At 69.3% G+C, this 44,638-nt stretch carries 42 protein-coding genes and 2 CRISPR repeat arrays (1 of these 44 running past the window's edge); of the genes, 20 read left to right on the top strand and 22 right to left on the bottom strand.

Annotated elements, in window-relative coordinates; all coding sequences use genetic code 11:
* Positions 1-1,881: direct repeats of the CRISPR family, unit length 29 nt; unit sequence CGGCTCACCCCCACGGGCGTGGGGAGGAC; it begins 100 nt to the left of the window's first position.
* Between the two features lie 72 nt (positions 1,882-1,953).
* From cas2e to ACH34R_RS19630, 10 genes are all read right to left on the bottom strand, one after another.
* Positions 1,954-2,256, bottom strand: coding sequence for a type I-E CRISPR-associated endoribonuclease Cas2e (cas2e, locus tag ACH34R_RS19585; protein ID WP_397562877.1), 303 nt, complete (start codon positions 2,254-2,256; stop codon positions 1,954-1,956).
* A gap of 55 nt (positions 2,257-2,311) precedes the next feature.
* The gene (cas1e, locus tag ACH34R_RS19590; protein ID WP_397562878.1) at positions 2,312-3,301 is read right to left on the bottom strand and encodes a type I-E CRISPR-associated endonuclease Cas1e; all 990 of its coding nucleotides are present in this window, start codon (positions 3,299-3,301) and stop codon (positions 2,312-2,314) included.
* Positions 3,301-3,933, bottom strand: a complete 633-nt coding sequence (gene cas6e, locus ACH34R_RS19595) for a type I-E CRISPR-associated protein Cas6/Cse3/CasE (protein WP_397562879.1) — start codon at positions 3,931-3,933, stop codon at positions 3,301-3,303. The genes cas1e and cas6e overlap by 1 nt, the downstream gene beginning before the upstream one ends.
* On the bottom strand, positions 3,930-4,691 hold the full coding sequence (cas5e, locus tag ACH34R_RS19600; protein WP_397562880.1) for a type I-E CRISPR-associated protein Cas5/CasD: 762 nt from the start codon (positions 4,689-4,691) through the stop codon (positions 3,930-3,932). Before cas5e ends, cas6e begins: the two co-directional genes overlap by 4 nt.
* Positions 4,688-5,812, bottom strand: coding sequence for a type I-E CRISPR-associated protein Cas7/Cse4/CasC (gene cas7e / locus ACH34R_RS19605; protein WP_397562881.1), 1,125 nt, complete (start codon positions 5,810-5,812; stop codon positions 4,688-4,690). Before cas7e ends, cas5e begins: the two co-directional genes overlap by 4 nt.
* Positions 5,809-6,507: a type I-E CRISPR-associated protein Cse2/CasB gene (gene casB, locus ACH34R_RS19610; protein WP_397562882.1), complete on the bottom strand. Its 699-nt coding sequence runs from the start codon at positions 6,505-6,507 to the stop codon at positions 5,809-5,811. Before casB ends, cas7e begins: the two co-directional genes overlap by 4 nt.
* Before the next feature lie 14 nt (positions 6,508-6,521).
* The gene (gene casA / locus ACH34R_RS19615; protein ID WP_397562883.1) at positions 6,522-8,045 is read right to left on the bottom strand and encodes a type I-E CRISPR-associated protein Cse1/CasA; all 1,524 of its coding nucleotides are present in this window, start codon (positions 8,043-8,045) and stop codon (positions 6,522-6,524) included.
* A gap of 341 nt (positions 8,046-8,386) precedes the next feature.
* On the bottom strand, positions 8,387-11,095 hold the full coding sequence (gene cas3 / locus ACH34R_RS19620) for a CRISPR-associated helicase Cas3' (RefSeq protein ID WP_397562884.1): 2,709 nt from the start codon (positions 11,093-11,095) through the stop codon (positions 8,387-8,389).
* 197 nt (positions 11,096-11,292) lie between these two features.
* A CRISPR array of direct repeats spans positions 11,293-12,235; the repeat unit is 28 nt; unit sequence GTGCTCCCCACGCCCGTGGGGGTGAACC.
* Between the two features lie 31 nt (positions 12,236-12,266).
* Positions 12,267-12,992 (bottom strand): DUF2637 domain-containing protein, encoded by a 726-nt coding sequence (locus tag ACH34R_RS19625; RefSeq protein WP_397562885.1) that lies wholly within the window; start codon positions 12,990-12,992, stop codon positions 12,267-12,269.
* Positions 12,989-14,338 (bottom strand): tyrosine-type recombinase/integrase, encoded by a 1,350-nt coding sequence (locus tag ACH34R_RS19630; protein WP_397562886.1) that lies wholly within the window; start codon positions 14,336-14,338, stop codon positions 12,989-12,991. The genes ACH34R_RS19625 and ACH34R_RS19630 overlap by 4 nt, the downstream gene beginning before the upstream one ends.
* A gap of 884 nt (positions 14,339-15,222) precedes the next feature.
* On the opposite strand from ACH34R_RS19630, the gene ACH34R_RS19635 reads away from it, so the two are divergent.
* Positions 15,223-16,410: a DUF418 domain-containing protein gene (locus ACH34R_RS19635; protein WP_397562887.1), complete on the top strand. Its 1,188-nt coding sequence runs from the start codon at positions 15,223-15,225 to the stop codon at positions 16,408-16,410.
* Here the strand turns inward: ACH34R_RS19635 and ACH34R_RS19640 are convergent.
* The 5 genes from ACH34R_RS19640 to ACH34R_RS19660 form a co-directional block, all read right to left on the bottom strand.
* Positions 16,302-17,720 carry an acyltransferase gene (locus tag ACH34R_RS19640; RefSeq protein ID WP_397562888.1) on the bottom strand — a complete coding sequence of 473 codons (1,419 nt, stop codon included), beginning with the start codon at positions 17,718-17,720 and terminating at the stop codon, positions 16,302-16,304. The genes ACH34R_RS19635 and ACH34R_RS19640 overlap by 109 nt on opposite strands.
* A gap of 92 nt (positions 17,721-17,812) precedes the next feature.
* Positions 17,813-19,432 carry an MFS transporter gene (locus ACH34R_RS19645; RefSeq protein WP_397562889.1) on the bottom strand — a complete coding sequence of 540 codons (1,620 nt, stop codon included), beginning with the start codon at positions 19,430-19,432 and terminating at the stop codon, positions 17,813-17,815.
* Positions 19,429-20,172 (bottom strand): SDR family NAD(P)-dependent oxidoreductase, encoded by a 744-nt coding sequence (locus ACH34R_RS19650; protein ID WP_397562890.1) that lies wholly within the window; start codon positions 20,170-20,172, stop codon positions 19,429-19,431. The genes ACH34R_RS19645 and ACH34R_RS19650 overlap by 4 nt, the downstream gene beginning before the upstream one ends.
* A gap of 68 nt (positions 20,173-20,240) precedes the next feature.
* A complete protein-coding gene (locus tag ACH34R_RS19655; protein ID WP_397562891.1) occupies positions 20,241-21,098 on the bottom strand; it encodes a helix-turn-helix transcriptional regulator in 858 nt (285 codons plus the stop codon).
* Between the two features lie 42 nt (positions 21,099-21,140).
* Positions 21,141-21,482 (bottom strand): rhodanese-like domain-containing protein, encoded by a 342-nt coding sequence (locus ACH34R_RS19660; protein WP_397562892.1) that lies wholly within the window; start codon positions 21,480-21,482, stop codon positions 21,141-21,143.
* 96 nt (positions 21,483-21,578) lie between these two features.
* Between ACH34R_RS19660 and ACH34R_RS19665 the strand changes: the two genes are divergently transcribed.
* From ACH34R_RS19665 to ACH34R_RS19685, 5 genes are all read left to right on the top strand, one after another.
* Positions 21,579-22,154 carry a TetR/AcrR family transcriptional regulator gene (locus ACH34R_RS19665; RefSeq protein ID WP_397562893.1) on the top strand — a complete coding sequence of 192 codons (576 nt, stop codon included), beginning with the start codon at positions 21,579-21,581 and terminating at the stop codon, positions 22,152-22,154.
* Positions 22,155-22,261: 107 nt separating this feature from the next.
* A complete protein-coding gene (locus ACH34R_RS19670) occupies positions 22,262-22,735 on the top strand; it encodes an FtsX-like permease family protein (protein WP_397562894.1) in 474 nt (157 codons plus the stop codon).
* Positions 22,736-22,888: 153 nt separating this feature from the next.
* Entirely contained in the window at positions 22,889-23,776 is an 888-nt protein-coding gene (locus ACH34R_RS19675; protein ID WP_397562895.1) for a hypothetical protein, read from the top strand.
* Positions 23,773-23,958 (top strand): hypothetical protein, encoded by a 186-nt coding sequence (locus tag ACH34R_RS19680; RefSeq protein ID WP_397562896.1) that lies wholly within the window; start codon positions 23,773-23,775, stop codon positions 23,956-23,958. Before ACH34R_RS19675 ends, ACH34R_RS19680 begins: the two co-directional genes overlap by 4 nt.
* Positions 23,959-24,026: 68 nt before the next feature.
* A complete protein-coding gene (locus tag ACH34R_RS19685) occupies positions 24,027-24,500 on the top strand; it encodes a nitroreductase/quinone reductase family protein (protein WP_397562897.1) in 474 nt (157 codons plus the stop codon).
* A 9-nt stretch (positions 24,501-24,509) separates the two neighbouring features.
* Here ACH34R_RS19685 and ACH34R_RS19690 read toward each other — a convergent pair whose 3' ends face one another.
* The 3 genes from ACH34R_RS19690 to ACH34R_RS19700 form a co-directional block, all read right to left on the bottom strand.
* Complete coding sequence (locus ACH34R_RS19690) at positions 24,510-24,770, bottom strand: hypothetical protein (protein WP_397562898.1); 261 nt, start codon at positions 24,768-24,770, stop codon at positions 24,510-24,512.
* Between the two features lie 78 nt (positions 24,771-24,848).
* Positions 24,849-25,679, bottom strand: a complete 831-nt coding sequence (locus tag ACH34R_RS19695) for a maleylpyruvate isomerase family mycothiol-dependent enzyme (protein WP_397562899.1) — start codon at positions 25,677-25,679, stop codon at positions 24,849-24,851.
* Positions 25,680-25,818: 139 nt separating this feature from the next.
* Positions 25,819-26,823: a hypothetical protein gene (locus tag ACH34R_RS19700; RefSeq protein ID WP_397562900.1), complete on the bottom strand. Its 1,005-nt coding sequence runs from the start codon at positions 26,821-26,823 to the stop codon at positions 25,819-25,821.
* Positions 26,824-26,911: 88 nt separating this feature from the next.
* On the opposite strand from ACH34R_RS19700, the gene ACH34R_RS19705 reads away from it, so the two are divergent.
* The gene (locus ACH34R_RS19705) at positions 26,912-27,502 is read left to right on the top strand and encodes a TetR/AcrR family transcriptional regulator (RefSeq protein WP_397562901.1); all 591 of its coding nucleotides are present in this window, start codon (positions 26,912-26,914) and stop codon (positions 27,500-27,502) included.
* Positions 27,503-27,624: 122 nt separating this feature from the next.
* A complete protein-coding gene (locus ACH34R_RS19710) occupies positions 27,625-28,725 on the top strand; it encodes a winged helix DNA-binding domain-containing protein (protein WP_397562902.1) in 1,101 nt (366 codons plus the stop codon).
* On the opposite strand, the gene ACH34R_RS19715 is transcribed toward ACH34R_RS19710, so the two are convergent.
* Positions 28,716-29,315, bottom strand: a complete 600-nt coding sequence (locus ACH34R_RS19715; RefSeq protein WP_397562903.1) for a TetR/AcrR family transcriptional regulator — start codon at positions 29,313-29,315, stop codon at positions 28,716-28,718. The two genes, ACH34R_RS19710 and ACH34R_RS19715, sit on opposite strands and share 10 nt — an antisense overlap.
* 141 nt (positions 29,316-29,456) lie before the next feature.
* Here ACH34R_RS19715 and ACH34R_RS19720 point away from each other — a divergent pair, with 141 nt between their 5' ends.
* Positions 29,457-30,482: a hypothetical protein gene (locus tag ACH34R_RS19720; protein WP_397562904.1), complete on the top strand. Its 1,026-nt coding sequence runs from the start codon at positions 29,457-29,459 to the stop codon at positions 30,480-30,482.
* Positions 30,483-30,599: 117 nt separating this feature from the next.
* Complete coding sequence (locus ACH34R_RS19725) at positions 30,600-32,090, top strand: alpha/beta hydrolase (protein ID WP_397562905.1); 1,491 nt, start codon at positions 30,600-30,602, stop codon at positions 32,088-32,090.
* 48 nt (positions 32,091-32,138) lie between these two features.
* Here ACH34R_RS19725 and ACH34R_RS19730 read toward each other — a convergent pair whose 3' ends face one another.
* Together ACH34R_RS19730 and ACH34R_RS19735 are read right to left on the bottom strand one after the other, a co-directional pair.
* Positions 32,139-32,879, bottom strand: a complete 741-nt coding sequence (locus ACH34R_RS19730) for a Clp protease N-terminal domain-containing protein (RefSeq protein WP_397562906.1) — start codon at positions 32,877-32,879, stop codon at positions 32,139-32,141.
* A 3-nt stretch (positions 32,880-32,882) separates the two neighbouring features.
* Complete coding sequence (locus tag ACH34R_RS19735) at positions 32,883-34,205, bottom strand: hypothetical protein (RefSeq protein ID WP_397562907.1); 1,323 nt, start codon at positions 34,203-34,205, stop codon at positions 32,883-32,885.
* 263 nt (positions 34,206-34,468) lie between these two features.
* Between ACH34R_RS19735 and ACH34R_RS19740 the strand changes: the two genes are divergently transcribed.
* From ACH34R_RS19740 to ACH34R_RS19760, 5 genes are all read left to right on the top strand, one after another.
* Complete coding sequence (locus ACH34R_RS19740) at positions 34,469-35,125, top strand: response regulator transcription factor (protein WP_111170811.1); 657 nt, start codon at positions 34,469-34,471, stop codon at positions 35,123-35,125.
* Positions 35,122-36,291: a sensor histidine kinase gene (locus tag ACH34R_RS19745; RefSeq protein WP_397562908.1), complete on the top strand. Its 1,170-nt coding sequence runs from the start codon at positions 35,122-35,124 to the stop codon at positions 36,289-36,291. Before ACH34R_RS19740 ends, ACH34R_RS19745 begins: the two co-directional genes overlap by 4 nt.
* Before the next feature lie 87 nt (positions 36,292-36,378).
* Entirely contained in the window at positions 36,379-36,948 is a 570-nt protein-coding gene (locus ACH34R_RS19750; protein WP_397562909.1) for a TetR/AcrR family transcriptional regulator, read from the top strand.
* Positions 36,949-37,116: 168 nt separating this feature from the next.
* Complete coding sequence (locus tag ACH34R_RS19755) at positions 37,117-38,334, top strand: cytochrome P450 (RefSeq protein ID WP_397562910.1); 1,218 nt, start codon at positions 37,117-37,119, stop codon at positions 38,332-38,334.
* A gap of 31 nt (positions 38,335-38,365) precedes the next feature.
* Entirely contained in the window at positions 38,366-39,577 is a 1,212-nt protein-coding gene (locus ACH34R_RS19760) for a cytochrome P450 (protein WP_397562911.1), read from the top strand.
* Here the strand turns inward: ACH34R_RS19760 and ACH34R_RS19765 are convergent.
* Positions 39,567-40,406 carry a helix-turn-helix domain-containing protein gene (locus ACH34R_RS19765; protein ID WP_397562912.1) on the bottom strand — a complete coding sequence of 280 codons (840 nt, stop codon included), beginning with the start codon at positions 40,404-40,406 and terminating at the stop codon, positions 39,567-39,569. The genes ACH34R_RS19760 and ACH34R_RS19765 overlap by 11 nt on opposite strands.
* Positions 40,407-40,514: 108 nt before the next feature.
* Between ACH34R_RS19765 and ACH34R_RS19770 the strand changes: the two genes are divergently transcribed.
* The 5 genes from ACH34R_RS19770 to ACH34R_RS19790 all read left to right on the top strand — a co-directional run bounded on the left by ACH34R_RS19770 (position 40,515) and on the right by ACH34R_RS19790 (position 44,584).
* The gene (locus ACH34R_RS19770) at positions 40,515-40,949 is read left to right on the top strand and encodes a PPOX class F420-dependent oxidoreductase (RefSeq protein WP_397562913.1); all 435 of its coding nucleotides are present in this window, start codon (positions 40,515-40,517) and stop codon (positions 40,947-40,949) included.
* 5 nt (positions 40,950-40,954) lie between these two features.
* Entirely contained in the window at positions 40,955-41,950 is a 996-nt protein-coding gene (locus ACH34R_RS19775) for an aldo/keto reductase (protein WP_397562927.1), read from the top strand.
* A 132-nt stretch (positions 41,951-42,082) separates the two neighbouring features.
* Positions 42,083-42,280, top strand: coding sequence for a DUF5708 family protein (locus ACH34R_RS19780; protein WP_397562914.1), 198 nt, complete (start codon positions 42,083-42,085; stop codon positions 42,278-42,280).
* 107 nt (positions 42,281-42,387) lie between these two features.
* Positions 42,388-42,864 (top strand): helix-turn-helix domain-containing protein, encoded by a 477-nt coding sequence (locus ACH34R_RS19785; protein ID WP_397562915.1) that lies wholly within the window; start codon positions 42,388-42,390, stop codon positions 42,862-42,864.
* A gap of 391 nt (positions 42,865-43,255) precedes the next feature.
* Positions 43,256-44,584, top strand: a complete 1,329-nt coding sequence (locus tag ACH34R_RS19790; RefSeq protein ID WP_397562928.1) for an IS256 family transposase — start codon at positions 43,256-43,258, stop codon at positions 44,582-44,584.
* Positions 44,585-44,638 lie beyond the last annotated feature (54 nt).

The raw sequence follows: 44,638 nt of genomic DNA on the forward strand, positions 1-44,638 counted from the left end.
GGTTCTCTGGGTCTATCGCCTGCGGCGCACCCCCACGGGTGTGGGGAAGACGGGAGATGGCGGCCCGTGCCAAGGAGGAGGTCCGGCTCACCCCCACGGACGTGGGGAGGACCCGAAGATCGAGACGCGCGAGGGCGCGATGCCCGGCTCACCCCCACGTGCGTGGGGAGGACACCCCCAGACCCGCCGCCACGGCCACACCGGTGGGCTCACCCCCACGGGCGTGGGGAGGACCCTGCGGGCCGACGACGCATACCCGGCTGGCGCGGCTCACCCCCACGGGCGTGGGGAGGACCCTTGCGGGTCGTTCTTGGTGGATGTCTCCACCGGCTCACCCCCACGGGCGTGGGGAGGACGGTGCCCACAGGTCGTAACTCTGTGGCCACAGCGGCTCACCCCCACGGGCGTGGGGAGGACCACGACGCTACCGACAGCCCGGCCTGCGCGGTCGGCTCACCCCCACGGGTGTGGGGAGGACCCTACCTCATGCCAGTCGACGACGGCCGCCGACGGCTCACCCCCACGGGCGTGTGGAGGACGATCCACCCCTCCTCGGCCATGATCCGCAGCACGGCTCACCCCCACGGGCGTGGGGAGGACACCTCCCAGGTCCATGGCCGCCAGCGCGTGATCGGCTCACCCCCACGGGCGTGGGGAGGACCCCGGCGGCTGGGTCTCCACCGCGCTGACCCGCGGCTCACCCCCACGGGCGTGGGGAGGACGCACCAGCGACCGCGAGCGTATTCCTGAGATGCGGCTCACCCCCACGGGCGTGGGGAGGACCCGGAGTGCATGAAAGTGCCAACCCTGGGCGGCGGCTCACCCCCACGGGCGTGGGGAGGACTCTCCGCCCGGAACCCCGAGATCTTCGGCAGCCGGCTCACCCCCACGGGCGTGGGGAGGACCGGAATGCCGCCGGTCATGGACGAGACGTGCGCGGCTCACCCCCACGGGCGTGGGGAGGACGACCACCCCAGACGATGTAGGAAACGATGCAGCGGCTCACCCCCACGGGCGTGGGGAGGACGAACGTGGTCAACCACCAGTGGCGATGGTTTTCGGCTCACCCCCACGGGCGTGGGGAGGACGCCGTTCGAGCATGGGTCATTGTAGAGTTTCACGGCTCACCCCCACGGGCGTGGGGAGGACGGTGCCCTGTTCCGTGGCCGGCACCATGGCGTCGGCTCACCCCCACGGGCGTGGGGAGGACTCACGTGCCCGCGGTTGAGCACGCCGAAGAACAGGCTTACCCCCACGGGCGTGGGGAGGACCATGGGCACACCACAGGTCACGCGCCGGAGGGCGGCTCACCCCCACGGGCGTGGGGAGGACCGGCTGGCGTGCTGGGCGAGTTTCGCCAGGCACGGCTCACCCCCACGGGCGTGGGGAGGACGCCGTTCGAGCATGGGTCATTGTAGAGTTTCACGGCTCACCCCCACGGGCGTGGGGAGGACGAGGTGACGACGATCGCCTACGACCCGGCCTACGGCTCACCCCCACGGGCGTGGGGAGGACGCAATGAGGCCGACCATCCAGGGGTCCAAGTCCGGCTCACCCCCACGGGCGTGGGGAGGACCTGACGTCCATACGCCCTCCTAAAAGATGTCACGGCTCACCCCCACGGGCGTGGGGAGGACTCCCGCACAGAAGGATCCACCTGTTCCATCCGCGGCTCACCCCCACGGGCGTGGGGAGGACGAGCCGCAGCGGATCGTCGGCATCGTGGATGGCGGCTCACCCCCACGGGCGTGGGGAGGACGTACTTGCGCGCTAAGGCCCTGATCGACAGCCCGGCTCACCCCCACGGGCGTGGGGAGGACGACGGCCACCCCGCCCTCCGAGGCTTTGGGCAGGGCTCACCCCCACGGGCGTGGGGAGGACCCTTCGTGAAGTGCGGAAACTCCTGCGACCTGCGGTGATGTGATGTCGGGGTTTGTCGGTGATTTTTAGGCGTCATGGTTGGACAGGTACTTCTGGAAGGAACCGGACGAGTTGGAGGCCGTCGAAGTCGGCGACGTGGCGGCGGCGTTCGCCGGCGGTGCGGATGGTGAAGCCTTGCTCGTTTTCCGCAGGGTGAAGACACACGGCGGCGCCGTCGGCGATGCATGCGCTGACAGCGGACCAGAGCTCGTCGCGGATGCGGGCTGAGACGGTGCCGACGTACAGGCCGGGGGCCGGTTCGATGAGCCAGCGAGTGAGGGCCCCGCGGACATGGTCGGGGACAGCGGTGGTGGATATGACGATCATGGATGCCATGCGAGATACACCTTCTGAGGAATGCGACGCCCCCGCACACCGACGAAGTTGAGGCTTACCAGGGGATGTCGCCGCTGGCCAGGTCGTCGCCGTAGTTCACGCCCGCCAGGAGAGAGCCGAGATCTGGGTCCCAGAGATGGACGATGTCGGCGGTGCGAGCGGTAGATGCGGCCTCGACGGCGTCCGGAGCGATCATCTTCTGGAGGTCGGAGACGATCGTGGGCATGAGCTTGATCAGCCGGAACTCCTCGCGGAGTCGCGTACGTGCCTCACGCTCGGGCTGTGCGGAAGCGGCCAGCGAGAAGGCGAGCGGGATGGTTACCTTGGCCTTGTAGAGGTCGGCGATGTCATACACGAACGCCATCTGGGTACCCGCATGAACAAAGCCCAACGCCGGCGAGCAGCCCAGCGCCAGTGTGGCGGCATGGACGACCCCGTAGAGGGCGGCATTCGCCGCGGACAGCGCCAGGTTCACCGGGTCTTGTGCGTCCCAAGCGGCCGGGTCGTAGTTACGACGGAAGCGGGTGATGCCGTACTTCGTCGCCAGCATGCGATACAGCGCCTTGATCCGCTGGCCTTCCAGGCCACGGAGCTGCTCCAGGTTGACCGCGGAAGGAAGAGAGCCCGCCCCGAACCGGTGCTCGTACATCCGGATGGCAACACGGAGTCGTTCGTCGTCGTTCGCCCAGGCGCGGACCTGGCGTTCCAGCCAGTCGGTGGTGAGCTGAGCGGGCAGGATGCCCGCATAGGAGCGTACGCCGCCCGCGCCGACGCATACCAGGCTGGTGCCGTGCCGGGCGAAGGTGGCGAGGGCGGGTTGTGTGATGGATGTGCCCGGGCCGAGGAGTCCGCAGGCGAGGGAGGCGGTCGGCAGATAGACGCGTTCGATGCCCCGAGGTGATTCCACCTGGGCGCACACGCCGGTGTCATCCTGGACGATTCGGACACTCTCCATATAAAGAAAGGAAAGTGAGTCCGCGATGCGCGGCAGCATCGCCAGCGTGGGTTGACCGAGACGCCGTTTGGCGTTGGCGGGCCCGGCCATCAGAGGGCCGTCGGAGCGAGGCTCAGCAGGCCACAACCGTACGCCTTGCCGCGGCCGATTCCGTTGAGCACGGCTTGTTGTACCAGCTCAGCGTCCTTTACTACGGCGATGCCGTCGAAGCGGGTCGCGGCGTGTCGCACCCCCGCCTTGCCCGGACTGCGGATGTCGGGCAGTGATGTCGAGACGACGGTACGCAGGATCAGGCCGTTCGCTTGGGCCCTGGCATGCCACCATTCGTCGGCCTCCGGTCCGCGAAGGGCGACCAGCTTGCCGGAACGCTCCGAAGTTCGGCCGAGTCGTTTGGAGGTGTTGGCGATGATTCGGTACTGAACAGCGAGTTCCGGACGCAGCACGTTCAGGAGTGGGGTGAGGTCGCGTACGGCGAGCGTGCCGTACTGGTCGGGCAACCGGGTGGCATCGACCGGCGCGCGGGTCTGGATGAGCAGGTGCGGGCCAACGGCGCTGGTGTCGTCGTAGCGATAAAGCACGCCCGCCTGGGCTCGGGCCCGCTCACCGAGTCCGTCTGGAACCAGGGACATGACCCGCTTGTGCAGGGCCTCGGCGTTGCGGAGGTCCTGACGGGCCAGGCGGCTACGCGGCTCGGGGACGATCCGCGTCAGCCAGGTGCTCATGATGTCCCTCCTGCGTAGTCGAACAGGGCTTTCTGGTATTCGGCTCCGTGTCCGAGCCAGAGGCGTTCGGGCACGTGGTGAGGGGTTACGCTGACCGTGCGGAGCCGATAACGCCGGTCGAATCGGGCGAAGCTGACCGGCACATCGAGCAGTTCCGCGACCGCCGTAGCGCGGGAGTTGGCTCCTTCCCTGACGAAGTCGAGTTGTGGTTCGGGCGTGGGGTTTCCGTTCGATTGAGGCAGACGGCGTGCGACGGGCACGTGCTCGGCGAGGTCCTGGTGCGGATCGTCGGTACGGCGCAGCAGCAGCGGTGGGTCGGGCGGGCAGGAGCGACGCCCCAGATAGGGCTGCCATCGCGGCCGGGCAAGCCGATCGCCGAGAGGCTCGATCACGTCGGGCGGACCGATGACGCCCACGACGAACACCGCATCGGACAGGTAGTGCCTGCGGGTGACGATGGTGGCGGTTTCCACGCTGCGGCGCCCGCCCTCCGAGGTGGGCACGGTCTGCTGACGGCTGCGCCCGCCCCCGACCGTGTGGAAGTCCACCAGCGGGACACCGGGGCGATCGATCCTGATGACGAACTCAAGGTCCCCGAAACGGTCGAGGCTTTCGCCGCGACGCAGGCCGTACGCCCCGGCGAACATGCCGATCAGGCCGGACCGGGTCGGGAAGCGCTGGGTGTCACGTTCGGTGAAGGCGCTGTGTTCACCCCAGGACTGGAGCGGTCCGGCCAGACGCAGGACCAGCCCGCTCACTCGCCCGAACCCGAGGAGAACGCCGCGGCCACCGCATTCTTGATCAGGTCGGCGTAGGAGTTGTCCATGCCGCCCAGCCCGGAAAGCTGCTTGGCGTCGATTCCAGCGTGTGCGTGTCGTACGATCCCCTCCTCGCCCCACAGGGTGTGCAGACGCTGGGCGTAGGAGGCCAGCACGTCGCGGGATCGCGCCGCGTAACCGCCCTCCGCGGTGAGCCGTACCGGTGCCTCGAACGCCGGCGCCAGCGAGACGGGCCGATCCGCGCGGACCGCGAGGTAGGCCAGGTCAGGAATGGTGTTGGCGGCCGTCGAGTTCTGCTTGCCGGTCGGCAGGGCGGAGATGAACGATGTCAGGAAGACACGGGTGAGTTCGGCCGCCGACGTGGTGTCTGCGAGGTTTTCTTGCAGGCCGGTGATGTCCACGCTGGCGTAGCGGTAGAAAACACCGGCGGAGAATTCGGCGGAGTTCATATGGCCGCTGCCGCGCATCTCCTCCGGGTTGAGGTCGTCCACCGCGGTGAAAAAGTCCACCTCGGCGCTGGTGCTGTGGGTGGTGAAGGCATGCGCGACCTGTACCGCACCGTCCACCTCAGCGCCGGGTAGTTCGGCGAGCATCCGGCCGAACAGGTTGATCACTCCGTTGCGACGGGATAGCACGTCGGCGATCCGGGCGGCGGGGAGCACTGCTGTCGGCTTCTTCTTCCCCGCTTCTGCCGCGATCTCCTCGCGGTGCTCGGCGGCCACGTCGGCCAGCTCGTCGAGGGCGGCGATGGGCAGGTACAGCAGTACCGAGGTGACACCATCGTCTTCCACCTTCAGGCCCTTGCCGGCCGACAGGACGACCTGCTGCCCACCGGCCGTGGCGAGTTCGCTCGGCCAGCCGCGGGCGACAAGCCGTTGTGCGACCTGCTCAGGGATGCGGCGGGTGCGCGCGGCCGGGTCGCCGAGCAACTCTTCCACAGCGAGTCGTACGGCGCGTTTCCAACTCTGGCTGCTCACGCGGGTACGATTCGCGCCACCGTAGGTGACGGATTTGGGAGACCCGAGATCATCCCTGTTGATGTTGCTGTAGGGGAGGGTTTGCAGCAGGTGTATGTCGATGAATCGAGGGGTTTTCGTCACTGGTCCTCGCCTTCGGGTGATTCGCTCTTGGCCATGGCCTTCTTCTGCATGGCGCGTACGGCGTACAAGGTCCGGTAGTAGTCCTGAAGCCACCGCTTGGTCACACGATCACGCTGTGTCCCCCAGGCGGCGAGATCGAGAGTGAGACGCAACCAATCGACCCGAATCAGCTCGGCTCGTATGGTGGCGATCAGACGCGGCAGGTGGCGATGGATGCCCCCCACGTCCTGGCGGCACATGAGGTGCAGGCGCGGCTCGATGGTGTCCTCGCGGCCCTTGTCGGTCGCCACCATTCGGCCCAGAGTGGCGCCAAGGGTCTCCTGTTGATCTTCCGGTGCGGGCTCGGAGGCTTCCGTCGCTTCCGGCTCATCCTCCGCATGGGGAGCGTCGTCGTTTCGGCCTGTGGTCTGATCACGGGCGTCTCTAGGCTGGGCGGCGATCATCGCCGCGACCGTGTAGAACGCGCGTTCGGTGGCGTCGTCCGGGTTCGGGGGAAGGGTGTAGGCGACCACCATGTGGGCCGGGCGTGCGGCGTGATGCTCTGGGTCCCGGCCAAGGGCTCTACGGAGCGCGACGCGGCGGCGCTTGTTTCGGGAGTCCTTGTCGTCGAGTGTCCTGACGGCCGCTTCGACCAGCATGGCCGCCCGTCTCCCGAGTTCATCGCGTTGCTCTTGCCAGGTGGCGTTGTCAGGCATCCGTGCTCCTGGGGCTATGCGGCTTTGGGGCGGTTACGTGCGGCGAAGATGTGACCGCGGTTGCGCTCGACCGCGCGCCGTACCCGCGGAGTGTTGCCGGCCCGGTCGCAGACCTTGTCATAGATGTGCAGCGCCAGCTTGATGAAGTCGAGCGTCGGATCGTCGAACTCGCGTGCCCACACCTTGCGCCAGAAGATCCTTTCGGCTTCCGGCCAGTACCACGCCTCGCCTTGGTCCCGCAACGGCCCGGGTGAAACGTCCTTGCGGGCGGGAGGTCCTTGGCCATTGGACGGGTCATTGATCGCCACCCAGACGCTTCGCAGCGCCGAACGCAGGTGTACGGCGACGCCTTCGGCGGCCACTCTGACGCGGCTGAGGCCGCTCGCACTCTGGTCGTCACGGAGGAGAGACAGGACTGCGGGCGTGGTGGCGGTGAACCACTGCCGGTCACGGGTCTGTCCGTCCTGGTCGAAGCCGAAGGCACGCACGCGCAGGTGGTCGAGCACGTCGAACGGCAGCTCGCTGGCATGACCAAGTACCTTCGGCCGCTGGGCATCCCGTTCGCCGAGACGTTCCAGCAGGAGCGCATCCACGTCCCGCCACAGCGCTCGATCACTTTGCGCCCCCCGGGCGTAGCGATCCCCGGTCTTGTTGACCTGATAGATCAGGAAGGGGTCCTCCGCGGGTGGGGTCGGATGGCGCCATGCCCACGTGATCCACGCGTCGTTGACCATGCCGTCGTGATGCGAGAGCAGTACGGCGTGCCGGAACCGTCCGGTCAAGCGACCGGCGATGCCCGACGGGGCCGGGGGGAGGCCGAGAGGGTGGGGAAGCTCATCTCGTTCCCACGGGGCGAGGTCATCGGCCAGCCGGTGGCTGCCGGGGTAGGGAATGCCGACTATGAGGGACTCGAAAACGGTACGGCCGAGGGGATGGAATGAGATCGTGCCACGTAGGGGGCCGGCCGTGCTGTTGGCTTCGTTCCGGCCGTTGACGGTACGGGCCGTGCATCGGCCGGAAGGGCCGTAGTAGAGCTGGGCGAGGAGGTACCAGACCGCCTCGCCTGGAGGGATAGGGCGAGAGTCGAGATCGGTGTGGTGGTCGAACCACACCTGGTTGTTACCGGCTGGCCAGGACAGTACCAGCTTGTTGAGCCCCGAGGTCTTCTTGCACTCGGTGGCCAATCGCAGGTCCTGGAGCCAGGGGCGCTCCGGGTGCAGTAGGGAGAAGCGACTCCGGTGTCGGTCAAAGTATGCCGTCACCTTACGTGCGCTGAAGTGGCCTTTGGCGAGAGCGTCCTCACGGCGTTTCGTCCATGTATCAAAGGGGGCCGGTTCGTCGAGACCGGAAACTCGAGCCGCGATCACGGTAAGGACACGCCACAGCCCAGCACCACCAGGGGGCGACGGTACTTCCACGTCTGCCAGATCGTGTGCATGGGTAAAGAGTTCCTGGAGGCCGACAGAATGGTTCGTTGAGATCGGGAGCCACTTGGCGGTCGCCAGATCGAAGTGGCGCGGGTCGTGCACAATGTGCATACGAGTCCCCATCTATTGAGGGTGAGCCGTAGAGAAGCTGTGCGGCGTAGGCTCCCCACGCCCGTGGGGGTAGGAGGGCGCCGTCGTGAGACGACGGCGCCCTCGGATCAAGCCTGTGCCAACTGTGCCGTCAGGACTACGACGAGGACCAAGATCACCATTCGATAGGTCCACCGAACGAGCGCATGGTGTGACAGAACGAGACTTACTTGCATGCGCAAATACCCCCTCTGTGATTTTCCGAGCACGTTCGGTTGAGATGGTAGCGGCGGAGACCCTTGTATGGAAGGCCCAAGCGGCGGCCCATGCACAGCTACTCTACTTGGGCATGCTCAGCTCTTCTACTTGTGCCGGTCCACACGGAGTCCCAGGTCGGGATCCAGTTGGAAGGAGAGCTCGCTGAGCACGGCGGCTTCTTGGCCATCCACTCCGACGCGGAGAGGCAAGATGACCAGGTCCCGGAGCCAGGCATTGCGCTGCCACCTTTCGGGGGGATCGTTGCTCGCATCTTGATCTTTGAGCAACGCTGCTCTCAGTGGGATGGTCTCGGCCAGTACTTGCTTGATCAACCGCCGGGGAATCTTCTCGCGGTCGGGAAGCCGGGTTGAGCGACCAGCGTCCAGGTACAAATGGCCGTCGTCGCCGGTGTACGCGCACAAGACCCGCACCGAGTCCGCGCCCAGCCGGGTCGAGATCATGTCCTCACTCGCCTCGGACGTGGTGAACTCGTGCAGGCCGGAGATCTCGTCCGGATCTGGTATGGCGGTCACGTCAGCCATGCTCAAGCCGGCCATTTCCTGGCCAAGCCACTCCAAGGCATCGTCGTCGAGCTGCCCACTGGCGAAGGCATCGTCATAGACCTCCTCCACCAGTCCCTGTACGTCGTCGGGTATGGCGATGACGCGCTCGATGAGCAGTTCGTCGGTACGGCGCAGCAAGGCCCGGGAGTAGACGAAGGGCCACGAGCCGGGTAAGGCCAGCCCGCCATCCGCCCTGCTCGGCCGGAGGACGGCGAGGCGCGGAACAGCCGCCCAGGATGGTCGGATCCGTCCGTCGTGGCGGTGGCAGCGGCCTGCTCGCTGTAGCAGCAGTGCGATCGGGGCGAGGTCGCTGATGAGAAGATCAAAGTCGAGATCAAGTGATTGCTCGATCACCTGAGTGGCCACCAGCACCGCGGCGTGGGGTCGGTGTTCGCAGGCGGCCAAGTCCTCACAGGTGCTGCACTTGCCGAAGTCGGCCGTCACCTGGCGGGTGAGCTCTTCCCTCCGGCGCGCTGGGAAACGTGCATGTAGCAGCGTCAGCTCTGGTACCGAATCGGTCTGGAGACCATCGAACCATTTCCTCAAGAACCGATAGGTTTCCTGAGCTTCGGCAACCGTGTTGCATACGACGGCCGCACATCCTCCGTTCTCGACCAAGGGGTTCAGGAGTTCGCGCAGGGTCGCGGAACGATCCATGACAACCCCGCTGATAGGCGCTCGTCGTACTTCCAAGTGCAGATCGACCGCTTTTGCCGTCACGTCGAAAGATGAGATCTGCCCGGTCGTCGCATCCGCATAGGCCCATCCGGGATACCGGATCGACGGCAGGGGCGAATCCGGGTGGCCGGCGCCGCGAAGGTACGCCGCCATCAGACGACTGGCGATCCGGGTGGGCAACGTGGCGGACATCAGCACCACCGGCACCCGCAACGCGCCCAGCCAGGTCAGCGTCTTGGCCAGTAGCCCCTGCATGTAGGCGTCGTACGCGTGAACTTCATCAACGATCAGTACCTTGGTCGCCAGCCCCAGCATGCGAAGCGCGGAATGCTTCAAGGGGAGTACGGCCAGCAGGGCCTGATCGACGGTTCCCACCCCCATGGACGCCAGCAGCCCTCGTTTCCTGCCGTGCAGCCACTCCGGTGCCCTGAGGCTCGTGTCGTCCGTGATCACCGTGGAGTCGGTACCGGTGCCGGTATAGGCGTCGTTGAGCCAGGACATGCTGTGCAGCAAGGTGAGCGCCGCATCGTCTTCGGCTCGCCGCTCACCGTACGCCCTGGTCCTGCCGTACATCTGGTCGGCCGTCGCCATCGTCGGCAGAGTGAACAAGAATCCGGGCACGCCGCTCGCCTCACCCAGCAGTCGCGCGCCATGGAACACCGCCTCGGTCTTGCCGGCCCCCATAGGCGCGGTGACCAGCAGCAGCCCGGAACCACCTGACAGCAGGTGCGGCAGGTTCTCGGAAATCGATCGTTGCAGATCGTTCGGGGTTTCAATGTGCGGAAACTCGTCGGCGAAGGTTCCGCTACGCAGGTGCACGGGGGCCAAGCCCGCTTCGTCGATCAAACTCGGTGCGAGGTGGAGTGAACGCTCGTAGTGGGCCTTAAGGCCATCTGCCACCGTGGGCACCTCGGGCAGGCGCTTGATCAAATGTACGTCCTGGCTGACCAGCCAGTCCGCCAGAATCACCAGCCCGCAGATCAGCTCAGCGGCCACCGGGGTGACCACAGGGGGCGCCGAAGGCGGATCGACGATCCGGGCGACCGTACCGAACAAGGCCTCCCGCTGCTCCTCCCACTTCCCATCCCCGAGTTCCGGCAGTACGGCCGCCGCCGGTGCTCGGCACTCACGGTGGTCACGGATGCTGTACCGCCCGTGGTGCCCGCCGAGCATCTGGGCCACCACGAAAGCGGCGCTGCGCGGGGAGCGGGCGTCGTACCCCATGCGGCTCAACGGGCGACTCAGCCAGACATGCGCAGCGTATTCGTGGCGCTGGTTTTCTCCTGCCACGTCTGGATATCCGTCAAGGAGGCCGAACGCGACGGGGTCTTGTAGTTGGAAGCACGCCATACACTTGCCGATATCGTGCAAACCAGCCCAAAAACCTACAAGCTTGCGTGCTGCTTCTTCGGACACTGAAAGAGAATTCGCAATGAAACTGCGAAGCGCGGGTGGGAGGTAGCGCTCCCACAGCGTCTCTGCCATGGCAGCGGCGTCCAGCAGGTGGCAGATCACGGGGTACGGCCGATCAAGCCCTTTTGATTTGCCCCAAAGGTCTAGGTCTATCTCCATTTGCTCCTCGGTTTCCCTCGGCAGTCCGCCGCGCGCGATAGCCCCGCGCGCCGGGAGCATATGGGATCAGGCTTCGCCTGTGTGCCGATTTCGTAAAAATCAGTGCGAGAACAATATTCACGTTTTCCAAGTTGATCACCGACAAACCCCGACACTCCATCGTCGCAGGTCGCGCGTATCATGGCTGCTCAGTAAGGGTGCTCCCCACGCCCGTGGGGGTGAACCGCGAGCATGCCACGCTCTTGAGCTGGCAGACCCGTGCTCCCCACGCCCGTGGGGGTGAACCGCCTTCGAGATCTGGCGACGCGCGGGTGTCCGCGTGCTCCCCACGCCCGTGGGGGTGAACCGACGTCCAGGCCGAGGTGGGAACGGAAGGCCACGTGCTCCCCACGCCCGTGGGGGTGAACCGCGGGCGTATGAGGGTCGGCCGATGCACCCACAGGTGCTCCCCACGCCCGTGGGGGTGAACCCCGTTCTGTACTGTGCGTAGATGTGCCGGAAAAGTGCTCCCCACGCCCGTGGGGGTGAACCGGTGAGACGGACCACGCACAATCAAGATCATTTGTGCTCCCCACGCCCGTGGGGGTGAACCGGCCGAGGGCTTGGGGGTCCCCCGGGTTCTGTGGTGCTCCCCACGCCCGTGGGGGTGAACCGCCAACGATTCAGGGTCGATTTACCTACCTGCGTGCTCCCCACGCCCGTGGGGGTGAACCGGCAGAACGCGCTTAGGTCCACGACGAGCTACAGTGCTCCCCACGCCCGTGGGGGGTGAACCGACCTCGACCCGGGCGGCCTTCAGCGGACCTCCGTGCTCCCCACGCCCGTGGGGGTGAACCGCGGCCCGCCTGGCGAGCCTGCGCGCCCACCACGTGCTCCCCACGCCCGTGGGGGTGAACCGGGCGTCGCCTCCGCCGACGAGGTGCGCAACCGGTGCTCCCCACGCCTGTGGGGGTGAACCGCAGCCGGTGGCCGGGGTGAAGTACTGCAACCGGTGCTCCCCACGCCTGTGGGGGATGAGCCGACAGTGCCAGCGTGGGCGTCAACCGGCCGCCTGTGCTCGCCACGGCTGTGGGGGAGCCTGTCACCGGCCATAACGTGGTCGGAGGCGCTGTGTGCCCGCCATGGCTGTGTGGACCGGCCTTCCTTGAAGGCGTTCTAGAAAGCCTGGGGCTCAGTAGTCCAGTCCGCCGGACTGGCCCGCTGCTTTAACCAGGCGTCCCCAGCGTGCGCTGCGACCGTAGGCGGCGGCGATGGCGGTCGCGCTTGGCAGGTGGCCGTTCGTCTGTTGGACAGATGTTGCCCATTGCCATGCTTCTCGTTGCAGGTGGCGGCCACTGGCGGCATGGCCATCATGGCTGCTTTCAGGCTTGTCCACAGGTTGTGGATAGGGGGCGGTGCGTGTGGGGGGCTGCTGGCGGGCGGTGTGGCGGATCATGCGCATGAGCATTTCGTAGGCGCCGATCAGGGCGAGGCTGGGCCAGGCGGCGATGATACGGGCGGTGAAGGTCGGTTCGGCGATTGCCACGTTGGCGGCGAGGCTGGCGCCGCTGCTGATGATGAGGAACAGCCACGGGAGGAGGCCGCCGCGGCGGCCTGCGCGGGAGTCTTCCAGGAGGGCGAGGGACGCGGCCACGATCATGCCGTCCACGGCGAGTGGCACGAGGGCGGCAGACCAGAAAGATTCGCCGTGTTGTATGGCGAGTTGGTGCATGTGCTGGTAGCTGACGATGGCCGCTATGGCGGCGAGCACCACGACTGTGGCGATGGTGGTGCGGCGGATGATGTTGGCGGAGCGACTGGTGGTCGCGATGTAGTCGCGTGATGGGCGATCGGCAGGTACGGAGACTTCTGCCTGCGCAGTATCTGGCGTGGACTGAGTAAGAGCACGCGACCTCATACGCGGCCCCCGTTGGAGCGGTTGCGGATCTTGGAGAACGCGTCCAGCGCGGTTTCGTCGGCGTCGTCGAGGGTGTGCAGGTATTTCTCGGTGGTGGCGATGGAGGCATGACCCAAGCGCTCTTTGACGACTTGGAGGTCGGCGCCGCCGGCCAGCAGCCAGGAGGCGTGTGCGTGGCGTAGATCGTGGATACGGACCTTGATGCCAAGGTCGGCCGCGGCAAGGGCGGGTTTCCAGATCTTACGGCGGAAGGCGTCAGCGGGAATGTGGCCATCGGTATCGCGGCGGCGTGGTAGGCGCGGGTTGTCCTTGCCGCTGTTGCGGCGTTGGGCACGGTAGATCGCGAAGGCCGCGCGACAGTGATCGCACCGGCACTTGCGCGTGTTGTATGCAGTGATGGTCCCGTGTCGGTAGGCGCGTCCCGCGGCATTGGGCTCTGTGTAGCCCAACTGTTCGGGATCCGGCACTGGACGCAATTTCCTCCGGGTGGCCGACTCGTGCCGCCAGGTGAAGAGGAGGTCGTCGGGGCCGAGGTTTTGTTCCTTGATATGGGCGCTCAGTTTAGTGACGAGCTGGCGGGTGAGCTTGAAGCGGCGGAACTCCTTGTCTTTCGGGTAGTTCTTGACCAGAAACCGCTCGCCCTTGGGGTGGAATTTCGGGTTGACCTCGACGACCGCTCGGCTGATCGTCAGTATTTGAGATCCTACATGCAGGTCCTTCACGCGCAGTTCTGTTAGTTCACCCCAGCGCAGCCCGGTCTCGATGTCGGTCTCGACGAGTAGCTGGGTGTCGGCGTCCGGAAGCTCTTCATAAAGGATGTCGAACTGCTCCGGCGTGATGATGGTTCGCGGTTTTGCTGGAACCGGCGGTGTCCTGACCCCTTTACAGGGATGAATGAAGGTCACTTGGTCGTGAAAGGCAGTAGTGAAGACGGCGCTCAGGACCGTCTTGTTCTTCTGGATGGTTGCTGCTTCAAGCCCGAGTGCCTTCATGGTCGTGACCCATGAGCGAACATGTTCGGGCATGATGTCGATCATGCGCATCCGGCCGAACTCGGGCAGGATGTGCTTGTGGATTGCGTATGTGTAGCTTTGGCGAGTGGTCGCCTCCATCTCATGATTGGGCAGCCAGGTCTCACGTACGTAGCTTCGGAAAGTCTGGCGACCACGCTTCGGATCACCTACTCGACCTTTGGCTACCTCTGACTCGGCTCGTTGCCAGGCTTTGTCCGCTTCCTTCTGGTTTGAGAAGGTTCCGGCTGACTTCTCCAGGCCCTTGAAGTCGAGGTAGTAGGCGGTGTAGCGCACCTTGCCTTCGCGGTTGCGGCGAGGGCGGGAAAACCCCATGGATCACCTCCTTGATCGTTTGACCGTCGTTTGACCGTGGCACTGTCCGTCAGCGATGGGCACTGCTGGTCAGTCTTGGGGATCAAAACTATGGCCCCTACCTGCAAGTTTACGTCCTGATCCCAATGTGGCCAGTAACTCGATTGAACGATAAAGAGGCGCTGATAAGGAAGAGGTCCCAGGTTCAAGTCCTGGTAGCCCCACCACGTTTCCCCAGCTCAGAGGCTAGATCCCAAGCTCGTGGATCTGGCCTCTTGATCGTTTGTCGGCCATTTGTTAGTGGGACTGGACCTGATCGGGTGACAGAGATCACACCAGATCGACGCCAGGCGAGACTTCGGGCGGCGGGCCCTCGCGGCTGATTGAACAGCGGAGGGCAGGCTTGTGGCGATTTGAACGTTCGTGCCTGTAGGGGTGTGTTCGCGAGTGCGCCGGTGGGCGGGGTGTTGCCTGTGGTGAGTACTGCGCCGGCTGCAACAGGATGAGAAGGCGTTGGGGCCGGTCAGTCCCCCGAGAAGTTCACCTCAATGACCCTGAGCAGGTCCGCGGTGGATACGCGGTACAGATCGCCGACACGAATGATGTGAACCGGGAATTCACCCGGGGCAGATTTTACAGGGGATGCGCATCGGGTGGCGGATATATCCGGACGACTATCCGGAACGGGGCGGCCGTACGCGGCTCTCGGGGGATTCGGACACGACGGCGGCAGATCCTCAAGACCCTTGTCTCGGGGCGGGTTCGCTTTGACGGGCAGGTCCGATCGCGGTGTGTGCGCCGAAGCGCGCGACATTCTGGTGTCGCTCCTGCCATAGACTTTCGTCACTCCCGGACCTGCCAAGGGCCGATGTCCCACCCCGCACCATGTCTCTAGCGTCGTGGCCATGACACAGACGCCGGGATCAAGGCGAGTGCACGAGATCGACGCCGTGCGCGGGTTCGCGCTGGCGGGCATTCTGGTGGCCAACATCGGCTTTTTCGCCGATCCGCGCTACGCCGTGACCACCGGCACGATGCCGATCACGGAGGGGCCGGTCGCGTGGTTCGTCAGCACGGTGGTGCTGACGAAGTTCTACATTCTGTTCTCGTTCCTGTTCGGCTACTCCTTCACGCTCATGTCGCGGGATGGCGTGAAGGTGAAGGCCAGGATGGCGCGGCGGTGCCTGGGGCTGTTCGCGATCGGGGTGGCGCACGGGTTCCTGTTGTGGATCGGCGACATTCTCACCCTGTACGCCATGCTGGGGTTGATCCTGCTGGCCCTGCGCGGCATCTCGGCCAGAAGGGCGTTCGTCATCGGCTGCTGGATCATCGGGATCATGTCGGTGATCTGGCTGGTACTGGCCGGGCTCACTCTGCTGGACCCGGCGGGTGAGGTCGCGCCGCTGGTGGACGCGGCGGCCGGAGTGCGAGCCGAGGAGCTGGTCAGAAGCGGGCCGCTGGGCGTACTGACGTTCCAGGCCGAGACGTATCCGGCGCTGGCCGTGATGGTGTGGGTCGGGCAGGGGCCGATGGCGCTGGCGCTGTTCCTGTTCGGGATGGCGGCGGGCAGGTCGCGGGTGCTGGAGGAGCCGGAGCGCTGGGCTCGCTTCGTGCCGCGCATGCAGTGGGCCGGTTTCGGCGTGGGGCTTCCTGCGGCGGGCTTCTTCACCTGGGCGCAGGGCCGTGGGAACGCGCTCGAACTGCTCTCGATGGCCGTGAACAACGTGGCCTCGGTACTGCTGACCGCCGCCTACGTGGTCACGTTCCTCCAGGTGATCAGGCGTTTTCCGGCCGTCGGCCGCGCGCTGGCCCCGGCCGGACGGGCGGCGGCATCGAACTACATCGGGCAGTCGGTGCTGTGCTGCCTGGTGTTCACCGGCTACGGGCTGGCGCTGGCGGGCAGGTTGTCGCCGTTCGTCGTGATGGGGGTCGCGGCGGTGATCTATGTGGTGTTGCTCGCCTTGAGCGCGTGGTGGCTGCGCGGTCACCGGTACGGCCCGGTGGAGTACGTGCTGCGCTGGTTCACTCGATGGGCCAGACCGTCCGGGGGGATCGAACGTAGCAGTCGCAAAGCCGCCGCGGAGGCGAGGTAGGTGATCAGCGCGAATGCCGGCATTCCGGATACGGTCGGAGCGGCGCTCGGCCACAGGCTGTTGACGAGCAGGGCGCAGGCGGCTCCCGCGAGTCCCGCCATGGTCAGCCACAGCCGGAACACCGGACGGGAAGCCGTGCGGGCCAGTCCCGCCGGGATCGGGATCGGGATCGGGAGCCGGCGGGAGCGTTGGGCGCCGCGTACCTCGATCGGTCCGAAGATCGCGACGAGCACGGCGAGGACGGTACTGCACATGATCAGCAACGGGACTCGCCAGGCCAGCCACGCGGCCGAGCCGGCCTCGGGGGTCGGGAGTACGTCCGCCACGTGCAGTGCGGCGGTGAGCAGGATCGCGGCGGAGATGTGCCAGAGGAGGATCGTCATGATCACCGAGTTGACGGCGACCACGGCCGTCCACCGGCGGGTGCGCCGCAACCATCGCTCGGCCCGGTCCCGCAGCAGCAGCGCCACCCCGAGCTGGGCGGTCGCGACCGCGAGCAGGGCCAGGCTGGGCGGGGACATGTTGTGCAGCCGCTCGCCGGGCACATTGATCAAACTGACCGGGTAGGGGCCGGGAAGGGTGAGCAGGAGCAGCCCGCCGATCCCGGCGGCCACCAGCGGCACGGCGACGCGGGGGCGGGCCGGGAGCAGTCCGTCCCGCCAGGCGAAACCCATCTGATGGATGGCCAGCCAGCCGAACAGGAAGTTGCCGTCGCCCCAGAAGTCATGGCCGAGGAGGCGGGCCGCGTCGCCGACGGCGACGAGCCCGGCCAGCACCGCCGGGACGGTGAGTCCGTACCGGCAGTGGAGGGCGTACATCGGCGGCGTCAGCGCGACCACGATCAGGTAGACCACGAGGAACCACAACGGGATCGAGGCCAGCCACACCACCATGCGAACGCGGGCGGGGCCGGCGTCGAACAGGCCCGCCGCCAGCGCCCCGCCTCCCAGTACCAGCACCAGGGCCGTGGTCGGCGGGATCAGCCGGCCGCTCCGCTTGATCAGCCATTCGGTGGCCGTCCCGCCTCGGCGCCGCGCCGCGGCGAGGGACACGGCGTTGGCGTACCCGCCGACGATGAAGAACACGGGCATCACCTGGACCAGCCAGGTCAGCGGTTGTGCCCATGGCAGGTCCGGCAGCGCCGACCGGCCGATCAACTCGCCGTGCTCGTCGTAGCCGACCACCGTCGCCAGCCAGTGCCCGAGGACCACCGCCACGATCGACACGGCTCGCAGCAGGTCGATGAACCGCTCCCGCGACGGCGGCGTCCGCTCCGCGAGCCGCCGCACCTCTCGCAACGCGGTACCCATGTCCTGCACCTTCCCCAGCGCGCATAGAGATACCAGCGGGCGCGTGGCCCTGACCGCTACCGGGGGGGCGGGCCGCGTACCGCGCGGGGGATTCACGCGCTCAGGCTCGGTCCATGCGGTCCATGCGGTTCATGCGGTTCATGCGGTTCATGCGGTTCAGCCTCGGTGCTTCGGCAGTTCGCGCGAGAGCGAGAGGTAGACGTGATCGGCTCCCGTTCCCTTGCCGAATCGGGGTGCGGGGCCGGGGTGCGCTGGGCGAGCAGGACCCAGATCGTGATCGAGAGCAGGGCGCAGATGGCGGCGCAGGCCCACAGGACGAGTTGCCATGCCCCCGTGATGCCGTGGGCGACCGCGGTGAGGAAGGCCGGCTGTTCCTGTTGCGGGAGCCAGGAGAGGGGGGTGGTGATGTCGCCCGCGTTGACGCTGTTGGCCACGGCTTTGGGGGATGGGGTGGACGGCAGGCGTACGCGGGTGAGGTTGACCAGGGCTGCGCCGGTCGCCGCGATGGCCACGGCCTCGCTGCCCAGGCGCAGGGTGTTGAGGAAGCCGGCGGCCGTGCCGGCCTCGGTGGGGGCGATGGTGGTCAGGACCGCGCCGTCGACCAGGCCGAAGTTCAGGCCGAGGCCGATGCCGAGGGTGATCAGGGGGCCTGCCAGGGCGGCGGCGTCCATGCCTGGTGCGAGGGTGACCGCGAGCCAGACGAGGCCGGCGGTGAGGCAGGCGAGGCTGAGGGCGAAGACCGTTCGGGCGGACACGCCCCGGCCGACCAGGCGGCCGGCCACGATCGGCGCGACCAGGATCGGGACGGTCATGAGCAGCATCGTCGCGCCCGCCGCGCGGCTGTCGAGGCCGTTGGCGACGATCAGGTAGTTGGGGAACAACGGCAGCAGTACGACGAAGGAGAACGACACCACCACCGGAATCAGGCACAGGCCCATGAAACGCCCGTTACGCAGGAGTGCCAGGTCCAGCATCGGATGCCGCCGACGCCGCTCCACCAGGACGAACGCCGCCAGCAGTACCGCGGCCCCGGCGAACAGCCCCAGCACACCGGGGCTGCCCCAGCCCCACTGCGGCCCCTCGACCGTGGCGAGCATCAGCAGCAGCAACCCGCCCACGAACGTACCGGTGCCCGGCCGGTCGACTCCGGCCGCCGCCCGGCCCCGCGACTCCCGCATGGCCGGGACGGCGGCCAGTACCGGCACCATCAGCAGTGCGTGCGCGCCGAAGAACCACCACCAGCCCAGCGAGTCGGCCAGCGTGCCCGCCGCCATCGCGCCCAGCGCCAGGCCCGCGCCGGTGACGATGCCCAGCGCCGCGAAGACCCGGTCCCTGGCCTTGCCGTCGAATGTCGTGGAGAGCACCGCGCTCCCGCTGGTGAGCAACGCCGCCGCCCCCGCTCCGGCCACTCCGCGGGCGAGATCGAGCAGCAGGATGTGGGTCGTCACCGCGCTCACCAGGGACGCCACCGCGAACGTCGCCGCCCCCGCGGCGAACACCCGCCGCCGTCCGTAGAGATCGCCCAGCGACCCGCACGCGAGCATGAAGCACGCGAACGTCAGATTGTAGGCGTGCACCACCCACTGGAGCGCGTCCAGCGGCGCCTGGACATCCCGGCCGATGTGCGCCAGCGCCACCCCCGACCCCGTCACCGAGGTCGGCAGGGTCAGCAGCGTCAGCAGTACGGCGGCCAGGGTGAGGGCGCGCCTCACGCCGGGATCGAGCCGAGCAGGCCGCCGTCGACGACCAGGTCCTGCCCGGTGATGTAGGCGGCGTCGTCGGAGGCCAGGAAGGCCACGGCGGCGGCGACGTCGTCGGGGTGCCCGAGGCTGCCCAGCGGCACCTGCCCGGCCTCGGCCCCCGGCTCGTCGACCGAGGCGCGGTACATCTCGGTGTCGATGTAGCCGGGGCTGACGGAGTTGACGCGGATGCCGCGCGGCGCGAGGTCCGCGCCCAGCGTACGCGCGAGGTTGTGGACGGCGGCCTTGCTGGCCGAGTAGGCCGAGGCGATCGGCAGGCCGCGGTGCAGGGTCCAGCTCGCGTTGAGCACGATCGCGCCGCCGTCGCGCATCAGTGGCAGCGCCTTCTGGACGGTGAAGAAGACACCTTTGAGGTTGACCTGAATGGTGTGGTCGAAGTCGGCCTCGGTGATCTCGGCGCTGGGCTTGAAGATCCCGACGCCGGCGTTGGCGATGACCGCGTCCAGGTGGCCGCGCCAGGTCTCGATCCTGCGCGTCAGCGCGCCGAGGTCCGGCAGGGACGCGACGTCGGCGGGCACCGTCAGCAGCCGTTCGCCGGCGGCCAGGCGGGCGGCGGCCTTGTCCAGGCGTTCCCGGTCGCGTCCGCTGATGACGACGTACGCGCCCTCGTCCAGCAGCCGGCGGGCCACGGCCAGGCCGATGCCGCTGCCGCCCCCGGTGACCAGGGCGGTTCTGTTGGTGAAGCGTTCCATGCCGACGATCCTGGGACTGGCGGCGGCGAACTCGTGAGAGCCGGCTGAGCCTGGGTCTGCCACCACCCTCAGCCGTTGATGGGCTCCGGCAGGCCCAGCAGCGCGGCCAGGCGCGCGCCGGTGTCGTACTCCGCCTTCGGCGTGTAGAGCATCAGCCGGTGGCCGGGCAGATCGATCAGCGGCAGGGTCGTGTAGGAGAAGACCAGTTCGCCCGCTTCGGGGTGGTGTACCGCCTTGGTGCCCTCGGCGGCACTGCCGATCGGGTGCTCGGCCCACAGTTGGGCGAACGCGGGGCTCACCTCGCACAGCTCCGCCGCGATCCGCCCGAATTCCGGGTCGTCCGGATAGCGGGCCGCGTCCGCCCGAAACTGCCCGACGATCGCCCGTGCCGCGTCCTGCCAGTGGCACACCGCCTGCTGGACCCGCGCGTTCATGAAATGGGCCACCAGGCAACTGTGACAATCGTCGCCGTAACCGAAGACGGCCGCGGCGGCGGCGTTCACCGCGACCAGGTTCCAGTGCCGGTCCAGGACGTAGGCCGGGCGCGGCGACCAGCCCTCGACCACGCGGCGCACGCCGTCGGGGACGGCTCGGTCGGCGGGCCCGCCCTTCGGCGGGTTGAGCCCGGCCAGGAGGTAGAGGTGCTCCCGCTCGGCGTCGTCCAGCCGCAGTACGCGGGCGATGGCGTCCAGGACGTCCGCCGACACGTTGATCTCGCGCCCCTGCTCAAGCCAGGTGTACCAGGACACCCCGACCCCGGCCAGCACCGCGACCTCCTCCCGCCGCAGCCCGGGGGCGCGCCGCCCGCCGCCCGCGGGCATGCCGACGTCCTGTGGGGTCAGGCGGGCCCGCCGCGACCGCAGGAACTCGCGGATCTCGGCGGTACGCCGCCGCCGGGCTTCTGGCGAGAGCCGGGAGATGTCCACGCCCACATCCTAGGAATGTGTGGGTGCGCGGACGGGCCTGGGTCAGCGGCCGGAGGGTACGCCGGATTCGATGGGGAGCCCGGCTCCCACCCAGTCCTGGATGCCCTCGCGGTACTTGCGGACGTTGGTGTAGCCCTGGCCGATCAGTTTCCGGGCGACCGCCTCGCTGTTGGCGCAGGCGGGGTTGGAGCAGTAGGTCACGATCGCCGCGTCCTTGCCGGGGAGCAGGTCGGCGGCCCGCTCGGCCACCTCGCTCTCGACCAGGGGGATCGCGCCGGGCAGGTGCTGCTGGGCGTAGTAGTCGCCGCCGAGGGCGTCCACGACGACGACGGTCCCGGCGTCGATGGCGGCCTTGAGGTCGTCGCGGGTGATGAGTTCGGTCATTGCGGCCTCCGAGCTAAATGGACTACAGTCCGTTTTGTGGATGACCCGAAAGTTAGCGGACTGCGGTCCACTTCGTCAAGCGAGCCCCTGGAGATCTTGCGGAGCAGGCCGCCCAAGGAGCGGGCCGACGCCGTGCGCAACCGCGAGAAGGTGCTGGCCGCGGCGGCGAAGCTGTTCCAGGAGAAAGGCGTCGAGAACGTCTCGATGGACGCGGTGGCCGCCGCGGCGGGTGTCGGGAAGGGCACCGTCTTCCGCCGGTTCGGCGACCGGTCGGGCCTGGCCGTGGCGCTGCTCGACGAACGCGAGCGGGAACTTCAGGAACGCATCCTCTCCGGCCCGCCGCCCCTCGGCCCGGGAGCGCCTGCCGCCGACCGCCTGGCCGCTTTCGCGGACGCGTACCTGAGTTATCTGTTCGGCCACCTCGACCTGGTGCGGGTGTCGGAAACGGCAGGACAGGGCGCGAGGTACCGAATCGGTGCCTACCGCTTCTGGCACCGCCACATCGCGATCCTGCTCGGCGAGGCCCGCCCGGCCTGCGACGGCGAAGCGCTGGCCCATACCCTGCTCGCCCCGCTCGCCGCCGACCACGTAACCGCCCTGCGCGAAGAACTCGGCGATGACCGCATACGGCAGGCGATCCGCGAAGCCGCGCTCGCCGTGGCGAACGCCTGAAAGCCGCCGGTGCGATGGTGGAAAGGCACCACGAGGCTAAGAGGGGGCCGCCTCCTCGAATCCGGCAGGGTCGGCGCCCCCTCCGGCGGTTCGCTCCACCAGGGCGCGTGGTCGAAATATCCACCCTGGAGATCATCGTGGTGGGCGTGGCGCTCGGCGGCGCGTACCTGCTGCGTGCCCGCGGCCTGACCTCCTCGGTGCCGGAGCGCGGGGCCGACCCGTTCCTGATCTTCGTACCGGTCGCGCTCACCGGCGCAGACCGTGGCACCGCGCTGTCCTGCCTGCGCACGCTGGGCCTGTCGGAACGGCAGGCGAGGGGGCTCACGGTGCTGGAGATCGCGCCGATGATCGTGCTCACTGCGGCGGCGGGGCTGCTGCTCGGCCTGGTACTGCCTGCGGTCCTCGGCCCGGGGATCGACCTCAGCGCGTACGCCGGCGACGCGGACGTCTCCGGCTATCCGATCGACCTTCGGGCGTCCGCCCTGCTCGCTGCGGGGGTCGCGGCGGTGGCGGGCGCGTACGCTCACGCGGCGGTCGCCCGCCGCCGTTCCCTCGGCGCGGCCCTGCGGATCGGCGACTGAGGGTTCAGCCTGATCATCTGACAGTACGTCGGCCCAGGGCAGTTCTCCCCGGCGACCGAGCAGGTCACCGCGGCCACCCGGCCGAAATTGTCGGTGCCGGCCTTTACGATTACTGCCCGTAAGCAAGACCCTACGGCGAAAGGCGGAGAGATCATGGCGACGCTGCTGCGCACCCTCAGAGACGCCGTCAGCACGGATTACGGCAGCTTCCATCTCATCGACCTGTACGGCGGCGTGGCGGAGGGCGCGTCCATGACCGACGGCATCCTCGACATCGAAGCCGGCCTGCTGAGAGTCGAGACCATCGTCTCGCACGGGACGGCCGATGTCCGCCTGGAAAGCTGGGGCGCCGCACCACCGCCGGCCCCTGACCCGTGGGTGCCGGCGGGCGAGGGCGGCTATCTCAGCGGCGACGGCATCGTGAGCGTAGCCGACCACGAGGGTGGGACGTCGCTCGACGCGCTCGTGCTGGGCCCCCGCCATTTCCTGTACGGCGTGCGCGCCTACCATGTGCCGCCGGCCAGGAGCCGCGACAGCGAATTCTGGGAAGACCCACAGCAGGCACACGTGCTGTTACGTTTCTGGCCGCTCCGCGACGCCTTCGACCCGGCCGTCCACGCGCTCCCGCAGGGGGTCCACGCCAGCGAGGCGACACCACACCCATCCGGTTACGTCCCTTCGATGGACTGGCCCGTGCTGCGTGAGCGTATGGCCCCGCCACCCGAGGACGAGCCCGAGCCGGACGTGACGAACGACTCCTATCCCTGGCGCACCCTCGCCGAGCACCGCGCCCGCACCCACATCCGGCACGACCTCGATCCCGAGGGCGCGCCGGTGTTCACCGTGGGCAGGGGTGATCTGACCACCTTCGGCCGGCCGGAGCCCGGCACGTCACACCGGGTCACCGCTCCGGCCACGTCGATCGTGACCGTTCTGGCCGTGGACGGCGACCTGCTCACCGTCCGGCACGCGACCACCGCCGAGTCGGCCCGCGTCCTGGCCACGGAGCGGGCCTGGGCGGGCGTACTGGCGCGACCATGAGCGGCTGGGTTCCAGCGGGTGTTGACGCGGGGCCCACCGCGGTGGAGTGCGTGATCTCGGGGGGCGACGACTTCGTGCTCCACGTCGGCGTCCAGGATCTCGACAGCCTGCACCTGTTCCCAACACCGCACCGGCCCGCCGCACCGACCCCTCCTGAAGACCCGGTGGCGACCGTGTGGTGAAGTGGGATGAACAGGCGGAACCACCAGGTCGTTGATCCGGCGGTGGCCGGGGGATGCGCAGGTGTGCGATGAGCGTTGGCACCCGGATTTCCGGGCGCTGGCATCGGTGGTTGTACCGGGGCGGACGGCCGAACCGCGTCGCGCGGATCATGAATCGGGCCGGGGCCATCGGCAACGCGACCGGGCTGGCCAGGCACTGGGTGACCCTGGAGGTCAGGGGGCGGCGCACCGGCCGGCTGGTGTCCTTTCCGCTGGTGGCCGCCGACTATCAGGGGCAGTGGTACCTGGTGTCGATGCTGGGCGAGGACGCCAACTGGGTGCGTAACGTACGCGCCGCCGGTGGGCGGGCGGTGTTGCGGCACGGCCGCCGGCGACAGGTGGTGCTCCAGGAGGTCGAGCCCGCGCTGCGCCCGCCCATCATCCGCCGCTACCTGCGCCTCGCGCCGGGCGCACGCCCGCACATCCCGGTGAACCGGTACGCCCCGCTGGACGACTTCGAGCGGATCGCCGACCGCGTCCCGGTCTTCCGCATCCTCCGGTAGAACCCGGGGTCAGCGGGCTCCCCAGGGACGATGCGCGCAGCCCGCCTCGCGGCACCCCTCCGGGGGATGGAACTTGTAGATGTAGGTGCCGAAGTCCGCCTCGAACATGTGCAGCGTGTCGAACTCGACCTCGGTGTGCTCCATGTTCGCCCAGCGTCCCTCTTTCCTCGTGTCGACGCTGACGATCACCCATGGCCAGTGGTTCTGGCTCCAGACGCGATCGCCGACGCCGACGGAGTGGCCGTCTCGGGTACGGAACCGGTGTGCCATGGATCACCCCTCGGGAAGTGGCGGGCACGGAATGTGACCGTACCGCTACCCGGCTCTGGTCCGCCAGGCCCCCGCCGGTCATGCGACGATCGCGAGCAATGTCGTCATCGCCGCGATGAGTTCAGGGTCACCGCTCAGCGTCGCGCGGGTGCGGGCGTCCTCGACGGTGATGCCCCTGGTGGCCAGCCGCCAGAAGGCGTCCTGGTCCATCGAGACGCGCGCGGCCGGCTCCTCGCCGGAGGCCGCCATCCGCCAGCGGCCCTCGCGCCTGACCGCGGTCCACCGCCCACCGGCAGGTCCGGTCACCTCCAGGCGGGCCTGCGTGCCCTCGGGCCGGTCGAGGCCGCGCAGGGTGTACGGCAGGGCGCGGGCGAAGATGTCCGTCACCGGGGCCATGAGGTCGGGCTCGGTGGCCCCGGGGAGCCCGGCCGCGTCGCGTATCTGCTGCTGGTGGACCCAGAACTCGGTGTACTCGCGGCCGATGTCCAGCCAGGTGGGGCTGGTGAGGTCCGTGGCGGCCCAGGAGACGTTCAGGTCGGCGGGCGCGTACAGGTCGCGTGCCGCCCACATGGCGTCGAGCTGCGTCCCGAGGTGTTCCAGCAGGTCGATCAGTACGTACGGGCTGAGCTGGCGGGTCGCCTGGACGAACTCCTCGTTGGTGCGCGCCAGATAGGCCGGAAGCGTCTCGTCGTCGGCGAAGACCGCGCCGCCGTACCCGTCGCGGCTGCCCGACAGGCGGCGCAGGTAGTCGTTGGCGACGTGTCCGGCAATGTCGTGTACGTCCCAGCCTGGGCAGACCGTCGGCTTGGCCCAGTCCGCCGGGCTCAGCGCGCGGAGCAGGCCGACCATGGCCTGCCGTTCGCGCGGGAACAGCGGACGGACGTCGATGGCGGCACCGAAAATCGACACGGCCACGACACTATCGAGCCCAGTGCGTCCGGGTGCCGCCGCCATGAGGCATGGGCGGCCGGAATCGGCCCGCGAGCCACCTCCGGTGCGGGCTCGCCGCCGATCCGGCCCTGCCCGGCGACCTGGTCTGCCCGCTGTGTCAGGTGGTGATGGGGATGGTGCCGATTTCGGTCATTCGCTTGGTCGCGAGCGCCGGGTCGATCAGCGCCTCAGGGGTGTGGATGCCCGGGGCGGCCGGTGGTTCCCCCCGCAGGCCGAGGAGGCGTTCCACGCCGAGGGCGATGCCGAGGGCGGTCAGGGGGCGCTGGCCGTCGGGGTGGACGAGGTGGCGGGACGTCCTGAGCGGCGTGCCGGAAGCCCCCGTGCCCTCGATGTCGATCCGGAACTCGATCGAGGCCGGTTCGCCGCGTCGCCTGCTCGCGGTCTCGCCGGCCGCGAGGTCGAAGTGGACGTCGGGCGCGCCCGTCGCGAGGGCGACGCTCGGCACGTCGGGGATGGCGACCCGCTGGCCGGGCAGTACGACGCCGTCGGCGCAGGCCACCCCGACCTCCGCCGCAGCGCCGGGGACCCAGATGAAGACGCCGTCGCGGCGGATCAGCCCGGCCGTGGAGATCGCCATCAGGCGCTCCATGTCCTCGATGGCGGCGGGCCCGCCGGCGTCCTGTTCGTCCAGTACCGCCGCCATCCGGACGGTGTCCACCCGGTCGAACTCCCGGGCCGCGTCCAGCGCCGCCAGCACGATGAGACCGGCCAGGCAGTGGCTGGCCAGGAGGATCGGCGCGGCGGTCGCCCGCTGGGCGCCCGCGATGACCTCCGGCGCCAGGTCCATCAGGCCGCTGGAGATGCTGAGGTACGGCAGGCCGTGGTCCTGCGCGTACCGAAGCCCGTTGAGCCGGGAGTCCCGCAGCGCCGCGACCACCGCCGAATGGCTCCGCCCGCCCGGCAGGCCGAGGTCGCCGCGCCGCAGGTCGATGGTCACGGCGTCGGCCGCGCCCAGTTCGTCGGCGACCCGCCGCGCGCGGGCGAGGTCACGACCGGCGATGGTCAGCGGCAGCTCCGGGTACCACCGCCGCAGCAGGGCGGCGGTGTCCGCGCCCGCCTGACCCGAACCACCCAGGATCAGTACCGATTTCAACTGCTCCACCTGTGCTTCCTTCCACTCCATAACCCTAAGCTACATTTTGTAGCCTACACTTTGTAGCTTAAGCTGGGGTCCAGACGCAAGGAGGACCATGGCGACACCATCGACCCGCCTGTCCAAGCAGGCGAGACGGGAGCAGTTGCTCGACGCCGCCACGGCGTTCGTGCGCGCCCACGGCCCCGACGGCCTGACCCTGCCCTCTCTCGCGGAGGCCGCCAAGGTGAGCAGGCCGATCGTCTACGACCACTTCGGCACCCGCCACGGCCTGCTGCTCGCGCTCTACCTGCGCCTGGACGAACAGCACCGGGCCGCGCTGACCGAGGCGCTGAAAGACGCCGCGCCCACCCCGCACGAGGTCGCCCGCGTCATCAGCGGGGCCTACTTCGCGTGCGTCACCGCCATGCCGGAGCTGAACGCCGTCGCCGCCGCGCTGCGCGGCATTCCGGAGCTGGACGCGATGCAGCACGAAGTGCTGGACAGGTACATCGACCTGATGGCCGGAGCGCTCGTCCCCTACTCGGCGGTCACCGGCGAGGCGCTGCGGCTGCGCTGCATCGGCGTGCTGGGCGCGGCCGACGCCATCGCCGCCGAGCTGACCCGGGGGCGGGTGAGCGCCGACGACGCGGTGGCCGCGCTGGCCGACCTCCTGCTGAGCGGCCTGGACACCGGCAGCGGCCGTTGACGAGACAAGCGGTTAGCGGACAAGCGGCCGGTAGCGGGACAAGCGGCCACACCCTGTCCGCTACTCCTGCGAGAGTGGCCAGAGCAGGCCCCCGAAGCCGAAAGGAACGGACCCCCGCGCCGATGACCGTTCTCAGCACGCGGGCGCTCAACCGCGCCACGCTCGCCCGCCAGCTCCTGCTCGACCGCGCTCACCTGCCCGTCCTGGACGCCGTCGCGCACCTCGGCGGCCTCCAGGCCCAGGAACCGCAGGAACCGTTTGTCGGCCTCTGGTCACGGCTGCGCGCGTTCGACCCGGCGGCGCTGTCGGACCTGCTGCTCGGCCGCAAGGTCGTACGCGCGCACCTGATGCGCCGTACCGTCCACCTCGTCACCGCCGCCGACATCCTGGCCTGGCGGGCCCGTCACGACGGGATGCTGCGGCAACGCGTCCTCGGGACCTACCGCAGCGAACTCGCCGGAGTCGACCTGGCCGAACTCGCCGCCGCGGGCCTCGCGGTCATGGCCGACGGCGAGCCGCGTTCGATGCCCGAAGTCGCGCGGGCGCTCGCCGCCCGCTGGCCGCGGCCGGGGCCGCGCGCGCTCGGCGAAATGCTGATCGCCGCCCTCCTCCCGACAGCGCAGTTGCCGCCGCGCGGCCTGTGGCGTACCAAGGCGGGGGTGCGCAACGCCCTGCTCGCGTCCTGGCTCGGGCGCGAGATCGACCCGCCGGCCTCGGACGGCTCCGATCCGGTGGGCAAGGCGCTGGTGCGGCGCTATCTGGCCGCGTTCGGCCCGGCCGCCACGGCCGACGTACGGGCCTGGTCGGGCCTTGCCGGACTGCCCGCGGCGGTCGCCGCGATGCGCGATGAGCTGGTCACCTTCCGGGACGAGCGCGGCCGGGTACTGCTGGACCTCCCCGACGCCCCGCGCCCCGACCCCGGCACGCCCGCCCCGGTACGCTTCCTGCCCGCCTTCGACAACGCGATCCTCGGCTACCACGACCGCGGCCGGATCATCGACGACGCCCACCGCGGCCTGTCCGTCGCGGGCGTCCGCGTCGTCCTGGTGGACGGCCGGGTCGCCGCCACCTGGACGGTCAAGGACGAAACCGTCACCGTCACCCCGCTTCGCGACCTCGCCCGGGCCGACCGCGACGCCGTCGCCGAACAGGGGCGGGCGCTGGCGTCGTTCCTCTCCGACGGGGACGGCGAGCGGGTCCGGGTCACCGCGCCTCAGGGCTGACCGCGCCGCCGTACCAGCGGAAGGTAGACCTCGTCCACGATCTCGACGAGGACGTCGTCGGGGGCGGCGGGGACGCCGCGCATGACGAACTCGTTGCGCAGCAGCACGATGGCCACGGTGGCGACCCGCGGGTGCAGGGCCTCGGGGGAGACCTCGCCGCGCGCGACCGCGCGCCCCAGGACGGTGAGCCAGGGGGCCGCCGCGGCCTCCCCGGACTGTTCCTGCAACCGGGCCAGGACCTCCGCCGCGCCGCCGGCCGCGGCGAGCAGGTCGCGCAGGATCGCGCCGAGCGGCGAACTCCAGTGGCGGTTGGCCCCGCGCAGCAGCTCAAGGGCGTCGCCGCGCAGGCTGCCGGTGTCGGGCGGCGGGACCGCCGAGGTCAGCCGCCGGTAGGCGGCGACGCCGAGCGCGAGGCGGTTGGGCCAGCGGCGGTAGATGGCGTTCTTGTTGGTACCGGCGCGGACGGCGACCTTGTCCATGGTCAGCCCGGCGTATCCGGATTCGGTGAGTTCGTCCACCGCGGCGCTCAGGATCGCCTCCTCCAGGGCGGCCCCGCGCCGCCGTGTCCGCCCGCCGCCCGGCTGTGTCATCGGACCCTTGACCTCCTGGCCATCGGTACGCCATCGGTGTACGCCATCGGTACGCCTCGTACCGGGCCAATTGTGGTTGCCCGCCACGTCCATCGGCAACTAAGGTACGAGCCGTACCGTATTTTCAAAGAAAGGGCGGATATGCGCGCGAAAGGCATCAGCTACGACACCGGCTTCGTCCGCGACGGAGTGATCTCCCGCAAGGAGTTCGACCCCGACGTGGTCAGGCGCGAACTGGCCATCATCCGCGACGACCTGCACTGCACCGCCGTCCGCGTGATGGGCGGCGATCCGGAACGCATCGAGATCGCCGCCACGCACGCGGCCGACCTGGGTCTTGAGGTCTGGTTCTCGCCCTATCCGCTGGAACAGACCGCCGCCGAGATGCTGTCGCTGTTCGCCGACTGCGCCGTGCGCGCGGAGCGGGTCAGGCGGCGCGGGGCCGAGGTCGTGTTCGTCACCGGCGCCGAACTCAGCCTGATGGCCAAGGACCTGCTGCCCGGCGACGACACCGCCGAGCGGGTGCGGCTGCTGCGCCAGGCCGATGACCTGCCCGCACTGCTCGGCGCGGCCGGCGCGCGCATCAACGACCTCCTCGGCCGGGCCGTGGCGCTGGTACGCGAGCGCTTCGGCGGCAAGGTCACCTACGCCTCGGTGCCGCTTGAACGCGTGGACTGGACACCGTTCGACATCATGTCCGTGGACCTCTACCGGTCGGCGGAGATCGCGGACGGGTTCGCCGAAGGCGTCCGCACCCTTGCCGGGCAGGGCAGGCCGGTGGCGATCACGGAGTTCGGGTCGGCGGGCTACAAGGGGGCGGGCGAGCGCGGCGCGAACGGCCTGGAGATCGTCGAGTACGACGCGGAGACCGGCGTGCCGGTCCGGCTGAACGGCGAATACGTCCGCGACGAGGCAGGTCAGGCCGCGTACCTGCGGGAGTCGCTGGAGGTCTTCGAGGGCGCGGGAATCGACGGCGCCTTCGTGTTCACCTTCGCGCTGGCCGACCACCCGCACCGGCCCGGCGGCGATCCGCGTGCGGACCTGGACCTGGCCTCCTACGGCATCGTCAAGGTCTACGAGGACCGTCACGGAGTCACCTACCCCGACATGCCGTGGGAGCCCAAGGCGGCCTTCACCGCGGTCGCCGATCATTACCGCGACCACTGAGAATCGCGCCCGCCGCATTTCTCGTCATTGTGACCAGCGGGCCGTGGTAACTGGAATCAGGCTGATCGACAATCTGGGCGTCCAGGTAATGGACGTGCGCCGGTGATTGGAGATCGCATGCGTAAGACCGGGCCATTACTCGCCGCGGCCCTGGCCGTCCTCGTCGGCCTGACCGCCTTCACCCCCGCGCAGGCGGCCGAACCGCGCGCGACCACGATCGAGTGGGCCGCGTGCGCGTGGCCCCGGGAGAAGTACGAGTGCGGCACGCTCACCGTGCCCGTGGACTGGAAGGACCCGGCCGGGCCGACCGTCGATCTGTTCCTGTCCCGGCAGCGGGCCGCCGACCCGGCGGCCCGGATCGGTTCGCTGCTGGTCAACCCGGGTGGGCCCGGTCTGTCCGGGGCGACGTTCGCCACCTTCGACTTCTTCAGCCCGGAGGTCCGCCGCCGGTTCGACATCGTGGGCTTCGACGTCCGCGGCACGGCCGACAGCAACCGGGTGCTGTGCTCGGCCGATCTCATCGCGCAGTATCCGGACACGTTCATTGAGAACCAGGCCGAACTCGACCACTGGCGCGATTTCAGCAGCCGGGCGCGCGCCGACTGCAAATCCCGGACCGGGCCGGTGTTCGAGCATCTGGACAGCGTTTCCGTGGCCCATGACATGGACGCGCTCAGGGCGGCCCTCGGCGAGGAGAAGGTGACCTATTACGGGATCTCCTACGGCACGGTGATCGGCCAGGCGTACGCCGAGCAATTCCCGCACCGCATCCGGGCCATGGCCCTGGACAGCGTCGTGGACCACAGCGCCGACGGCGAACGCTATTTCCGGGACACGGCCGCACACGTCCAGGACGTTTTCGACGCCTTCGTGAAGTGGTGTGCGGGCGAGACCCGGTGCGCGCTGCACGGCAAGGACGTGCGCGCGATCTGGGCGCGGCTGAAGGACCGCGCCGAACGCGGCGAGCTGGGCGGTATGTCCAAGGCCCAGGTGCTCCGGATCATCTTCAACGGTTCGTACGCGCCCGCGTGGTACTCCGCCGCCGAGCAGATCGCCCGCCTCGACGCGAGCGCTCCACCGGCACCGCTGCGGGCCCCAGGTGACATCCACTTCCCCTGGCAGCTCTTCTGCGCGGACTTCGACATGCGGATCCGCGACTATCACGAGTACGCCTGGCAACTGCGCCGCGCCAAGGCCGTCGCCCCGGACATGGAGTTCAATCCGTCCACGTTGACGATCAATTCGTGGTGCCTGAGCGAGCCGCGCCCGATCCCGTACCCGCAGCACCGCCTGCGCGTACGCGGCGCGCCGCCGATCCTGCTCGTCAACTCCCGGCACGATCCGATCACCGGCCGCGCCTGGGCGGTCAGCGTCGCCCGCCAGCTCGGCAGGGCGGCCCGGCTGCTCACGTACGAGGGCGTGGGACACGGCGTCTACGACCGCAGCGACTGCACGATCAGCACGATCGACCGGTACCTGATCGCGCTCAAGCCGCCCGCCTACCGGGCGAGCTGCCCGGCCGTACCGCTGGAGCCGTCCACACAGGTCCGCGCGCCACAGGACTTCCTCCTGCAAGATCTCACCGACCGGCCGACCCCGCGCCACTGATCGGCCGGGCCAGGGGGCCTCGGCCCGCACAGGCCGAGGCCCGCCTGTTCAGGTGGTCTCCCCCGGGCGCAGGACGCGATCGATCTCCCGCCTGATCAGCTCCTCGGCGGGCTCCTTGGTCACGCCGAGGCCGGTCAGCGCCCGTACCGCCGGGAGGTCGTCCAGGGACAGTACGCCGAGCAGGATGTGCTCGGTACCGACGAAGTCGTGCCCGAGCCGCAGCGACTCACGGGTCGCCAGGTCGAGCGCCTTCTTGCTCTCCCCCGCGAACGGCACCGCCCGCGCGGCGTCCCCGCCCGCCTCCCCGGGCCCGAGGGCGGCCGTCACGGCCTCACGTACCGCGCCGGCCGGGGCCCCCAGCGCCTCCATCGTCGTGGCGGCCAGGGCCCCGGGATCGCGCAGCAGCGCCAGCACCAGGTGCCCCACCTCGATCCGCCCGTGCCCGCCCGCCCACGCCTCCTCCTGAGCCCGTACCACAACGGCCCGCGCCCGGTCGGTGTACCGGCTGTAGGTCTGCACATCCTCCGCCAGGGTGGGGGAGCCCCCGGCCCTGGGCACGAACCGCTTCTGCACGGCCTGCTTGCTGACCCCCATGCTGTGCCCGATGTCCGTCCAGGAGGCCCCCGACCTCCTGGCCTGGTCCACGAAGTGCCCGATGAGATGATCGGCCACTTCCCCGATGTGCTCCGCCAGAGTCACCGCATCGGTCAACTCCCCGAGTGGATCCCCCTCCGGATGCCTGCCCTTGATCGCATTGATCAGATCATCGAGCCGAACACTTCTCTCCATACGTCAACCATAAGTTGACGATCTCGCATCGTCAACCCTCAGTTGACGCTTGTGGAAGGCCAGGGCGGCGGCGATGCAGGCGAGGGGGATGGCGGGGAGGACGTAGCGGTGGTCGAAGTCGAGGGCGGCGATGGGGCCTACCAGGAGGAACATGGACAGGGTCCAGGGGAGCAGGGCCGGGCGGCGGCGGCCGAGGGCGCCGATGAAGCCGGTCAGCAGGATGACGCCGAAGAGGGGGCCGTGCAGGACCCAGGGATAGGGGTAGGCCGCCAGGATCGTGCCGAAGGGCTCGACCGAGCGCAGGCCCTCGATGTCGGAGTCGTACTCCCGGCGGACCTTGCCGATGAGGACGTGTTCCTCGGGCAGTGTCCAGGCCCCCTGGGGGAACGTGTTGGCCATGCTGACCCGTTTGGGGTGGTTCACCGGCTGCCAGGTGAAGGCCAGTGAGGTGTCCTTGACGATCTCGCGCAGGTAGTCCAGCGGTTGCGCGGCGATCGCCTTCAGGGCGAACGACCTGGCCAGTTCGTTGTGCGCGAACCGGTTGCCGGGCAGGCGGTTGAGCGCGGAGCCGGGCAGCCAGACGTATTCCGAGGCGGCGTCGGTGACCGAGCCGTTCGGGCACATGACGGCCTCGCGGGCGGGCGGGCGGATCACCGAGCAGTCGGCGAAGGTCATGGTACGGGCCCACAGGGCGATGCCGTCCGAGCCGCTGAGCGCGAAGCGGCCGTGGTGCTGGGCGTACCAGCCCGCGTACCCGGCCAGCGGCAGCACCGCCGCGACCAGCAGGGCCGCCGTCCTGCGCCAGGGCACGCGGCGCAGTACCAGCCACAGCACGGCCAGGCCGATCAGCGGCACCGCCGCGGTGCGGGTCAGCCCGGCCAGCGCGAACAGCAGCCCCGCCAAGGCGGCGGCCCGGGTGGAGACCTCGCGCCGCCACATCAGCGCCAGCAGGCCCGTCACGACCAGGAAGATCACTTGCAGGTCGGACAGCACGGCGTGCTCCAGCCGCAGGAACGACGGGTCGAACAGCACCGGCACCGCGGCCAGCGACGCGCCCCAGCCCGGCAGTGACCAGCGGCGCAGCAGCAGGTAGGTCATCACCCCGATGCCCAGCCCCATCGCGTGCTGCACGCCCGCGATGACCTCCACGCTGTGGAAGGGCCGCAGCAGCCACAGGAACCATGAGTACCCCGCCGGGTGAAAGGCCCCTTGCGGGCGCATATGGACGGCGGTGTCCAGGTAGCTGAACGAGTCGTACCAGTAGAGCTGCGCCGTGTTGTACCCCAGCATCACCAGTACGCGTAGCGCGACGGCCGCCGCGAGCACGCAGATGAAGATCCGGTGCCTAGACAGCCCGGATCGCCAAGATCGCCAAGATCGTGCACGAGTGGCCGTTTCGGTCGGTCGCGGCCGTGCCAGGACGGCTGCCATGTCACTCTCCCCCATTGTCCCGGCCGGGCGGATCCCGGGCCTTGGGGGCCGTAGTCCATCGTGCGCCGGATAACCTGAACGTCACTCAGAACGGTTATGCCCGCGTTATCCGAGCGGCGCGAAACTGGCGATATTTCAAATCCTTCCAGGGGGTGGCGGTGCGGGTTCTGGTCGCAGAGGACGAGCGGATGCTCGCCGATTCGATCGCCGAGGGCCTGCGCGGCGAGGCGCTGGCCGTGGACGTCGCCTACGACGGCGACGCGGCCCTGGAGCGCCTCGGTGTTCACGACTACGACGTCCTGATCCTGGACAGGGACCTGCCCGGCGTCCACGGCGACGACGTGTGCCGCGCGGTGGTCGAGCGGGGCTGGCTGGTCAGGGTGCTGATGCTGACCGCGGCGGGCGACGTGCGCTCGCGGGTGACCGGGCTGTCGCTTGGGGCCGACGACTACCTGCCCAAGCCGTTCGCGTTCGAGGAACTGCTGGCCCGGGTACACGCGCTGGGCCGCCGGGCCAGGCCCGCCGACCCGCCGATGCTGGAGCGCGCCGGGGTGCGCCTGGACTGGGCGCACCGCCAGGTCTTCCGCGACGGGCGGTACGTGCCGCTGGCCCGCAAGGAGTTCGGGGTGCTGGCCGAACTGCTGCGCGCCCAGGGCGCGGTGGTCTCCGCGGAGCACCTGCTGGAGAAGGTCTGGGACGAGCACGTCGATCCGTTCACCAACACCGTGCGCACCACGATGATGAAGCTCCGCAAGAAGCTCGGCGGGCCCCAGATCATCGAGACCGTGCCGGGATCGGGGTACCGCATCCCATGAGCATGCGCATGCGGTTCTCGCTGGCCTGCGCGGGGGTGTTCCTGCTGCTCTCCTCGCTGGTGCTGGTCGTGGCCTACTTCGTGGTGCGCACGAGCCTTGAGTACCGCGCCTCCGTCCTCACCCCCGACCGCATCGAGACCGTCCGTCCCGGCGGGGCCGTCATGAACGCGGATCGATACTCCGACGAGTACGAGTTCGCCCGCGATTTCGGGATGAAGGTGCGCGCCACCTACCAGCGGAGCACCCTGGACGACGTACGGCTGGGCGGCGCGATCGCCGTGGTCGCCGGGACGGGCGCGGCCTTCGGGGTCGGCTGGCGTACGGCGGGCATGGTGCTGCGCCCGCTCAGGAAGGTGACCGAGACCGCGCGCCGGGTGGCGCAGAGCCACGACCTGACCGAACGCATCGGGTACGACGGCCCGCGAGACGAGGTCAAGGAACTGACCGGCATCTACGACACGATGCTGGACCGGCTGGCGCGCTCGTTCGACGGCCAGCGCAAGTTCGTCGCGAACGCCTCGCACGAACTCCGCACGCCGCTCACCATCAACCGGACCCTCGTGGACGTGGCCGTCCGCCGGCCGGACGCGACCGATGACGTCAAACGGCTCGGCGAATCCCTGCTGCTGGTCAACGCCAGGCACGAGCGGCTGATCGACGGGTTGCTGGCGCTGGCCGAGGGGGAGCAGGCGGTGCTGGACCGCCGGCCGTTCGACCTGGCCGACGTGGCCGAGCACGTACTCGACCAGGCCGCCAAGGAGGCGTCGGAGCAGCAGGTGCGGCTGCACCGGTTGCTCGATCCGGCGCCGACCCTGGGGGAGGCGGTGCTGGTCGAGCGGCTGGTGCAGAACCTCGTGGAGAACGCGATCAGGCACAACCACGCCGACGGCGAGGTGTGGGTGACGACGCGGCGGCGGGCCGAGCGGGTGGAACTGGTGGTCGCCAACTCGGGGCTCCAGGTACCGCCGTACGAGATCGAGACGATCTTCCAGCCGTTCCGCCGGCTGCACGGCGACCGGCTGCGCTCGGAGCGGGGCAGCGGGCTGGGGTTGTCGATCGTACGGGTGATCGCCGACGCGCACGGCGGGTCGGTGGCGGCCAGTCCGAGGGAGGAGGGCGGCCTGACGATCAGCGTCGAACTCCCGGCCGACCAGGGCACCACCTGATTCCGCGCTTTCCACGGCGAAACCCCAGGTGGTGCTCAACGGGATTCGCTTGACGCAGTGCCGATAGTGACTGTTTACTATCGTTACGTGGAGGCGAAACGGCGCCCGCGGGTGGGGGCACAGCAGCGGCGTGCAGAGGTCATCGAGGCCGCTCTTCAGGAGTTCGCCCACAAGGGCCTGCACGGTGGCTCGACGATCACCATCGCCCGCCAGGCCGATCTGTCGCACCCCAACCTCTTCCGGCTCTTCTCCACCAAGAAAGAGCTGTTCCTGACCGTGCTGGCGCGGGTGTTCGAGATCATCGACCGGGAGATGGTGCGGCGGGGCGAGGCCGCCGGGTCGGACCCGCGACCGGCCATGTCGGACGCCTGGGGCGAGCTGATGGAGCGCCGCGAGCTGATGCTCATGCTGTTGCAGGGGTACGCGGCGAGCGACGATCCCGAGATCCGCGACCTGATGCACCACTCGACCCAGGCGGTCTTCGAGCGGGTCGAGGCGATGCCGGAGATGAACGCGGACACCGCGCACTGGTTCATCGCGGAGGGCGCCCTCTACATGATGGCCTCGGCGATGGATCTCCCGGCGCGCGCGGCCGAGGACCCGTGGGCGGACCGCTTCCTCGCCTCCGGCGGCCGGCCGGATGTGACCGGTCACTAGCCTGCGCACGCTGACACGTGACCGTGCGCGTGGTCGCGGGATAGCATATAGTTACCTATCGTAACGTTCCGTGATCGATTAGTTGGCAACGATCAGGACGGTCCTGTCCCTCTGTCCCCTGTGCGCTGTCCCGTCCCAGTCCGCTCTGACGACCCCTAGGAGAGAGGGATGTCGCAGACCACCGCCATCACGTTCCCCCTTGCCGCCCTGGCCGACCCCTACCCCTTTTACCGCGAGCTGCGCCAGGCCGGCCGTCTGCACCACGTGGTCATCCCGTACGGCCGCGCCGCCCTGTTCGTCACCGGGCACGCCGACGCCTGCACCGTGCTCAACGATCCCGGCTTCAGCAAGGCCCACAAACAGTCCGAGAAACGGGCCGGTGGCGGCGACGGCGAGAGCGCCTTCGCCGACAACATGGTGGGCACCGACCCACCGGAGCACACCCGGCTGCGGCGGCTCGCGCAGGCCGCGTTCACCCGCCGCAAGATGGAAAACCTGCGCTCCCGCATCGCCTTCCACACAGGCAACCTGCTCGACGCCATGGAGCGCGCCGGCCGGGCCGACATCATGGCCGACCTCGCGCTCCCGCTGTCCACGCGGATGATCTCCGACCTGCTCGGGCTGTCCCCCGCCGACGACGGCATCCTGCACGACCACGCCGCGGCCCTGCGCCTCGACCACGCCGTCATGCTGGAAGAGCGGCCCGACCCGGCCGCGATGGTCGCCAGGTTCCGGCGCGAGCAGACCGTCCTCGGCGACTACTCCCGCCGGGTCATCGCCGAGAAGCGGGAGACCTCGGGCGACGACCTCGTCCACGACCTGATCGCGGCCCGCGACGGCGACAACCGGCTGTCGGAGCGCGAGCTGGTGGCCACCGTGATGCTGCTCATCACGGCCGGCTACATCACCAGCGCCAACGTCATCGCCAACGGCATGCACGCACTGCTGGCCAACCCCGGCCAGCTCGACCTGCTCAGGCGGCGGCCCGACCTGATCCAGTCGGCGGTGGAGGAGTTCCTGCGCTACGAGGGTTCGATCTCGGTCGTCGAAGGCCACGCGGCCACCGACATCGACCTGGGCGGCGAGGTCATCCCCGCCGGTTCGCTGATCTTCCTGCCGATCCACTCCGTCAACCGCGACCCAGCGGTCTTCCACGATCCCGACCGGTTCGACATCACCCGCTTCCCCAACCCGCACCTGGCGTTCAGCAGAGGCGTCCACTACTGCCTGGGCGCGCATCTGGCCCGGATGGAGGCCGAGGTGTCGGTGCTCGCACTGATCGAGCGCTTCCCCGGCCTCGCGCTCGACCACGACAGGCCCGCGGAGCTGTGGATGCACCACTTCTTCATCCGCACCCTCAAGACCCTGCCCGTACGGCTCGGCTAGCCCGTCCCCCCGTTCCGACAGGAGCCGGTACATGCCGCAAAGCCCGCAAGTCCACAGGTTCCCCTTCCAGGTCGCCAACAAGTTCGAGCCGCCCGACATGCTCGCCGACATGCGGGCCGCCGATCCGGTGGTGCGCATCGTCCTGCCGTTCGGGCTGGAGGCGTGGCTGGTGACCCGCCACGCCGACGTCCGCGCGGTGGCCGCCGACCCGAGGTTCAGCAAGCAGGCCGCCACCACGGGGGGCCGCAGCCCCATCCCGATGGTCAGCGGCTCCAAGGCGCTGTTCTGGATGGACCCCCCCGAGCACACCCGGGTACGCAAGATCGTGTCGGCCGCCTTCACCGCCCGCCGCATCGAGGCGCTGCGCCCCCGGGTCGAAGGGCTGGCCGCCGATCTCGTCGACCGGATGATCGCCAAGGGTCCGCCCGCCGACCTGATCACCGAGGTCGCGCTCCCCCTGCCGCTCGCGGTCATCTGCGAACTGCTCGGCGTGCCGGGCGAGGAGCGGGAGCGGTTCCAGGAGTGGGCCGACCAGATGCTGTTCACCGGGGCCGCCGCGCCGGGGCAGGTCGAGCAGATCCGGGCGGCGCGCGAGGCGCTGGACGCCTACCTGAGCGACCTCATCGGCCGCAAGAAGGCCGCGCCGACGCCCGCCGACGACATGCTGACCATGCTGCTGCGGGCGCACGACGAGGGCGCCCGCCTCACCGAGGAGGAGATGCGGGCCTTCAGCGTGGTCCTGCTCGTGGCCGGTTACCACACCACCACCGGGAGCCTCACCCACGCGATCTACCACCTGCTGCACGACCCGGCCCGGTACCGGCTGCTGCACGACCAGCCCGAGTTGATCCCCGGCGCGGTGGAAGAACTCCTCCGCTACAGCCAGATCGGCAGCGGCATCGTGACCATGCGGGTCGCCACCGAAGACGTCGAGATCGGCGGGGCCGAGATCAAGGCGGGGGAGGCGGTGCTGCTCTCGATCAGCTCGGCCAACCGCGACGGGTCGGTGTTCCCCGACGCCGACACCCTCGACCTCGGCCGCGCCGACAACCCGCATCTCACGTTCGGCCACGGCATCCACTTCTGCCTCGGCGCCCAGCTCGGCCGGCTGGAGCTCGGCGCGGCCCTGTCCGCCCTGGTGACCCGCCTGCCCAAGGTACGCCTGGCGATCCCCGACACCGAGCTGAGCTGGCCCCCCGGCCAGATGATCGCCCGCCCGGTCACCTTCCCGCTCACCTGGTGACCTCCACGGGCAGGGCCGAGGTGAGCAGGTCGAGCGCGGCGGCGGTGGCGTCGTCGGCAGGGAGATAGACGAGGAGGTAACGCTCGTCCGGGCCGGGCAGCTCCAGGCTCTCGTACGCGAGCACCAGCTCACCGGCCTCCGGATGCGCCCAGCGCTCCACCCCGGTGCGGGCGGGCAGCGCGCCCGCCTGGAAACGGTCGCTGAACCGGTTGCCCGCGGTGATGGCCAGTTCGTCGGCCAGCCGCGCTGCGTCGTGGTCGCCGAGCGCGGCGGCGGCCCGCAGCGCGGCGGCCCGCTCGGCGGCGACGTGCTCCCAGTCCGGGAAGACCGTCATCGCCCGGGCGTCGGTGAACACGAACCTCGCCAGGTTGACCGGCCACGCGTCGAGCAGGCCGGTGGGGGCGGCGAGCCGGGCGTACCCCTCGGTGTTCGCGAGCAGGTCGCCGAGCTGGTTGACCACCATGGCGGGGGTCGGTTCGAGGCGGTCGAGCAGCGCCCTGACCGTCGGACGCACGCCGCCGGCCGGCCGCTCACCACCCTGGCAGGTCGCCCCGGAGACGGTTTTGACCAGGCGGTGCAGGTGGACGCGCTCGTCGGTGGAAAGGCGCAGCGCGTCGGCGAGCGCGCCCAGGATCTCTGTGGACGGCCGGCGGTCGCGGCCCTGCTCAAGGCGGGTGAGGTACTCCACGCTCACCCCGGCGAGCGTGGCCAGCTCGGCCCGGCGCAGGCCGGGGGTACGGCGGCGTGGGCCGTCCGGCAGGCCGACATCGGCGGGGGTGACGGACTCGCGCCTGGACCGCAGGAAAGCGCCCAGCTCATTGCCCTCCATGGCGCCGAGTCTATGGCCGCATTGGCTGGTGCGGGCCAGGGTGGCCCTGGGAGGGCCATCCTTGTGCCGGTCTCCCTCGGCGGTGCGTCGTCCGGCAGGCTCGGCCGCATGAGCACTTTCACCGAACGAGAGGTCGCCTACCTGGCCGGTCAGCCGCTGGGCCGGCTGGCCACGGTCGGCCGGGACGGCAGGCCGTCGGTCCGGCCGGTCGGTGTCATCTACGACCCGGAGGCCGGGGCCCTGGTGATCGGCGGGGCGGCCGGCACCGGGATGGCGGGCAGCAAGAAGTTCCGGGACATCGCGGAACGTCCCGACGTGTCGTTCGTGATCGACGACCTGGCCACCACCGACCCGTGGGCGCCGCGCGGCATCGAGGTCCGCGGGCGCGCGGAGGCCCGCACCGAGGGCGGCGAGGAACTCGGGCGGCGGCTCTGCGCGCCGTTCCCGTTCGAGCCCGCGTGGATACTGATCCGGCCGCGCCGGATTCTGGCCTGGGGCATCGACACCGGGTCCTTCCGGCTGACCGCGCGTGACGTGGCGTGAGCGGGATGCGGTACCGGTTGCTCGGTCGTACCGGGCTGCGGGTGTCGGAGCTGTTCTTCGGCGCGATGACGTTCCATGAGGCCGGGGACATGGCCGCGTACCGGGCCATGCTCGATGTGTACGCCGGGGCCGGGGGCAACGTGATCGACACGGCCTCGGCGTACGGCGAGAGCGAGACGATCCTCGGCGAACTGCTCGACGGCCGGCGGGACCGGTTCGTCCTCGCCACCAAGTACTCGATCTCCCGTGACCAGGACGATCCGAACGCCGGGGGCAACCACCGCAAGAACCTCGTCCTGACGCTGGAGCGCAGCCTGCGCCGGCTGCGGACCGACTACATCGACCTGTACTGGGTGCATCTGTGGGACCGGCACACGCCGCTCGAAGAGACGATGCGTGCGCTCGACGACGTGGTACGCGCCGGGAAGGTGCTGTACGTCGGCATCTCGGACGCTCCGGCGTGGGTGGTCAGCCGGGCCGACACGCTGGCCGAATGGCGCGGCTGGACGCCGTTCGCCGGGCTCCAGGTGCCCTACAACCTTCTCAAGCGGGACATCGAGCGGGAACTGCTGCCGATGGCGGAGGCGCTGCGGCTGACCGTGGCGGCCTGGGCTCCGCTGGCCCGTGGGGTGCTGTCGGGCAAGTTCACCGCGCCGGGCGGGGGCGCGCGGGGGGACACACGGGTCGATCCGGGCTCGCTGACCGCTCGGGACCACGCGGTCGCGCACGCCGTGCGGCAGGCCGCGGCCGACCTGGGCACCACGCCCGCCAGGGTGGCACTGGCCTGGATCCGCGCCCGTTCCCCGGTGATCCACCCGATCATCGGCGTGCGCGACGTCGCCCAGCTCACCGACGACCTCGGTGCGACCGAGATCGAACTGCCGGGGGAGATCGTGGATCGGCTGGCCGCGGCGGCCGGGTTCGAGGCGGGGTTTCCGGCGGACTTCCTGGCCGAGTGCGAGGCCGACCCATGGGTGTTCGGCAATGGGCGGCTGAGCTGACGGCGGCTTGGTGGGCAGCAGCGTAAATCCAAATATGTAGCCCGATTTCGTCAATCCGCAGGACACTGCCTGCGGAAACCGTCACTAGCGTGGGGAGTCGTGCAGCGCACATCATCAGGAAGGAAGTCCCGCATGGCCTCCCCGCGGAAGACGTTGATCACCGGCCTGGCCACGATCGCCATGGGGGCCGCGCTCTGGCGGTTCGGGCTCGGCTTCGAGATCGTCGTCTTCACACCGTCCAAGATCGGCATTGTGCTGATGGTGATCGGCGGGGTGGAGACCCTGTACGGGCTCTACAAAATGACGACCGCGGCCCGCCGTACCGAGTGACGGTCAAGGCCGGAAGGTGCGCCTGCGGCGAAATCCCCTGCTCGACAGCGCGGATCAGGGCTACAAATGAAACCATGGCTCAACCGCGCGGAGAGAGGGATCCGGCCGTGACTGTGCACTTCTTCCCACCTCACGACCCCCAGCCGAACCGGGCGGAGTCCCGCCATGACACGGGGGAGGACTCACCGGCCGAAAGCGGTTCGGTCGCGGAGCTGGGCCTGGGCCTGGGCCGGCGCTGGCCGAAGGAGCCGCTCCGCTCCCTGCTCGGTAAGGCCCTGCGCCGCTTCCGCCTCGACCAGCGCCGCACCCTGGCCGACGTGGCCGTCGCCGCCAGCATCTCCGTCCCGTACCTCTCGGAGGTGGAGCGCGGTCGCAAGGAGGTCTCGTCCGAGATCCTGGCCGCCATCTGCGACGCCCTCGGCATCGAACTCGCCGACCTGCTCACGGCCGTCGTCACCGACCTCACCATCGGCCGCCCCGCCTGGCACATCAGCCCCCCGATGCCCGACCTCGGCCACCCGTCCTCCCCCTCCGCCATCTCCCCACCGGGCCCCGGCACCATCGTCTCCCTCCGCGCCGCCTGACAACGCGCCGCCCACTACGGAAACGGCGCCGAGCCCGGCACCTCCGTACACAGGCCGCGGCCCATACCACCGGCCCCACATCACCGCTGCCCTGCCCCCCCTCCCGCCCCCATGGCATGGGGGTGAACGTCGCGGAGCCCGATCCCGACTACCCGCCCCGCCGCCGGGGGTATCACTCTAGGTGTGGAAATGATCGCCGAACGTAGATGGAATCGTAGAACGATCATTGACCATCTCGGGGGAGAACACGATCATGACCATGACACGAGGGAGATCCACCCTGGCCGCGGTGGAACCACACCACCACGATGACGGCCAGGCACTGCTAGAGGCGGCCGCTCACCAAGACGGACGGCACCACCCATCCGACACCGCCCAGCAGCCGGTACCACTGCGGGAACTGCTCGGCGATCAGGTACTGGACCTGCTGCTGGAACGCTCACGCGACGGTGCGGGCGGACTACGCCTGACCGGCGAGGGATCGATGCTCGGAGAACTGATCAAAGCGGTGCTGGAACGCGCGCTGGAAGCCGAACTGTCCTCCCATCTGGGCTACGGCAAGCACGAGGTCGCCGGCCACGGCAGCGGCAACTCCCGTAACGGCAGGATCGGCAAGACGGTGCAGACCGGGGTCGGGCCGGTCCGGCTGGCCGTGCCCCGGGACCGGGCCGGGACGTTCGAGCCGGTGCTGGTGCCCAAACGGGCCGGGCGGATCTCCGGCGGCCTGGACGACATGATCATCAGCCTGTACGCGCACGGCATGAGCGTCCGCGACATCCAGCACCACCTGCGCCAGATCTATGAGGTCGAACTGTCGCACGAGGCGATCTCCAACATCACCGACGCCGTGCTGGAGGAGGTCCGCGCCTGGCAGGCCCGCCCGCTGGAGGCCGTCTATCCGGTGGTGTTCCTGGACGCCATCGTGGTCAAGGTCAGAGACAACCACGTCGTGCAGTCCAAACCCGCCTACCTGGCCGTGGGCATCGACACCGAGGGCGCCAAGCACGTGCTGGGGATCTGGCCGGCCAAGACCCCGGCCGAGACCGCGACCGCCGGGGAGTCGGCCCGCTTTTGGAGCGCGGTGATGACCGACCTGCGCAACCGTGGGGTGCGGGACATCCTCATCGCCTGCACCGACGGCCTGAACGGCTTCGAAGACGCCGTCCACGTCGCGTTTCCGCACACCACCGTGCAGACCTGCGTGGTGCATCTGATCCGCAACGCGCTGCGGCCGGTGGCCCGCCGCGACCGCGCCGCGGTGGCGGCCGAACTCCGCAAGATCTACACCGCGCCTGACGCCGAAGCCGCCTTCGACGCTCTGGCGGACTTCACCGCCTCCGATTGGGGCAGGCGCTATCCGCAGGCGGGCCGCGTGTTCGAGGCGGCCTGGGACCGGTTCACGCCGTTCTTCGCCTTCACTCCCGGAGTGCGTCGGCTGCTCTACACCACCAACGGCATCGAGTCGCTGAACTACCAGTTGCGCAAGGTCACCAAGGCCCGGGGACACTTCCCCGGCGATGACGCGGTGGTCAAGCTCTTGTGGCTGGCCATCATCAACATCGAGGACAAACGCGCCCGCGAACGCGCCGCCTGCAAGGACAAGACCGGCAAGACCAAGTCCTCGCCCGGCAGCGCGCGCCTGATCGAGGGACAGCGCACCATCGGCTGGCGTGAGGCGCTCACCGAACTCGACATCGCTTATCCAGGACGGATCAGGTAAAGGCGGCTCTCTGGCTACCGGAAGCGATCTTTACACACTTGAAGTGACAACCTC

The sequence above is a fragment of the Spongiactinospora sp. 9N601 genome (genome assembly GCF_044326295.1).
GTDB classification, from domain to species: Bacteria; Actinomycetota; Actinomycetes; order Streptosporangiales; family Streptosporangiaceae; genus Spongiactinospora; species Spongiactinospora gelatinilytica.

Bases quoted from the DNA above. Each gene is read 5' to 3' on its own strand.
- ACH34R_RS19630 (WP_397562886.1), bottom strand. From the start codon at position 14,338: ATGGGGTTTTCCCGCCCTCGCCGCAACCGCGAAGGCAAGGTGCGCTAC.
- cas2e (WP_397562877.1), bottom strand. From the start codon at position 2,256: ATGGCATCCATGATCGTCATATCCACCACCGCTGTCCCCGACCATGTC.
- ACH34R_RS19755 (WP_397562910.1), top strand. From the start codon at position 37,117: ATGTCGCAGACCACCGCCATCACGTTCCCCCTTGCCGCCCTGGCCGAC.
- ACH34R_RS19710 (WP_397562902.1), top strand. From the start codon at position 27,625: ATGACCGTTCTCAGCACGCGGGCGCTCAACCGCGCCACGCTCGCCCGC.
- casA (WP_397562883.1), bottom strand. From the start codon at position 8,045: ATGCACATTGTGCACGACCCGCGCCACTTCGATCTGGCGACCGCCAAG.
- ACH34R_RS19680 (WP_397562896.1), top strand. From the start codon at position 23,773: ATGAGCGGCTGGGTTCCAGCGGGTGTTGACGCGGGGCCCACCGCGGTG.
- ACH34R_RS19760 (WP_397562911.1), top strand. From the start codon at position 38,366: ATGCCGCAAAGCCCGCAAGTCCACAGGTTCCCCTTCCAGGTCGCCAAC.
- ACH34R_RS19775 (WP_397562927.1), top strand. From the start codon at position 40,955: ATGCGGTACCGGTTGCTCGGTCGTACCGGGCTGCGGGTGTCGGAGCTG.
- ACH34R_RS19635 (WP_397562887.1), top strand. From the start codon at position 15,223: ATGACACAGACGCCGGGATCAAGGCGAGTGCACGAGATCGACGCCGTG.
- ACH34R_RS19745 (WP_397562908.1), top strand. From the start codon at position 35,122: ATGAGCATGCGCATGCGGTTCTCGCTGGCCTGCGCGGGGGTGTTCCTG.
- cas1e (WP_397562878.1), bottom strand. From the start codon at position 3,301: ATGGCCGGGCCCGCCAACGCCAAACGGCGTCTCGGTCAACCCACGCTG.
- ACH34R_RS19640 (WP_397562888.1), bottom strand. From the start codon at position 17,720: ATGGGTACCGCGTTGCGAGAGGTGCGGCGGCTCGCGGAGCGGACGCCG.
- ACH34R_RS19705 (WP_397562901.1), top strand. From the start codon at position 26,912: ATGGCGACACCATCGACCCGCCTGTCCAAGCAGGCGAGACGGGAGCAG.
- ACH34R_RS19780 (WP_397562914.1), top strand. From the start codon at position 42,083: ATGGCCTCCCCGCGGAAGACGTTGATCACCGGCCTGGCCACGATCGCC.
- ACH34R_RS19675 (WP_397562895.1), top strand. From the start codon at position 22,889: ATGGCGACGCTGCTGCGCACCCTCAGAGACGCCGTCAGCACGGATTAC.
- ACH34R_RS19720 (WP_397562904.1), top strand. From the start codon at position 29,457: ATGCGCGCGAAAGGCATCAGCTACGACACCGGCTTCGTCCGCGACGGA.
- ACH34R_RS19730 (WP_397562906.1), bottom strand. From the start codon at position 32,879: ATGGAGAGAAGTGTTCGGCTCGATGATCTGATCAATGCGATCAAGGGC.
- casB (WP_397562882.1), bottom strand. From the start codon at position 6,507: ATGCCTGACAACGCCACCTGGCAAGAGCAACGCGATGAACTCGGGAGA.
- ACH34R_RS19715 (WP_397562903.1), bottom strand. From the start codon at position 29,315: ATGACACAGCCGGGCGGCGGGCGGACACGGCGGCGCGGGGCCGCCCTG.
- ACH34R_RS19650 (WP_397562890.1), bottom strand. From the start codon at position 20,172: ATGGAACGCTTCACCAACAGAACCGCCCTGGTCACCGGGGGCGGCAGC.
- ACH34R_RS19685 (WP_397562897.1), top strand. From the start codon at position 24,027: ATGAGCGTTGGCACCCGGATTTCCGGGCGCTGGCATCGGTGGTTGTAC.
- ACH34R_RS19690 (WP_397562898.1), bottom strand. From the start codon at position 24,770: ATGGCACACCGGTTCCGTACCCGAGACGGCCACTCCGTCGGCGTCGGC.
- cas6e (WP_397562879.1), bottom strand. From the start codon at position 3,933: ATGAGCACCTGGCTGACGCGGATCGTCCCCGAGCCGCGTAGCCGCCTG.
- ACH34R_RS19770 (WP_397562913.1), top strand. From the start codon at position 40,515: ATGAGCACTTTCACCGAACGAGAGGTCGCCTACCTGGCCGGTCAGCCG.
- ACH34R_RS19765 (WP_397562912.1), bottom strand. From the start codon at position 40,406: ATGGAGGGCAATGAGCTGGGCGCTTTCCTGCGGTCCAGGCGCGAGTCC.
- ACH34R_RS19660 (WP_397562892.1), bottom strand. From the start codon at position 21,482: ATGACCGAACTCATCACCCGCGACGACCTCAAGGCCGCCATCGACGCC.
- ACH34R_RS19725 (WP_397562905.1), top strand. From the start codon at position 30,600: ATGCGTAAGACCGGGCCATTACTCGCCGCGGCCCTGGCCGTCCTCGTC.
- ACH34R_RS19625 (WP_397562885.1), bottom strand. From the start codon at position 12,992: ATGAGGTCGCGTGCTCTTACTCAGTCCACGCCAGATACTGCGCAGGCA.
- cas3 (WP_397562884.1), bottom strand. From the start codon at position 11,095: ATGGAGATAGACCTAGACCTTTGGGGCAAATCAAAAGGGCTTGATCGG.